The sequence below is a fragment of the Metapseudomonas resinovorans DSM 21078 genome, from assembly GCF_000423545.1.
In the GTDB taxonomy this organism is placed as follows: Bacteria; Pseudomonadota; Gammaproteobacteria; order Pseudomonadales; family Pseudomonadaceae; genus Metapseudomonas; species Metapseudomonas resinovorans.
Genome location: NZ_AUIE01000005.1, coordinates 169596 through 223498 on the forward strand (window position 1 = coordinate 169596; position 53903 = coordinate 223498).

Below are 53903 nucleotides of genomic sequence, written 5' to 3' on the forward strand. Positions count from 1 at the left end.
CAGGGTGGCCCTGATCCCCAGGGGCGCCTGGGCGGCTACCCGTTCCGCCAGCCAGATGGCCCGTGGCAGCAAGTCCTCACTGGCCAGAACCTCCTGGACCAGGCCCAGGCGATACGCCTCGTGGGCATCGAATTCGTCTCCGGTGAGCAGCCAGCGCATGGCGTTGCCCCAGCCGGCTATCTGGTGCAGGCGGAGGGTGGCCCCGGCAAAGGGGAAAATGCCCCGCTGCACTTCCATCTGGGCGAACCGGGTGTTGCTGGCGCAGAGATTGATGTCGGCCGCCAGCATCAATTCGATGCCGATGGTGTAGCAGTAGCCTTGCACCGCGACCATCAGCGGCTTGGTCAGGCGTGGGCCGCCGAAGGTGCCCCAGGGGTCGATGGCGCCTGTCGGTAGCTGCCAGCCCTGCCTGAAGGTGTCACCGACACTGGCCAGGTCCAGCCCGGCGGTGAAGTTTTCTCCGTGGGCAAAGATCAGCGCGCAGCGCACATTGTCGTCCCGTTCGTACTCGCCCAGGGCCAGTACCAGGTCGTCCAGCATCGCCTGGTCGAAGGCATTGCGTTTGGACGTTCGATCAAGGCCGATCAGCATGATATGGCCGTGCTTTTCACGGCTGACGCAGCCGGCAGAGCTGGTGGACATGGATGGCTTTCCTTCGTGGGAATGGCGGGTGGGCACGTGGGATATAGACCCGCGCTGCAGGCTTGTCCATAGGCTTGCGCCGTCTGGCGGGGAGGAAGAAAAGGTGTCGAAAAAGCTGCACGCGTGCCAGAAATTTCCTGTATGATGCGCGCCGGCCAACTGACGGCCCCGATCAAGTACTGCGTTTTCCCCGAGGCGCTTTGCCTTCGGCTGCAAGTCCGCCGTGCGGACTACCCTTGACGTTTCATCCATTCCCAATAAAGCGATCACGCAAATTCTCTACCAGGCTGCCAGGGTGACCCACAAGGTCCTTCACGGCATGTGCAGCCATGGAACAAGGGTCTTTGCGGATGCACACGAGGCAGACCCATGACCCAGGAACTCGGCACTTTCGCCGCGCTCGGCATTCATCCCAATGTACTGGCCGCAATTACTGCGGTTGGCTATGAAGAGCCGTCCCCCATCCAGGCCCAATCGATTCCGGTGATCCTCGCCGGTCACGACATGATTGGCCAGGCCCAGACCGGTACCGGCAAGACTGCAGCCTTCGCGCTGCCGATCCTGTCGCGCATCGATCCGGCCAAACGAGAGCCGCAGGCGCTGATCCTGGCACCGACCCGCGAGCTCGCACTGCAAGTCGCCACCGCTTTTGAAACCTACGCCAAGCAGATGCCCGGCCTGAACGTGGTCGCCGTCTACGGCGGCGCGCCCATGGGTCCGCAGCTCAAGGCCCTGCGCCAGGGCGCCCAGGTGATCGTGGCTACCCCCGGCCGTCTGTGCGACCACCTGCGTCGCGACGACAAAGTGCTCGCTACCGTGCAGCAGCTGGTGCTCGACGAAGCGGACGAAATGCTCAAGCTCGGCTTCATGGATGACCTCGAAGTGATCTTCGAAGCGCTCCCGGAAAGCCGCCAGAGCGTGCTGTTCTCCGCGACCTTGCCGCCGTCGATCCGTTCGATCGCCGAGCGTCACCTGAGGAACCCGCAGCACGTCAAGATCGCCGCCAAGACCCAGACCGTCGCGCGCATCGAGCAGGCTCACCTGATGGTCCATGCTGACCAGAAGACTGCTGCTGTGCTGCGTCTGCTGGAAGTCGAGGAATTCGACGCGCTGATCGCTTTCGTGCGTACCAAGCAGGCCACCCTGGACCTGGCCAGCGCGCTGGAGGCCAAGGGCTACAAGGCCGCAGCACTGAACGGCGACATCGCCCAGAACCAGCGCGAGCGCGTCATCGAGTCCCTGAAGGATGGCCGTCTGGACATCGTGGTCGCCACCGACGTGGCCGCCCGTGGTATCGACGTGCCGCGCATCACCCACGTATTCAACGTGGACATGCCGTACGACCCGGAATCCTACGTGCACCGTATCGGCCGTACCGGTCGTGCCGGCCGCGATGGCCGCGCGCTGCTGTTGGTCACCCCGCGTGAGCGTCGCATGCTGCAAGTGATCGAGCGTGTGACCGGCCAGAAGGTGGCCGAGGTGCGCCTGCCCAACGCCCAGCAAGTGCTGGATGCACGCATCAAGAAGCTGACTAACAGCCTCAGCCCGCTGGTGGCCGACGCCGATGCCAAGTACGGCGATCTGCTGGACCGCCTGGTTACCGACATCGGTTGCACTCCGCGTGCCCTGGCTGCCGCACTGCTGCAGCGCGCCACCAATGGCCAGGCGCTGAACCTGGCCGACGTGGAGCGTGAGCAGCCGCTGGTGCCGAGCGCCCAGCCCCGCGAGCGTCGTGAGCGTGACGGCGGTGAGCGCAGTGAGCGTGGTGAATACCGCGAGCGCCGTGCGCCCATGCCGCTGGCAGAAGGCCGCGTACGCTGCCGCACTGCCCTGGGTACCCGCGACGGCATTGCCGCCAAGAACCTGCTGGGCGCCATCCTCAATGAGGGCGGTATTGCTCGAGAGGCCATCGGTCGCATCCAGATCCGCGAAACCTTCAGTCTGATCGAGCTGCCGGAAGAGGGCCTCGAGCGTCTGCTGGGCAAGCTGAAGGACACGCGTGTGGCGGGTAAGCAGCTTAAGCTGCGTCGCTATCGCGAAGACTGATACACCCGGTAAATGAAAAAGCCTCGCATTGCGAGGCTTTTTTGTGCCCGGTCGCTGGGTAGTCTCTGTCGTTGCTGCTCAATCGAAGCGGTAGATATCCATCCCCAGCGCCCCCAGGGTGAATCCTCTGTGGACCAGGCTGAAATGTTCGCCGGCGCCTCGGGCGAAATAGAGCGGTAGCAGGTGTTCGTCCCGTGGGTGATTGCGCGCGGCATGGGGGGCCTGGCGGCGGTAGTCGTGTAGAGCGGCTTCGTCGTTGGCCTCAAGACGCTCCACCATCCAGTCGCGAAACTCCTTGGCCCAGGGCGTGACGACTTCCGGGCCGGCATGCCAGTCCAGTTCGCCCAGGTTGTGGGTGATACTGCCGGAGCCGACCAGCAAGACGCCATGTTGGCGCAGGCCGGACAGAGCCTGGCCGACGCGAGTCTGGAAGGCCGGGCCGAGTCGACTGGGAAGGGATAATTGAATCACGGGTACATCGGCCTGCGGATACATCAACGACAGCGGTACCCAGGTGCCGTGATCAAAAGGGCGTTCCGGGTCGATGCCTGCGGGAAGGCCGGCCTCGGTCAGTAGTCCAGCGATTTTCTCCGCCAGTTCGGGCGCGCCGGGCGCCGGGTACTGCACGGCGTAGAGTGGCGGCGGGAACCCATGGAAGTCGTGCCAGGTTTCCGGGTGTGCGTTACCGCTGAGCAGCAACTGGCTGCTTTCCCAGTGTGCGGAAACCACCAGGATCGCTTGGGGGCGTGGCAGTGCCTCGGCCAGGGCCTTGAGCGCGGGGCCGCTTTCGCCGGGCTCAAGGGCGAGCATGGGGGAGCCGTGGGAGATGTAAAGGCTGGGTAGCATTTCGGATTTCCTCCGGTAGGATTCCGGCATCATCCGGGCTGGATATATCGACTTCCAGCATAAATTATTGGGCTATTTGATCGAATTGATGGAGGAATCATGGACGAGCAATTCTGGCAGGCGCGCTGGTCGCAGAACCAGATCGGCTTCCACCAGCGCGAAGTGAATTCTTATCTGGAGCGTTACTGGCCGCGCCTCGGACTGCCGCAGGGGTGCCAGGTGCTGGTGCCGCTCTGTGGCAAGACCCTGGATCTGGTCTGGTTGGCAGGGCAGGGCCATCGGGTGCTGGGCGTGGAACTGGCCGAGCGTGCGGTGGAGGATTTCTTCGCCGAGCAGGGGTTGGTGCCCGAGGTGTCGCAACAGGGCGTGCTGCGCCGCTACAGCGCGGGTGCCATCGAGATTCTTCAGGGCGATTTCTTCGCCGTCACCCATGCTGATGTCGCCCCGTGCCAGGCGCTTTACGATCGCGCTGCACTGATCGCACTGCCGCCTGCCATGCGTGATGACTACGTGGCTCATCTGCAAAGCATCCTGCCGGCCTGTTGCGAAGGGTTGATGGTCACGCTGGACTACGAGCAGGCGCGCCTGGAAGGGCCGCCGTTCTCGGTGCCCGAAGCCGAAGTGCGCCGGCATTTGGAGGCCGGCTGGGAGGTGGACATGCTTGAGCGCTGCGACGTACTGGAGAGAAACTGGAAGTTCGCCTCTCGCGGGCTGGATAGTCTGCATGAACCGGTGTTTCGCCTGAAACGGCGCTGAGAGGTATTCGTCTGCGGCAGGGCGGATGTGTCTGGCGTTGAGGTCCGTAGGATGGCGTAGAGCGAAGCGAAACCCATCAAGGCCCTGCATCGCCGGCTACAAATGCGCAAAAAAAGGGCGGCCAGTTGGCCGCCCAAGTCAGTGTGATTCGTTTCAGCCGCGGCGGCGCAGGGCTTCGATGCGGTCTTCCAGCGGCGGGTGGCTCATCAGCAGGCCGGCAAGGCCATGCTTCAGGCCGCCATTGATGCCGAAGGCGGTCAGGCTGTCGGGCATTTGCACCGGCACACCTTGCTCGGCGCGCAGGCGCTGCAGGGCGCCGATCATCGCATTGGTGCCGGCCAGGTTGGCGCCGGCTTCGTCAGCGCGGAATTCGCGGCGGCGCGAGAACCACATGACGATGATGCTGGCGAGGATGCCCAGGACCAGTTCGGCGAAGATCGTCGCGACGAAGTAGCCGATACCCGGGCCTTCTTCGTTCTTCAGGATCACCTTGTCGACGAAGTTGCCGAAGATGCGCGCGAAGAACATCACGAAGGTGTTCACCACGCCCTGGACCAGCGCGAGGGTGACCATGTCGCCATTGGCCACGTGGCCGATCTCGTGGGCCAGTACGGCCTTCACTTCGTCAGGGGAGAAGCGTTCCAGCAGGCCCTGGCTTACGGCTACCAGTGCGTCGTTCTTGTTCCAGCCGGTCGCAAAGGCGTTGGCCTCGTAAGCCGGGAAAATGCCGACCTCAGGCATCTTGATGCCCGCTTCGCGGGACAGTTGCTCGACGGTCTGCAGCAGCCACTGCTCGTGGCGGGTACGCGGCTGGGTGATGATTTCGGTGCCGGTGCTCATCTTCGCCATCCACTTGGAGATGAACAGCGAAATCAGGGAGCCAGCAAAGCCGAACACGGCGCAGTAGACCAGCAGGCTGCCGTAGTTCTGGCCGGTAAAGCGGTCTACCCCGAGCAGCTTCAGCGTGATGCTGGCAATCACCAGGACTGCAAGGTTTGTGGCCAGGAACAACAGAATGCGCATCATGATTGGAACAGTCTCCTCACGGCGGAAAGCGTTTTGGTATGCGGGGTATATAAGGGGCGGCCCTGGCGTATTCAACCAGGGACTATTTCAAACTATGTCGCCTGAGGCGTCGGCTCTGCTTTCGAAGATTAGCCGAGTCAGGCATACGAGGCGTTCGCTATCGGCGTTGCGAAGGGCGCCGCGCAATTGCTGCGCCAGGCTGGCCTGGACCCGCAGGATGCTGGGAGGCAGGGATTCCGGGTTGGCCAGCTCGGCGGGTACCGCGCGGGACAGCCGAAGAAAGCCTTTTTCGGTCAGGACTGCCTGGTCCAGCGCCTCGAAGTGGATGGTGCTGTCGAAGCGCAGGTAGCCCTCGTCCGCGAGCCAGAGGAGTGCGCCCAGGCAGCTTTCGTGGCGCTTGCTGGGCAGGCCGAACTCATCCGGTTCCGACGGACCGATCAGATCCTCCACATACAGCGCCACGCGCCGCGGGAAGACCTGATACAGCTGCAGCAGGCCGCTGGCGCAGTCCTTGTAGAAGTCGTCGATCTGCAGATCCATGGGCGTTTATTGGCGATACGACTTGAGGAAGTTGCCGATGCGGCCGATGGCCTGCTCAAGGTCGTCGACGCGGGGCAGCGTCACTACGCGGAAGTGGTCCGGCCATGGCCAGTTGAAGGCGGTGCCCTGGACGATCAGCAGTTTTTCGGAGAGCAGAAGGTCGAGGACGAATTTTTCGTCGTTGTGGATCGGGCAGACCTTCGGATCGATCTTCGGGAAGGCGTAGAGCGCACCCATGGGTTTCACGCAGCTGACGCCGGGGATGTCGTTGAGCAGTTCCCAGGCACGGTTGCGCTGCTCCAGCAGGCGGCCGTTAGGCAACACCAGGTCGTTGATGCTCTGGTAGCCGCCGAGTGCGGTCTGGATCGCATGCTGGCTCGGTACGTTGGCGCACAGGCGCATGTTGGCCAGGATGTCGATGCCTTCGATATAGCTCTGGGCCTTCTGTTTGGGGCCGGAAATGGCCACCCAGCCGGAGCGGAAACCGGCCACGCGGTAGGACTTGGAGAGACCGTTGAAGGTCAGGCAGAGCACGTCCGGCGCAAGCGACGCGGTGGAGATGTGCACGGCCTCGTCGTAGAGGATCTTGTCGTAGATCTCGTCGGAGAAGATCACCAGGTTGTGCTGGCGTGCCAGCTCCACCATGCCTTCCAGGACTTCCTTGGAGTACACGGCGCCCGTGGGGTTGTTCGGGTTGATGATCACCATGGCCTTGGTGTTCGGGGTGATCTTGGCCTTGATGTCTTCCAGGTCTGGCCACCAATTGGCTTGCTCGTCGCACAGGTAGTGCACCGGCTTGCCGCCGGCCAGGCTCACCGAGGCGGTCCAGAGCGGGTAGTCCGGTGCCGGGATCAGGACTTCGTCGCCATTGTTCAACAGCGCCTGCATGCACATCACGATCAGCTCGGACACACCGTTACCGAGGTAGATGTCTTCAATGCCGACGCCTTCCACCTGCTTCTGCTGGTAGTACTGCATCACCGCCTTGCGAGCACTGAACAGGCCCTTGGAGTCGCTGTAGCCCTGGGCGGTGGGCAGGTTGCGGATCACGTCCTGGAGGATTTCCTCCGGGGCTTCGAAACCGAACGGCGCCGGGTTGCCGATGTTCAGCTTGAGGATGCGGTGGCCTTCCTCTTCCAGGCGTTTGGCGTGCTTGAGCACCGGTCCGCGGATGTCGTAGCAGACGTTGGCGAGCTTGTTCGATTTGCTGACCTGCATGATGCGTTACTGTCCCGAGGTGAAAAAAGTCGCGCCGGGGCGACGGGGATCGATGCGCCTTGGCAGCCTGTAACGCCGCTGCCAGACTGGCGTCTGATGAATCGCGCATGATACGTGCGGCCCGATGGCCCGAAAAGGTCGGGACCGGGCTTTTTTACCCCTTTCGAGGACTGCCATGGACAAGCTTGAGAAACCCCTTGAAACCTGGCGCGAGGAGCTTTCCGACGCCCAGTTCCACGTCTGCCGCCTGGGTGGCACGGAGCGCGCCTTCACCGGCGAGTACTACGCCACCAAGACGCCGGGCATCTACCACTGTTCCTGCTGTGGGGAAGCACTGTTCGACTCCGACGCCAAGTACGACTCCGGCAGCGGCTGGCCAAGCTACTTCCAGCCGGTGAGCGAGGGCGTCATTGCCGAGCGTGAGGACTTCAGCCACGGCATGCACCGTATCGAAGTGCGCTGCGCCCGCTGCGATTCCCACCTGGGGCATGTCTTCCCCGATGGGCCGCGCCCCACTGGCCTGCGCTATTGCATCAACTCGCTATCGCTGAAGCTCGAACCGCGCTGAACCGGGCTGAACCGGGCTATTCGAGAGGGCTCGCCGAAAGGTGGGCCCTTTTTATAGGTAAATTAAATTGCATGCAATTTAATTGAGAGCTATTTTTTAACGGTTCTCTTCCCTGCACAGGCCCTGACCATGAGCGACAAGATTCTCGATATCCCCGTGACCACCATCAAAGGCGAGCAGAAGACCCTTTCGGACTTCGGCGGCAAGGCTCTGCTGGTGGTCAACACCGCCAGCAAGTGCGGCTTCACCCCGCAGTACAAAGGGCTGGAGAGCCTCTGGCAGCAATACAAGGACAAGGGGCTGGTCGTGCTGGGCTTCCCCTGCAACCAGTTCGGCAAGCAGGAGCCGGGTGACGAGGGCGCGATCAGCGAGTTCTGCGAACTGAACTTCGGCGTCAGCTTCCCGCTGTTCAAGAAGATCGATGTGAACGGTGCCGGCGCCCATCCGCTCTACGTACAGCTTAAGCAGCGCGCTCCAGGCCTGCTGGGTAGCCAGGGCATCAAGTGGAACTTCACCAAATTCCTGATCAGCCAGGACGGCCGGCAGATCAAACGCTTCGCGCCCACCACCAAGCCGGAAGAAATCAGCGCCGAGATCGAAGCCTTGCTGAAATGACCACCCCTATGATCGAACCTGAGCTGCTGCTGGACAATCAGCTCTGCTTCAAGCTCTACGCAGCGTCTCGTGCGGTGATCCGCGGCTATCGACCGCTGCTGGAGCCGCTTGGCCTGACCTACCCGCAGTATTTGGCCATGCTGGTGCTCTGGGAGTGGCACGCGCGGCCGCCAGAGCAGCCCACGGTCAAGGCCCTGGGCGAGCGTCTGTTGTTGGATTCCGGCACGCTCACGCCTTTACTGAAACGTCTGGAGCAGCTCGGCCTGGTGCGCCGCCAGCGTGCCGCCCATGACGAACGCGAAGTTCACCTGGCGCTGACGGAAGAAGGTGCCGCCCTGCGTAGCAAGGTGGTGCCGCTGCGCAATGAGCTGATCTGCGCCAGTGGTCTGGATCTCAACGAAATGGCCGAACTGCGTGCGCGCCTTGGCGAGCTGTTGGGTCAGCTCATGGGGTTGCCTGAGTAGCCGGCAGCCAGGTGTCGAGCAGGGCCACCAGCTCTTCGCGGCGGAAGGGTTTGGCCAGGTAGTCGTCCATGCCGGCGGCGCGGCAGCGTTCGCGCTCGTCCGGTAGGGCATTGGCCGTCAGGGCAATGATCGGCAGGTCTGGCCAGCGCCCGCTCTGGCGTATGCGTCGGGTGGCTTCGTAACCGTCCATCACTGGCATGTTGCAGTCCATCAGCACCAGGTCAACGGCCGTTTGCTCCAGTCGGCTCAGCGCCTCGGCGCCGTGGCCCGCCAGCAGCACCTCGCAGCCCAGCTTGGTCAGCATGCCCTTAGCTACCAGTTGGTTCACCGCGTTGTCTTCGACGAGCAGCACTCGCGCATGTCGCTGCTGCGGCTCTGTCCTTTCCGGCGCGGGAACGGGTGTGGCCTCGGGGAGTTTCAGCAGCACCCGTTGCAGCGCCTGATGGAGGGCTGCACGAGAAAGTGGTCGGGCCAATTGATGCAGCGGCGTCAGGGTCGCTGCACGCGGCGGAGGCAGGAAACTGCCGTAACCTGTCACCAGCAGGATGGGCACCTGGGCAGCACGGCGCACATTCTCCAGGCAATCCGGGCTGTCGCTGATCAGCACATCGGCTCGAGCATCACTGAGGTCGGCGTCGTGGTCGCGTCGCTCGAATTCCAGGCCCCAGAGCGGGAGCCAGATGCCCAGCATTTCGGCCAGGCCGCTCTTGGCTCCGCACAGTGCAATGGCCTTGCCTTTCAATTGCGCGCGCGGCTCCGGCGGGCTGTGCTCCACCAGCGGTAGCTCGGCGCTGAACAGGCTGCCGAGGCCTTCCTGGGACTTGACGTCCAGCTCACCTTGCATCGCTTCGCAGAGGTGGCGGGTGAGCGCCAGGCCGAGGCCGGTGCCGCCGAATTGCCGGGTGATGCCTGCACTGCCCTGGGAGAAGGGTTGGAACAGCTTGGGCAAGGCTTCGGCGGAGATCCCGATGCCGGTGTCGCGAACGGTGATCAGCACACCGCCGGGGCTCGGCGCGGCGCGCAGGTCGACACGGCCCGAGCGGGTGAATTTGAGCGCGTTGGACAGCAGGTTGCTGATCACTTGGCGCACTCGCGTCGGGTCGCCCACCACCAGCGATGGCAATCGAGGGTCGATCAGACAGGTCAGTTCGACACCGGGGGCGGCATTTTGCGAGAGCAGGTTGGCCGTGTCTTCCAGCAGGGTGCCCAGGTCGAAGGGGATCTGTTCCAGCTCCAGTTGGCCTGCCTCGAACTTGGACAGGTCGAGGATGTCGTTGAGCAATTCCACGAGCACGCTGCCAGAGTCATGGGCGATCTGCAGCTGGCGCTGTTGCTCGTTGTTCAGGGGGCCATCGAGCGCGAGGTCGAGCATGCCCAGCAGGCCGTTGAGCGGGGTGCGGATTTCGTGGCTCATGTTGGCGAGGAACGCGGCCCTGGCCTTTGCCATCTCCAGGGCGGTGCCGCGCGCCACCTCCAGTTCCTGGTTGTAGCGGCTGAGGCGGCTATTGGCGGCCTTCAGCTCGGCGGTGCGCGCTGAAACGATGTTCTCCAGTTCGGCCAGATACTGGTTCAGCCGCTGGTCCGCTTCCCGGCGTTGCTGCATCTCGGTGGCCAGGCTGGCCAGTTGGCGGTTGATGACTTCCACCAGCACGCCGATCTCGTCCTGCTCATGGCCGGGCGGGCAGGGCAGTTTGGCATCCGGCGAGGCACGTGGGTCGCGCTCGCTGAGGCCGCGGATCAGTTCAACCAGCGGCTTGGTCAGCATGCTGTAGAAGAGCACCAGGAGGATCAGGGAGAGCAACAGACTGCGCACGAAGCCGCTGAGCAGGGTGATCATGGCGCGACGCAGAAAGTGGTTGCCGAAGGCGAAGGTGTCCACCTCCAGGCGCAGTACGCCAAGGGTCTCATTGGGAGCGTGGACGATATAGAGCGGGTCTTCGAACTCGCGCCGTTCACCGAACAGGTAATCGCTGAAGATGCGGAAATCGCTCTCTGCACGTGGCCGGCTGACGCTGGACAGCACGGCTCCGTTGTTGTCGATGATTTCGGCGCGGATCACCGCAGGCGAGCGCAACAGGCCGAGTACGAGTTCCTGGGCCAGTTCGGCGTCGATGTTGTAGGCGATACGCGCGGCGGGGCTGTGGGAGATTTCGAGAAGGGCCTTGATCTCCCGGTCGATGGTCTCGTTCTCGTTGAGATAGTCGCTGGCGACCTGGATGGCGCTGAGTACGGTGCCGAGTAGAAAGGCCACCAGCACCGTCAGGCTGGCCTGCTTGAACGACAGCCGTTGTGTCAGCGGAATATCCATGGGGGCGCGGGAATTGGCCTTGTTCCGAGGGCTTGCCAAGCATAGCCTATCCGGTCTGCCGACAGCGCCTGGTGACTGCGGCTGAGCAAGGAGTTGAACGTGGATTCCCGTCTGTTTGAGTTTCTCGAGCGCGCCGATGCGGTGCTGGCCCGCCTCGAACCCCTGTTGCCGGCGCCTCGTCCGGTCATCGATTGGCAGAAAAGCCTGGCGGCGCGCTGGCATCGCGATGGCCGCAGCGGCTACCTGCAGCCTCTGGACGTGAGCCTGGACCTGTCCCTGGCGGATCTGATCGGCGTCGACAAGCAGCGTGAACAACTGGCCGGCAACACCCGTCAGTTCGTCGATGGCCTGCCGGCCAACCATGCGCTGCTCTGGGGCGCCCGTGGTACTGGCAAGTCCTCACTGGTTCGCGCGCTGCTGGCTGAGCACGCTGGTGCGGGGCTGCGCCTGATCGAGATCGAGCGCGACCACCTGGCCGACCTGCCGCGCGTGGTGGAGCAACTGGCCAACCTGCCGCAGCGCTTCGTGCTGTTTTGCGACGACCTATCCTTCGAGGCGGGTGAGGGCGACTATCGCGTGCTGAAGAGCGTGTTGGACGGTTCCCTGGAACGCGCTCCAGACAACGTGCTGCTCTACGCCACCTCCAATCGCCGTCATCTGGTGCCCGAGAAGCAGAGCGACAACGAGCACTGGCAGATGGTCGACGGTGAGCTGCACCCCAACGAAGCTGTGGAGGACAAGATCGCCCTGTCCGACCGATTCGGCCTTTGGTTGTCCTTCTATCCCTTCACCCAGGATCATTTCCTCGCTGTGGTACGTCACTGGGTCGGCGTCCTGGCCGAGCCGGCCGCGTTGAACTGGGAATGGTCCGAGGAATTGGAAAAGCTGGCGATTCGCTGGGCCTTGGGGCGTGGCAATCGCAACGGCCGCTGCGCCTACCAGTTCGCCCGTCATTGGGTCGGGCTCGCTTTGCTGGAGTCTTCCAAATGATCGATCTGCAACAGGCCGGCGCCGGCCTTTCCGGCTATTCCATGTTGGCCGCCCAACTGGAATCCCTGCTGGCTGACGAGCGCGATTTCATCGCCAACAGCGCGCAGTTCTCCGCGTTCCTCTTCAATGAGTTGCCGGACCTGAACTGGGCGGGTTTCTATCTCAACCGCAATGAAGAGCTGGTCCTCGGTCCGTTCCAGGGCAAGGTGGCCTGCGTGCGTATCCCCTTCGGCAGGGGCGTGTGCGGTGCCGCAGCGCGCACCCTGGAAACCCAGCGGGTGGAGGATGTGCACGCATTCCCCGGCCATATCGCCTGCGACAGCGCCTCCAACAGTGAGCTGGTGGTGCCTCTGGTCAAGGATGGTCGCCTGATTGGTGTGCTCGACCTGGACAGCCCAAAACTGGCGCGTTTCAAGGAAGAGGACCAGTCCGGAATCGAGCAGCTCGCGGCGATCTTTCTGCGTCTGACCGATTGCTGACCGCACCGCAATGAAAAAGCCCGGACGTGTCCGGGCTTTTTCGTGTTCACTGGATTCGGGGTTTTCAGGCCCTGCCTGCCAGCTTGGCCAGGATCTTCTGTTCTCCCGGCAATACTGCCTGCACTGACTCCCGTGCGGCGATGCGTTCGTAGTGCGCGGCCAAGCGCGGCCAGCGTTCGGCATCCAGTCGCTCGCCGCCGTGTTCCATGTTGATCATCTGGGTGGCGAAGGCGAGGTCGGCCATGGAGAGGCGCTCACCGACGAAGTACGCCGCGTTGCCCAAGGTCTTCTCCAGGTAGTCGAAGTGTGGCGGCAGCCTGTCGACCAGTGCGGCCTGGACCGTGGCTTCGTCACAAGCCTGGCCCATGGATGGCTTCAGGGTGCGGTTGCGGAACACGCCGAAGGTAGCCAGGGGCGCTAGTTCATAGTCGGAATATTTTTCTAGCCAGCGCACCCGTGCGCCTTCTTGGGCGTCACGGCCATAGAGTGGGGTGAGCTCGGGATGTTTTTCTTCCAGGTACTGGCAGATCACGCTCGAGTCGGCGAGGGAGATGTCGCCGTCACGCAGGGCCGGGATGCGGCCCAGGGGGCTCAGTTCGCGAAACCAGGCCGGCTGGCTGAAGGGCGAAACGATCTCCAGCTGATAGTCCAGGCCCTTTTCCAGCAAGTAGAGACGCACCTTGCGCACGAAAGGAGAGAGCGGGGCGCCATAGAGGGTCAGGCTCATCGGGAGGTCCTCATCTGAGCGGATCAGTCGTAGATGTTCTTCTTCTTCCAGATGTCGTCGTCATCCAGTGACTTCAGACCTTCAGTCAGTTCGCTTGGTTCGTCGGCACTGGGCTGGGCGTTCTCCAGCACAAGGGCATTGGCCCGGGCGAGCTGGGCCTTCATCTGTTGCAAGCGATCCTGGTAGCGGGCGGGGTCAGGTTGCTTCTGCAGGTACTGGACGCCACGCTCAAAGGCCAGGCGGGCCTGGCGTGGCTGGTTTTCTTGCAGGGCCTGGAGCCCGAGGTTGGTGAAGAACTCCACGTGCAACTGCACGAGCATGTCGCGGATTACCTTGACCCAGTGCTTTGCATCATTGGCGGGCAGTTGGCCATCCTGGGCGGCACGGGTGATCTGGCCGTGGAGGCCTTCCAGTTGGAAGCGGATTTCCTTGGCCTTGGCTTCGGTGAGGATCTTTTGCGGCGGATTGTTCACCGGGATGGATTCGCCCTGTCCGGCCAGCGCGCGAAGCTGCTCGACACGTGTCTTGAGAGCGTTGTCGCCCTTGTCCACTTGAAGCAGGCGTTCGCTGAGCTGCAACTGCAGGCGAGTCAGCAACAGCTTGAGATCGGGGGAGACCATCTGGCCGGGGAGGGTTTCGGAAAGGTCGGCGCAGCGGCGGATACGGTCGGTGAGGTCGGCCTTGAGACGGGCCTTCTCCAGCTTGCTGTTCTCCACCAGGTGATTCACGTAGCCAATGGCGATAAGGATGACGATACCGACAACGATCAACAGGGTGATCACGAGTGGCGACATCTTCGGGGCTCCGGCGTGCTTATTGGGGTGCGGCTGAGTGTAGAGGCTTGACTCCAGCGCTCATAGAGGCGGATCAAATTTTGAGCAGAAGTCTTTGATTTTAAAAAGTTTTTGATAGAGGGTTGACGGGTGTTCAAAGCCTCCCTAGAATGCGCGCCACTTCGACGCGATGCCCACGGCAACGCAGCGAAGCCGGAAGTAAGCGTCAAAGCTGTTGTAAGCTCCGGGCCGCGTCCCCTTCGTCTAGTGGCCTAGGACACCGCCCTTTCACGGCGGTAACAGGGGTTCGAGTCCCCTAGGGGACGCCACTTTCAAAGTTGTATGCGGGAATAGCTCAGTTGGTAGAGCACGACCTTGCCAAGGTCGGGGTCGCGAGTTCGAGTCTCGTTTCCCGCTCCAGATTCAAGAAGCAGGGCCAATGTCTTGCTTACCCAAGCCCGAAAGGGTTGAGGGGCGCACCAAACGGTGCAGGCTGTAAAGGTTGCATGCGGGAATAGCTCAGTTGGTAGAGCACGACCTTGCCAAGGTCGGGGTCGCGAGTTCGAGTCTCGTTTCCCGCTCCAATTTCAGTCCCCTTCGTCTAGTGGCCTAGGACACCGCCCTTTCACGGCGGTAACAGGGGTTCGAGTCCCCTAGGGGACGCCACTTTCTGTTGTACGCGGGAATAGCTCAGTTGGTAGAGCACGACCTTGCCAAGGTCGGGGTCGCGAGTTCGAGTCTCGTTTCCCGCTCCAGTTAAACGAAAACGCCGCTCATTCGAGCGGCGTTTGCGTTTCTGCGTTTCCGACTTAGACCAGGTCGTGCTGGCGGGCCGGGGACGCCTCGATGGCACGTTCGGCCATCTCCTTCAGCTGCTTCATGGATTCGGCCGATTCCCGGTCGATCTTGCCGCGCATCACCAGCCAGTTCGCGATCTGCATGGCCAGCCCGGCGAAACCGTACTCCAGGGTGCGGACGAACCGTGTCCCGCTGCCGGTGCTTTCGCATTCATAGGTCAGCACCAGTTCCAGTCCATGGGTGCCTTTGGCGGTGGCACGCCAGAGCCGGCCGGGGTTGTACTCGGTCACATCCCAGCTCAGATGCCCCGCGCGCCCGCCGGCGTGGATGTCTTCTTCGAAATGGCTGCCCGCCGGCAGCGGCCCGGCCGGCCCGTCCACGTGCAGGGAGGAGGGGTGCCACTCCGGCCAGCGGGTGGCGGTGCTGGCGTAGGCCAGGACGTATTCCGGGGCGTGGGCGATTTCCACTTCGTGCTGCATTCGGGTCATGGCGCTCTCCTGTTCCAGTGGTTCCCAGTACAGGCTGCCCTTGAGCCAGTCCATGAGCGGGAATACCAGGTTGAAGTTGTGGGTCTGCATCAGGTCGCGGCGGTGGTGCAGTTCATGCAGCCGGCGCATGTGGCGGATCCATGGCAGGCGCGAGATGGGGTGGTTGGCGGGCAAGTGCTCGCAGGCGTGGAAGACCTCGTAGCTCAGGTATCCGGCCAGCAATGTCGCCGAAAAGAGGGCAGCGACGTTGCTGTTGATGAAGGACAGCAGCCACCAGGCCGCGAACAGGCCGATGCTGTAGAAGACGATTAGCCAGGCGGGGAAGAGGATCACCCGCCAGTCCCGAGCCGATTCCCAGGTCATGCGCCCGGCGACGAAGAAGCTATGGTGATCGCCCGTGTGGCGCTTGTAGAACATCGCGCCAAGGCGCGTTTTGTGATGGCCCAGGTTCTTGTGGATGGAGTACTCCCCCCAGCTGAAGAACACCAGGGCCGCCGGCACCACCAGCCACTCCCAAGGCGCCACGTGCTCCAGGCTGCCAATGAAAAAACGCAGGCAGGCCGCGCCGTAAAGCAGCACGAAGCCACCATGCAGCCAGACGTTGTAGAGGGGATGGATGCCCGCCCGATAGCGGTCGCGAAAGGCCTGGGTGTCGTGGCTCATGGCTGCTCCAGCAGTCTTGTTGACATACCGGGGAGCATAGTGGTGAATGCTTTATTCCGATAATGGATAGTCGAAATGAGCATTATTCATGAACCTGAATTTGCGCCGAATCGACCTGAACCTGCTGCTGGTGTTCGACGCCCTGATGCAGGAGCAGAACCTGTCGCGTGCCGCCACGCGTCTGCACATGAGTCAACCCGCGGTGAGCAATGCCCTGGCGCGGCTGCGTAGCCAGCTGGGAGAGCCGTTGTTCAAGCGTACCGCTCGGGGCATGTCACCCACCGCTCACGCGCAGGTGCTTTACGCCCCAGTGCGCCAGGCGCTTAACCTGCTGCAGCTCGGGCTGGGTGCCCAGGAAGTGTTCGACCCGGAGGCCGAGCACTGCTTTCGACTGTCGATGAACGACTACGCCCAGGCCATGCTGCTGCCCGCGTTGCTGGAGCAGCTGAGGCACGAAGCGCCGCGGGTGGTGCTGGAGGTGCAGGACGACGAGGCGCAAAGCCTGGTGACACGGCTGGCGACCGGCGAGCTGGACCTGGCCATCGACTACCTCTACTTCGACAACCCCGATCTCTGCTACCAGCCCTTGATGGAGGAGAATCTGGTGGTGATCGGCCGGGCCGGGCACCCGGCTTTCGCGGGAGGGCTCACTCGCGAGCGCTACCTGGGCAGCCAGCATGTGCTGATATTGCCGCGAGCCGGCCGTGGCTCGCCGCTGGAGATCGTCCTGGGCTCGGCGAAGATCAAGCGCCGGGCGGGGCTTCAGGTTCCCCACTACCTGGCGATCCCGCCCATCGTGGCGCGGTCCGACCTGCTGGGCACCGTGCCGCGCCGGCTGGCGGAGCACTTCGCGGCCATCTACGCGCTGGAGATTGCGCCGCTTCCGGTGGCGACACCCTCCGTGCAGGTGAGCCTGATCTGGCACCGCCAGCAGGAACTGGCACCCGGCCTGCGCTGGCTGCGAGAGCAACTGGCGCAGCTTGGCGCGACGCTTGCCGACGGCGACGCCTAAGTGTCATCGGTGGACGATGCCCTCCTGCCGTTCGCGCAGAGTGGCTCCAGCAGGTAGCCCGACGGCCGGTTCGAGCCGCTCTAGGCTCTTGGTGTTGGCGGATTCCGCCCGGCAATGCCGGGCGGGCCTTTTAGCACTTCTCGAATCAGCTCAGCGCTTGCGGCGGATTGGGCGCCGCAGCAGCGGCCAGATGCCCAGCACGGCTGGCGCGCCCAGGCCTAACCAGGCGATGGCGTCCCATCCGCCGTCACCGAGCAAGGCACTGAACAGGCCAAGGGCGCAAAGCAGGCCGATGATCGAGGGCAGGGCGAAGGTGGATTGGCGCCAGTTCATGCTGTCGCTTCCTCGGATGAGCGCTGTCCAGTACTGCGTCGCTGGCGAACCCACCAGAGATAGAGCCCGCTGCCGAGCACGATGATGGTGAGCACATCGAGCACGGCCCAGAGCAGTTGCATCGGGCGGCCGCCGTAGTCGCCGAAATGCAGCGGCTGCGACATCGCAAGGGCATCCATGTACCAGGGGCGTTGGGCGACGGCTGTGACGGCCAGGGTGCGTGCGTCGATCAGCACTGGCGTCCACAGGTGAGCAGTCAGGTGAGTGCTGCCGACCATGAACACCGTGTAGTGGTGCTCGCTTGAGAAACGGGTGCCGGGGAAGGCGATGAAATCCGCCTGCATGCCGGGCAGTGCGTCGGCGGCAATCGTCAGCACGTTGTCCACGGGGGCACGCTCAGTCAGCGGAGGTGCGTTGCGGTAAGGCTCTACCAGGGCGGTCAGCGTGTCCTGTCGCCAGGCACTGATCAACAGGTCGGCGCAGGCGCTGATGACACCGGTGACACCCACCACCAACGCCCAGGTCAGGGTGACGATGCCGATGAGGTTGTGCAGGTCCAGCCAGCGAGTTCGTGTGGAGCGCTGGTGACGCACTTCGGCGAACTTGAGGCGTCGCATGAAGGGCGAGTAAAGCACCACGCCGGAGATGATGGCGACTACGAACAGCAGGCCCATGAACGCCAGCAGCAGCTTGCCCGGCAGCCCGGCGAACATGTCCACGTGCAGGCGCAGGATGAACATCAGCACGCCGCCGTTGGCGGCTGGCATGGCCACGGGCTCGCCAGTGCGGGCATCGAGCATGAAGGTGTGTGAGGCGTTCGGCTCGGTACCGGCAGTGGCGGCAGTGATGGCGACCACGCCATTCGGCTCGTCTTTCTCATAACCCAGGTACTGCACTACCTCGCCAGGGCGGTGGCGCTGGGCGGCATCCACCAGTTGCTGCAGACCCAGGTGCGGGGTGCCAGGAGCCATTTCGCGCAGCTCGGGCGCTTCACCCAGCAGGTGCTCCAGCTCGTGGTGGAAGATCAGCGGGAGCCCGGTAAGGGCCAGCATCAGCAGGAAGAGGGTGCAGATCAGGCTGGTCCAGGTATGCACCTGGGACCAGCGCCGGATGGTGCGGCTTTGCATGGCGATTCCCGATTCAAGGGCCGCCCCGCGGGGCGGCCGTGCTTCGTCAGAACTTGTAGTTCACGCTGCCGACCACGGTGCGTTCGTCGCCGTAGTAGCACCAGTAGCCGTCGCAGGTGGACAGGTATTCCTTGTTGAATACGTTCTTCGCGTCCACCGCTACCGAAAGGCCGCGCAGTGAGCTGTTCAGGCGGCCCAGGTCGTAGTGGGCCGAGGCGTCGTACACGGTGTAGGAACCGGTATGGCCGAGCCAGGTGTTTGCGGTGTTGCCGTAGCTGTCCCCCACGTAGCGCACGCCGCCGGCGATGCCGAAACCGTCGAGGATGCCGCTGTGCCAGGTGTAGTCGGCCCAGGCGGTGGCCTGGTTGCGCGGCACCTGGGCCATGCGGTTGCCTTTGTCGGCACCTTTCTGGATTTCGCTGTCGGTGTAGCTGTAGGAGGCCACCAGCTTGAGGTTCTCGGTGACGTCGGCGGTGGCTTCCAGTTCCAGGCCGCGTACTTCCAGCTCGCCGATCTGGCGGGTCACGCTGCCTTCGGTAACGCTGACGTTGGTCTGGGTCAGGTCGTAGACGGCGGCGGTCAGCATGGCGTCGGTGCCGGGCGGCTGGTACTTGATGCCCACCTCGTACTGTTTGCCCTCGGTGGGTTCGAACGACAGCGTGCTGTCGACGTTCGCACCCATCGCGGGCTGGAAGGACTCGGCGTAGGAGATGTACGGGGTGATGCCGTTGTCGAACAGGTAGCTCAGGCCCACGTTGCCGCTGAAGGCCACATCGCGCTGGGTATTGGTGGCGTCGTTCTTGTTGTAGAAGGTGGTGCCGGTGTGCACCCAGTCTTCGCGGCCGCCGAGGGTCAGGCGCCAGTTGTCCAGGGCGATCTGGTCCTGGATGTAGAGGCCGGTCTGGCGGGTTTTCTGGTTGAAGTCCTGCATGGTGAAGTAGCTCACGCCGGACAGGTCCGCACCATAGATCGGGTTGTTGACGTTGATCGGCGGTACACCCATGCCGTACAGCCAGCGGTAGTTGGTGTTGGCGCGCTGATGGTCGAGGCCCAGCAGCAGGGTGTGGTCCAGCTCACCCGTGCTGAAGTCGGCCTGGAAGTTGTTGTCCACGGCGAATTGGCTGATGTCTTCGTCGACGATGCCGGACTCGCGGTTGACGTTACCGTCGGCATCGATGCTGTTGAAGGTGGCCACGTTCACCGCCTGGAACTCCAGGTCGCTCTTGGTGTAGCGCAGGTTCTGGCGGAACTGCCAGACGTCGTTGAAACGGTGCTCGAACGCGTAGCCAAGGGCGTAGTAAGTGCGGTCGTAGAAGTCCCAGTCCGGCTCGCCCAGGTTCTTGTGGTGGGAGATGTCACCGAAAGGAGAGTCGATCTTGGTGCCCTGCAGTGGCAGGAACTGGCCGGTAATGCCGGTGTCGTCGCGCGTGTACTGCGAGAGGAAGGTCAGGCGGGTGTCGTCGTTGATGTTCCAGGTCAGGCTCGGCGCGAGGTTGTAGCGCTTGTCCGGGATGTGGTCGATGGGCGAGTTGCTGTCGCGCACGGTGCCGCTGACGCGGTAGAGAAACTGGCCCTCGTCGTCGATCTTGCCGGTGCTGTCGAAGTTGATCTGCTTGTGTTCGTTGCTGCCGGCCTGCAGTTCCAGCTCGTTGGCCTGTTCTTCCTGCGGGCGGCGACTGACCATGTCCAGCAGGCCACCGGGCGGGGTCTGGCCGTAGACCGAGGACGCCGGGCCGCGAAGCACGGCGATGCGCTCCAGGTTCCAGGGTTCGATCTTCGGATTGGCGAAGGAGCCCACCGGCAGCGGCAGGCCGTCGAGGAACTGGGTCGGCACGAAGCCGCGCACCTTCAACCAGTCGGAGCGGGAGTCGGAACCGTAGCCGCTGCTCATCACGCCCGCGGTGTAGCGCAGGGAGTCGTTGAGGTTGAGCGTCGGGCGCGAATCCAGCTGCTCGCGAGTGATCACCGAGATCGAGCGGGGAACTTCGTTGATTGCGGTGTCGGTCTTGGTGCCGGCGGCGGTGCGGCTGGCGACCATGCCAGTGGTCGGGCCCCAGGCGGTTTCATAGCTGCGGCTGCCGTCGATGTTCACGTCCGGCAGGTTCATCGCCTCATCGGCGACGGGTGCCAGGCTGTAGCTGTCGGCGCCGTTCTGCACCAGGCGCAGACCGCTGCCCTGCAACGCCTGGGACAGTGCCTGCAGCGGGCTCAGTTCGCCCTGCACGGCCGGGGCGGTCTTGCCAGCGGTCAGGGCCGGATCGACGCTGAGGACGATGCCGGCATTCGCGGCGATGCGGTTCAGGGTGCTGGCCAGCGACGCGGAGGGCAGTTGGTAGGCCTCGGCCAGGGCCTGGGTGGACAGGCCGCCGAGGGTGATGGCCAGTGCCAGCAAGGTGTGGCGGAACGGGGCAGTTGCAGGGTGCATTGCGAACATCTCCTAAGTGAGAAATCGTCTCAATGCCTTCTTGCCGAACCAGAATCGAAAAGTGACAGGGGGATTGAGAAAATTTTCCGGTCCCGTCCCTGGACTCGTTGCTTTGTGGGGGGGAGAGCGCTTTTCTGGCTCGCTCACAGCCGCGAACGCCAAGGCACCGCCGCGTGGTGGGAATCGTTTGAGCGATTGCCACCCTGCGGGACAGTCATGGCGTGTCAGTCATTCGCGGGCACCACGCGCACCCACCAGTCGCTGTAGCGCTCGATGCTCACTGGCAGGCTGGGAGGCAAGGCGGCGAGCGCCTTGTCGCTGTCGTTCAACGGGAAGACACCACTGATGCGCAAGTCGGCCAGGGCCGGGTCCAGGCCCAGGTAGCCGCTGCGGTACTCACCCAGGCTGTCGATCAGCTGTGCCAATGGCATGTCGTCGGCCACCAGCATGCCGTGGCTCCAGGCCTCCGCGCCCACCGGTGCGGGTTCGCTCCGGCCCAGGTGTTCCCGGTCGATGCGCACCTGTTCACCGGCCTGGATCACCCGCTCGCCCGAGGCACTACGGGGCGCTGCGGCCACAGCCGATTCGAGCACGATCAACCGGGTCGACTTGCCCTCGCGGCGCACCAGGAAGCGGGTACCCAGGGGCTGCAGGCGGCCCTGCTCGGTTTCGACGATGAACGGGCGTGGGTCGTCGTGACCCGTCTTCACCAGGATTTCGCCGCTGTGCAGGTAGAGCCGGCGTTGCGCTCCGTCGAAGTCGATGTCCAGGGCGGTACGGCTGTTGAGTTGCACGATGCTGCTGTCTGCCAGGCGCAGCTCACGGTGCTCGCCACGGGCGGTCAGTTCATCGGCCAGGTAGTCCCCGAGGGGACGCTGCTGGGCGAGCAGGCCAAGACCCAGGCCCACTGCCAGCAGCAAGGCCAGGGTGTTTCCGGCGATTCGATGTGGGCTGCGTCGCCGCACGCCGCCGCTGCGCAACAAGGCCCGGCGGGCCGGGATGGGGGCGGCCGCTGCCAGTTGCTGGTCGATCCCCGCCAATTGCTGCCAGACCTGCGCGTGCTCCGGTCGTTCGCCGAGCCAGCGGCGGAACTCGTGCCGCTCTAGCTCGGTGGCCTCGCCGGAATCCAGGCACAACTGCCAGGCGATGGCCTCGTCCAGGGCGCGTGCGGATACCCGGCTCATGTCGGCTCTCCATAGAGGGCGATGTAGCACTGGCGCATGCCTTGGGCCAGGTACTGGCGCACCCGCGAGGGGGAAACCCCCAGGCACTCGGCGATCTCGGCGTGGCCGAGGCCGTCCAGGCGGTTGTAGAGGAAAGCCGCCCGCGCCTTGCTGGACAACTGACCCAGTAGACGGTCGATTTCCCGGAGGCTTTCCAGGATCAGTGCCTGTTCCTCTGGGCTCGGGTGCAGCTCCTGGGGCGCATGGGCCAGTTCGTCCAGGTAGGCGCGTTCCAGGTCATGGCGGCGGAACTGATCCACCAGCAGGCCACGGGCGATGGTAGCCAGCAGGGCGCGGGGCTCGCGGGGAGGTTGCAGATCGGCCCGGGCGAGCAGACGCACGAAGGTGTCCTGGCTGACGTCTTCGGCGCGCTGAGGGCATTGCACCGTCTTGCGTAGCCAGCTGAACAGCCAATCACGATGGTCTCGGTAAAGCAGCCCTACCAGATGCGGGTTCGCGGGATCACCGGCCGACACGCTGACCTCATTGAAATGATCTGAAAAGAGTGATTAAGAATGATTCGCGATGATGACAGAGGCTGGCCTCGTGCCGCAATCGTGGCGGGGGGAATGGGCGATGGGTGGTGGTGGGGCGGGGAAAGGAGGAGGGGCGGCAGGGAGGTGCCGCCCCGGAGTGGGGCTCAGTGCTTGCTGCCATTGTCCGGCAGGGCTAGCAACCGCTTCTCCTGGTTCCAATCGAAGGGCTCATCGTTCTGTTCCGCCTCGTAGCGGCGCTCGTCGAGGCGCTGGAACAGGTCGATTTCCTCGTCGGGCATGAAGTGCAGGCAATCGCCGCCGAAGAACCAGAGCAGGTCGCGCGGCACCAGGTGGGCGATCTGCGGGTAGCGGTGGAAGACCTGGCTGATCAGGTCCTGGCCCATGTACAGGCTGCCTTCCGGGTCGCGCGGCAGTTCACTCATCAGTTCGTCGAAACGTTCGACGAAGAGCGCGTGGTTCTCCTCGGGAACCTGTTCGGCCTCGCCCAGGGCGACCAGGATGCTGCGCAGGTGGGCGAGCAGAGCGAGGTGATGGTCGAGGTAGGGATTGGCCATGGCGGATTTCCTGAAGCTGGATCGGGCGCGGGAGTATAAAGTCCTCCGCGCCCGCTGTCCTGCCTGCGGGCTCAGCGGACCTTGCCCTGGCTGAGCGGGAGTTCGTCCTTGGCGAAGTCGTCCACGTCTATCACGCGTCGCCGCGCCGTTTCAGTGGCACGAAGCTGCGGGGCATCTGCCGTCTCGATCCTCCTTGAGGGCGGCGCAGGGCCGTCACGCGCTTGGTCGCCACCGGTAACCATGGCGACAGGAACGGCGAGCTTGGCCGGAATGTCGTACCCCGAGCGGAAAAGTGCTGGATAGACTGGGGCCATTGCCCTGAGGAGAACCTCCATGCAGCGCTACTTGCAGCCCGGCCGCTTCGTTGATAGTGACCACCCCCTGGTGGTCGAGTTCGCCGAAAGACACCGTGGCGCCAGCCGCGACCCCATTGACCAGGCTGTCAGCCTGTACCTCTCGGTGCGCGACGAGATCCGCTACAACCCCTACGTGTTCAGCCGGGTACCCGAGACACTCAAGGCCAGCCACGCGCTGGCTGCCGGGGAGTCCTATTGCGTGCCCAAGGCCATCCTCCTCGCCGCCTGCGCCCGGCATTGCGGCATTCCCGCGCGCATCGGGCTGGCGGATGTGCGCAACCACCTGGCTACGCCCAGGCTGTTGGAATTGCTGCGCAGCGAAGTGTTTGCCATGCACGGTTACACCGAGCTGTACCTCGACGGCCGCTGGGTGAAGGCCACGCCGGCGTTCAACCTGGCGCTGTGCCACCACTTCGACGTTCCGCCGCTGGAGTTCGATGGCCGTCACGACAGTGTCTTCCACCCGTTCAATCGCCAGGGCGAGCGCTACATGGAATACCTGGCGGACCATGGTCAGTTCGACGATCTGCCGGAGGCGCTGTTCTTCGACCACCTGGCCAGCGTTTACCCGCACCTGTTCTGCGAGGGCGCGGCTTTCCTTTCCGGTGACCTCCATGCGGAGGCCGGCACAGCGAGCTGACGCACAGTTTCATGAGTAAAGTTTGCCGGGCGCTTTGCCATTGTCCGGCCTGCCAGTAGCATCGTCGCATTACACAGGGAGCGATGAATGCGAACGAAACTGGACGCCTGTCTGCACGCGGTCAACCAGGTACTGCTGGGCAAGGAAGCGCAAGTGCGCCTGGCCCTGACCTGCCTCCTGGCCCGCGGGCACCTCTTGATCGAAGACCTGCCCGGCATGGGCAAGACCACCCTGGGCCATGCCCTGGCCAAGGTGCTGGGGCTGAGCTTTCAGCGCATCCAGTTCACGTCGGACCTTCTGCCCGGCGACATCCTGGGCACCTCGGTGTTCGACAAGGACAGCAGCCAGTTCGTCTTCCACCCCGGCCCGGTGTTCGCCGAGCTGGTGCTGGCCGACGAGATCAACCGGGCTACCCCAAAGAGCCAGAGCGCCTTGCTGGAAGCCATGGAAGAAGGGCAGGTGACCATCGAAGGCGCGACCCGCCCGCTGCCGGAGCCTTTTTTCGTCATTGCCACCCAGAACCCGGTGAGCCAGGGCGGCACTTTCGCCTTGCCGGAATCGCAACTGGATCGTTTCCTCATGCGCCTCTCCCTCGGCTATCCGGCCAGGGCCGCGGAAAAGGCCCTGCTGCAGGGCGAGGCGCGTCGCGCGCTGTTACCGCGTATGGAACCTGTCTTCACCCATGCCGAGCTGGGGTTGATCCAGGCGGAAGTACCCAAGGTGGTGGCTCGCGACGCGCTGGTGGACTACGTATTGCGCCTGGTGGACGCCACGCGCAGCCAGCCGCAGTTCGCCTGGGGGCTTTCTCCCCGTGCCAGCCTGGCGCTGCTGTCGGCGGCCCGTGCCTGGGCGCTGCTGGCGGGACGCGACTACGTGATTCCGGAAGATGTCCAGGCCGTGCTGCCCTCGGTGGTCGGCCACCGCCTGCGTGAGCGTGCCGATCCTTCAGGACATGGCGGCGGCGCATTGGTGCAGTGGCTGCTGCGCGAAGTGCCGGCGCTCTGATGCTGGAGTTCCAGGTCGCTCGCTGGCTGGCCCGGCGTATCCCGCCGGCCAGTCAGGTACGTCTCGATCAGCGGCGGATATTCATCCTGCCCACCCGCGCCGGCGCCGCCTTCGGGTTGGCCCTGGTGCCCATGTTGCTGGTGGCGATCAACTACCAGAACAGCCTGGCCTACGCGCTGACCTTCCTGCTGCTCTCCGTATTCCTCGTGGCCATCCTGCATACCTTCCGCAATCTGTCGGGGCTGAACCTCAAGGCCGCGGGCGGCGCGCCGGTGTTCCTCGGCGAGCAGGCGCATTTCCACGTCACCCTGGAAAGTGGCGGCCGCGAACACCAGGCCATTGCCCTCGGCTGGCTGCCTTTGCCCCTGCAGGTGCAGGACGTAGTGGCTGACGGCGCCTGTGGGGTGGAGCTGCACCTGCCGACCGAGCGCCGCGGTTGGCTGCGGCCCGGGCGCTTGCGCGTCGAAAGCCGCTATCCCCTCGGGCTGCTGGTGGCCTGGAGCTGGGTGGACCTGGATCAAGCATTATTGGTTTACCCACGCCCGCTGGAGGGTGATCTGCCGCTGATACCGGGACACGGCGACGAGGACGGCGACGATGGCCAGCATGTGCTCGGCGCCGGCGCGGATGACTACCAGGGGCTGCGTGCCTACCAGCCGGGCGACTCGCGCCGACGCCTGCACTGGAAGGCCTATTCGCGAGGGCAGGGTTTGTTCGTGAAGGACTTCGCCGCGTTGGCCGGGCGTGATCTCTGGCTTGACCTGGAGCCGCTGGACGGCGACCTGGAAAAGCGCCTGGGCCTGCTCTGCCATTGGGTGTTGCAGTTCTCCGCACGCGGCCAGCCCTTCGGCTTGCGCCTGGGGAGGCAGGAGCTGGCGCCGGATACCGGTGAGGCCCATCGAGAGGCCTGCCTGCGCGCCCTGGCGCTGTTCGGGGGGCAGCAATGAAGACCGGCCTGCCGATCACCCGCATCAGCCTCACCTGGCTGCTGGTCGCCCAGGTGCTGGTGATCCTGCCGCACTTGCCTTACCTGCCGCTGTGGATCATCGCCATGTGGCTGGGCTGCGCCGGTTGGCGCATCCAGATCTTCCGCATGCGTGCGCAGTACCCCAGTGGCGTGGTCAAGGCCGCGCTGATCCTGGCCATGGCCCTGGGCGTGTTCCTCTCACGGGGCACCCTGGTGGGGCTGGAGGCGGCCGTCGTGCTGCTGGTGGCGGTGTTCATCCTCAAATTGGTGGAGTTGCGCAGCCAGCGCGACGCCCTGGTGCTGATCCTGCTGGGCTTCTTCACCCAGGTCACTGCCTACCTGTTCAACGACGGCATGCTCGCCGCCCTCTACAGCCTCTTGCCCCTCTGTGCCTTGCTGGCCGCCCTGGTGGGGCTGCAGCAGAGCCGCTTCGCCGAGCGCCCGCTGGTGCCGCTGAAAGCCGCCGGCAGCCTGCTGCTGCAAGCGGTGCCACTGATGTTGCTGCTGTTCCTGTTTTTTCCGCGCCTGGGGCCGCTCTGGTCACTGCCGCTGCCGAACGACAAGGGTGTCACGGGGCTGTCGGATGCCATGAGTCCGGCCGACATCGCAGAACTCAGTCGCTCCGGCGATCTGGCCTTCCGCGCCAGTTTCGAAGGGCCGGTGCCGCCGATGAGTCAGCTCTACTGGCGCGCGCTGACGCTCGAGCGCTTCGATGGGCGTCGCTGGTCGCAGTCCCTGGGTGCCCAGCATGCGCCGGCTGCCGACTGGCGCAAGGAAGGTGAAGCGCTGCGCTACAGCATCGTCATGCAAGCCAGCGGCAGGCCCTGGCTGTTTGGTCTGGATGTCGCCGAGACGAGCGAGGAGGGCGTGCGCGCCACGGCCGACTTCCGTCTGGAACGACGTCGGCCGGTGGACCGTTCGCTGCTCTACCAGGTCACTTCCTGGCCTCAGGCGGTGCGCGAGCCCGAGGGTAATCCCGGAACACTGAGCCGGACCCTGCAGTTGCCGCCCGAAGGCGAGCCGCGCACGCGGGCCTGGGCGACTGAGCTCAAGCAACGGCACACCGATCCGCAGGCGCTGGTGGATGCGCTGCTGGCGCATTTTCACCGCGAACCCTATGTCTACACGCTCAAACCGCCGCCGCTGGGGGCGGACAATATCGATGGTTTCTTGTTCGATACCCGTCGGGGGTTCTGCGCCCACTACGCAGGCGCCATGACCTTTGTCTTGCGCGCCGCCGGCATTCCCGCGCGGGTGGTGGCCGGGTACCAGGGAGGCGAGCTCAATCCGGCCGGCAACTACGTGCTGGTGCATCAGTTCGATGCCCATGCCTGGGTGGAGTACTGGTTGCCGGGGCGTGGCTGGATCAGTGTCGACCCGACCTTCCAGGTGGCGCCGAACCGCATCGAGCAGGGCCTGGAAGAGGCCGTGGCGGGGGAGCAGAGCTTCCTCGAGGGTTCACCCCTGTCGCCCTTGCGCTATCGACAGTTGGCCTGGCTGAACCAGGCTCGGCTTGCCTGGGACAATCTCAATTACGGCTGGCAGCGCTGGGTGCTGGGTTATCAGGGCGAAGCCCAGGTCGAACTGGTGCGGCGCTGGTTCGGCAGCCTGGACAGCCGTGCCCTCGGCGTGGGCCTGGTGGGGGCCGGCGCGGTGCTGATGGCGGTACTGGCATTGTTTCTGTTCGCCCCCTGGCGGCGTGAACGCGACCCGCAATTGCGCCAGTTCCAGGTTTTCGAGCGGCTCCTGGCGCGTCATGGCGTGGTGCGCGGCAAGGGTGAAGGGCCGCGGGCCTTCGCTGAGCGAGCGGCTCGCGAGCTGCCGCGGCAGGCTGCGCTGATCCGTGCTTTCCTTGGGGCTTTCGAAGCGAGCCGCTATGGCAGTCGCCAGGGGCTCGACCCGGCCAGGCCCCTGCGTGCCCTACGTAAGGGATTGCCCTGGCGCCTGCGGGGCGTGCGCGGATGATCCATGCTCAATAGTGCCGCGCCCGTGTATGGGCCTGATACCTGGAGAGTCTGAACATGGCCAGTTCGCTGGACGACCTGATTGCTCAGGTGATTGGTCTTGAGATCCGTCTGAACGCCTGCGTCGAACGCCTGGCAGCCGGGACGGATGACGAGGCCCTGCATGACCTGCGAGTAGCGACCAGGCGCCTGCGCAGCTTGCTGCGTCCGTTTCGTGGGCTGCCCGCAGTGGATGTGCTGAGCCAGGCTGCGGCTGACGTGGCCACGCTGAGCGGCCCGCTGCGGGACCTGGAAGTCCTGATCGTCGAACTTCGCAGTCACGGCCTGGACCGACTGACGCAGGATCGCGAGCAAGCGCGGCGCACCGGCTATGCGCAGTTCCTCCTGGCGCCGGAACTGTCGCGCTTGTTTCAGGTGCTCGGCGCCTGGCCGCATCTGATGCGGGTGTGTGATCGCGAAGGGCTGCTGAAGGGGGGGCGCAAGGCCATCGAAAAGTTCCTTGCCAAGAGTCGGCGTCGGCTCGAAGACGGGCTGCGCGACCCCTCGCACGACCGGCATCGCCTGCGTCTGCTGATCAAGCGCCTGCGCTATGGGCTGGACGCTTACCCGGGAGTCGTCGAGCTGTCTCCCAAGACCCGGCGTCTGCTGGTGGGGGCGCAGTCCGCGCTGGGCAAGTGGCACGACCATGTCCAGTGGCTGGCCCGTGCGGAGCGGGAGCCGGACCTGCGACCGCGAATTCGCGCCTGGCAAGTGGCGCTGCATGCGGCGGAAGTTCGCTCGGACCGGGTGCTGGAGAAGCTCTTGCGGCGCCTCGCCTGAACCGACCTTGGCCGTTCTCCCCTTGGTGTTGGCGTGGCTGCCTTGCGGCGCGACTTTCGAGCGGGAGAGGCAATGCCCTAAGATCGCCGCTTGGGCGTTTCACTACAGGGATTTCTGATGAACTTTTCCGAATTGATCCAGGCGGCTCGCAGCATTCCGAGCGGCGTGGTAGTGCCTGCGACCTGGGGGCAGGGGCGGGCGGTCTTCGGTGGCGTGGTCGCCGCACTGGCCTTCGAAGCCATGCGGGCGAAGGTCGAGCCGGGCCGGCCGGTGCGTTCCCTGGCGACCACCTTTGTCGGTCCTCTGGAGCCCGAAGTACCGGCCAGTTTCGAGGCCGAGTTGTTGCGCGAGGGTAAAGCGGTGAGCCAGGTGTTCTGCCGCGTGGTGCAGAAGGGGCAGGTGGTAGCGCTGGTGCAAGGCAGTTTCGGTGGGTCGCGCCAGTCGGTGGTGCACATGGATGCTGAACCCGCTCCCGAGATGAAGCCGGCTGCCGACTGCTTCGAACTGCCCTTCATTCCGGGCGTTACCCCGGAGTTCACCCGTCATCTGGCCATGCGCTGGTCCATTGGCGGCATGCCATTCTCCAACAGTCGCGAGCGTGACATGGGGGGCTGGGTGCGTTTCCGTGGAGACGTGGCGCGTGAACCGATTGCCGAGGCCCACCTGCTGGCCCTGGTGGATGCCTGGCCGCCGGCTACCGTGCCGCACCTGCCGGAGCCCGCACCGGGCAGCACCCTGACCTGGACCATCGAATTCGTGCAGCCACTACCGAAGCTGGATACCCACGACTGGTGCAAGTACCGCGCGCGCATCGAGCATGCCCGCGATGGTTATGGCCACGCTGCGGCGGCCTTGTGGACGCCGGATGGCGAACTGGTGGCCATGAGTCGGCAGACAGTGGTGGTGTTCGGCTGAGCCCCAATCCATGGCACGAACGCCTTGGCTGGAACTGCCGTCATCCGGTATCCGTAGGATGGCGTTGAGCGAAGCGATACCCATCAGTGCTGATAGACGGGAATCGCAAACTCCACCGCTCCAGCGAACTACCGTGCGCCGGTTTTCAGCGCTTCTTGCGCCAGTTGCGCCACCACTGGCCACTGAGCAGGAAGCGCGGAAAGGTGACGAATTGCTCCACCAGCAGCCGGCCTATGGCGTCCTTGCGGTCGCTGAATGGCTCTGGTTGCACCCCTTCGAGCTTGTGCCCGCGCCCCTGCAGGGCCAGGGAGGCAATGATGCCTATGATCCCCAGCACGAATGGCCGGAAGCTGAAGCTGAACAAGCCATAGACCAGGGTGATCGCCGCGACGATGAACAACGGGACGGCAATCACATGCAGGATCAGGTTGGCGGGATGCTGGTGGTTGTCGGCGTAGGTCCGCCATTGCCATGCATGCAGATTGGGAAGTCGTTTGCCCATGACCGGCTCCTTGAGGGAATGTCGGCAGCATAGTCCGGCCCTTGCGAGCCGGCGAATGCCTTCTTCCTATGGAGCAGATAGGCCGCTGCGGGTCGTCAGGCGCGCAGTTTGAGCTGGCGTATGGCCTGGGATAGCTCGCTGGCCAGCCCCGCCAGTTCATTGCTGGTGGCGGCGGATTCCACAGTCTGGCTGACGGTGAGTTCGGTGACGTCGCGAATACCCACCACCGCGCGGGTCATTTCCTCGGCCACCTGGCTCTGTTGCTCGGCCGCCACGGCGATCTGTGTGTTGCTCTGGCGCATCTGCGCTACCGCGCCAGTGATGGCTGCCAGGGCGGCGCCGGCTTCATGGGCGGCCTGCACGCAATCATCGGCCTTTATCGAGCTTTCTCGCATGAACTCCACCGCGTCGCGCGTACCGGCTTGGAGCGTGCTGATCATGCTGGTGATCTCGTCAGTGGAGTCCTGTACGCGCTTGGCCAGGTTGCGAACCTCGTCCGCCACCACGGCGAAGCCACGGCCCATTTCCCCGGCGCGAGCAGCCTCGATGGCCGCATTCAGCGCCAGCAGGTTGGTCTGCTCAGCGATGCCGTGGATGACGTTGACCACGCCGCTGATCTTCTGGCTGTCCTCGGCCAGACGCTGGATGGTTTCGGCGGTCTGCTGTACGCCGGAAGAAAGCCCGGCGATGGAGTGCTCGACGCGTTCCACCACCAACTGCCCGGCACCGGCTAGCTGGTCGGCATTTTGCGACTGGTCGCGGGTGTCCGCCGCATGCTGGGCGATGTGGTGGACGGTGGCGGACATCTCGTTGATGGCGGTGGCCGCCTGGTCGGTCTCGCTCTGCTGGCCGAGCATCCCCTGACGGACCTCACCCATGCTGTTGGCCAGGCGTGCGGCCCCCTCGTCAAGGCGGGCAACGGCCTGGGCCACGGTGCTGACCACGCGTTCGTAGCCGGCCTGCATGGCATTGAAGGCGCTGGCCATCTGGCCCACCTCGTCACGGCTGTCGAGCGGCACGCGGGCAGAGAGGTCGCCGCTGCGCTCGACGTGGAGCATCACGTCCTTGAGGGTGTTCAGGTGGCTGAGCAGGAATCGGATCAGCAGCTGCGATGCCGCCAGCAAGGCAACCATCAGCAGGAACACGGAAATCGCATACTCGATGGCGCGGTCACCGAACAGCTGGATCAGGCTCGGGCTGCTGGCCAGCACTGCGACACGCTTGCCGTCGGGGCGCTCGAACACCTGGGCGCCGGTGGTGGGATCACTGCCGAGCAGGTTGTCGTGCTCCAGTGCCACCCAGCCATTGGCCTTGGCCAGGGCGTGGCCGCCGGGCAATTGCGGGGCGCTGCCAGCGTTGAATGTGATGATCCGGGGCGAAGCGGGAAGGGGCTGATCGGCGGGCCAGGACTTGAGCAGCTGCGCTTGGGTCGCGGCCGCGGCGCGGGCATCGTCGGCGCGGCCCTGCTGCTCCAGGAGGAGCGCGTGCAAGACCAGCAGCAGGGTGGTGAAGAAGGCGACCGCGTTGACGGCCCAGAACTTGTACTTCAGGGAAATATCGCGAATCCAGGTACCCATGATGTTCTTCTTGTGACTCGGACAGTATTGGCAAGGTGCCAGTATTTTCCGACAGAAATTTCCTACCGGAGTTGATCCGAGTCAACAGGAAACGGGGTCGCGTCGCTCAGTCGGTGGCCGGCAGCCCGAAGAAAGCGCGCGCGCATGCGGTGGTGTGAAGGGCGAGTTCTTCCTGGCTTTCGCCACGGTGCAGGGCGACCTCGCGCAGCACCTCGGTGAGGAAGGCCGGTTCGTTGTGGCCGTGCTTGGGCTTGGGTCGCAGGGAGCGAGGCAGCAGGTAAGGCGCGTCGCTTTCGAGCATCAGGCGGCCACGGGGAATGTCGCGCACCAGGGGGTGCAGGTGGGTGCCACGGCGTTCGTCGCAGATCCAGCCGGTAATGCCGATGTGCAGGTCGAGGTCGAGGTAGCCGTAGAGAGCGCGCTTCTCGCCGGTGAAACAATGCACGACGGCGGCGGTCAACCGGTCGCGGAACTCCCGCACGATGGCCAGCAGGCGTTCGTCGGCGTCGCGTTCGTGGAGGAACACCGGTTTGCCCAGTTCGACGGCCAGGGCCAATTGCTCTTCCAGGGCTTTTTCCTGCTGCGGGCGTGGTGAGAAATCGCGGTTGAAGTCCAGGCCGCATTCGCCTACTGCACGTACCCGCGCTTCACCCAGCAACGCGCGCAGTTGCCGTTGGCTATCGCTGTTCCAGTCACTCGCTTCATGGGGATGGACGCCGGCGGTGCTGAACAGGCGCAGGCCGCTTTCATCCAGTTGCTCGGCGGCCAGCAGGGCCTTCTCGCTGTCTTCGAGGCTGGTGCCGGTCAGCACCAACTGACAGACGCCGGCTGCCCGGGCGCGCTCCAGCAGGGCCCGGACGTCGCGGGCGAGGCTGGGGTGGGTCAGATTGACGCCGATGTCGATGAGTTGCATGGTGCTACCTCAGGTTGGAGCAGGGCAGCATAACAAAGCTCGAAATAATTCTAAAAAATCAATATTTACAGGAACTTGGCGGCATATGTTGAAGTCGATACCACGCTTTGACTGGCTTCGAGCGCGAAGCTGTGACACTCTCCGCGCCCCTCGCTCGCCAGCCAAGGATTCGCGGCGCAGCAGCTCTACACGTTCGGGCGCGCGCTGACACCCCGCCCAGTCCCTGGAGAATCGATGACGCGACCGCTGCTCTTCCTGCTCTGCTTGCTGGCGCTGCTGCCCTATCCGGCGAGCGCGCGCCTGGCAGGGCCGCCGGAAGTCTGGCAGCAGCCGGCAGAAGCTCGGGACCTGGCACAGATTCGTCGCACGGGTGTGCTCAAAGTGTTGGTGAACCAGAGTCGCAACAGCTCCGGTGAGGTCAAGGGCGAGCCGGTCGGCGTCGAGTACCACCGCATCCGTGCTTTCGAGCAGTTTCTCAACCGCAACGCCCGCGACGGGCGTGAAATCAAGCTGAAGATCTTGCCCAGGTCCAAGGACCAGTTGCTTGCTGCGCTACAGCGAGGCGAGGGCGATCTGGTGGCACCGGGAGAACTGATCAATCAGCGCGTTGGCGCTAATGTCAGCGCCAGTGCGCCACTACGCAAGGATGTGCCGCTGGTGCTGGTCAGCCGCCAGGGGCAGCGCCGTTATCAACGCCTGGAGCAGTTGTCCGGCCGTAGCATCGCGCTGCCCGTGGGCAGTGCCGCCGGCGAGGCGTTGCGCCAGGTGAACGAGAAGCTTGCCGGGCGTAAGCTGGCACCCATCGTTGTTGAATGGGTCGATCCGACCCTGGCGGTGGAGGACGTGCTGGAGATGGTCCAGGCCGGCATCTTTCCGCTGACGGCGGTGGAGCAGCCGATCGCCGAGCGCTGGGCCAAGGTGATGCCCAAGCTGCGCCTCGACAGGCACCTGGTGCTGGACCGGCAGGGAGACATGACCTGGTTCGTCCGCCGGGATGCTCCGACACTGCGAGCCAGCGTCAACCGATTCCTGGCCGGGTACCGGGCGCCGGATGACCAGGACGCGGCTTTCCAGCGCGTGTATCGGCGCTTGTACAGGGTGCATAACCCCCTGGCGCGCAACGAACGCCAACGCCTTGAACGGGTGCGCCCGGTGTTGCAGCGCTACGCGGACCAGCACGACTTCGATTGGCTCAGCCTGGCCGCGCTTGCCTATAAGGAGTCCAGCCTGAACCCCGCCGCCAAGGGCGCCAGCGGCGCCACCGGGCTGATGCAGATCACCCCCGGCGCGGCGCGCAGCGTCGGAGTGGGGAACATCCAGAAGCTCGATAACAACGTGCAGGCTTCGGCCAAGTATCTGGCCATGCTGCGTCGTAACTTCTTCGCCAGCGCCCAACTCGACGAGCGCGAGCGAATGGCCTTTGTCCTTGCTGCCTACAACCTTGGTCCGCAGCGGGTCCAGGCGATGCGTGCCGAGGCCAGGCGCCGTGGTCTGAACTCGAACCAATGGTTCTTCCAGGTGGAGCGCATCGCCGGTGAGCAAGCGGGTATGGGCGTCGTGAGCTACGTCAACAGCGTGAACAAGTACTACCTGGCGTACGACCGCGAGCGTTATCTACTGGAACCTTCGAAAAAGGCCGGTAAGACGCGTAAATAATCGAATTAATCGATTATTGCGCTGAGAAATTTGCGATTTTAATATCAAATAATTCTACTAAGCTTGTGTTCATCGACTCCCACAACACAAGGAACACCTCGATGAGCAACCCGATCAAACCCATCCTCGCTACTAACGCCGGTTATGGCATCACCTTGCTGCGGATCATTACCGGCCTGACCTTCATGGCTCATGGCGCACAGAAGCTCTTTGGCATGTTTGGCGGTCACGGCCTGGCGGGTACTGGGCAGTGGATGGAAAGCATCGGCTTGACTCCCGGCTACCTCATGGCCCTGATGGCGGGAAGTGCGGAGTTCTTCGGTGGCCTGGCCCTGGTGATTGGCTTGCTGGTGCGTCCGGCCGCAGCTGCACTGGTCGTTGCGATGGTGGTGGCGGTGTTCAGTGTGCACTGGGCCAGCGGCTTCTTCATCACCAACGGTGGCTACGAATACGCCATGATCCTCGCCCTGATCAGCGGCACCCTGCTGATCGAAGGTGCCGGCAAGATGTCCCTGGATCGCAACCTGGCCAACTGAACCAGGCAATGAAAGAGGCCCGCTTCGGCGGGCCTCTTTGCGTTTCAGGGCTGCCTTTTTTGTGCCGCTGCCAGTTCGGCCGCGGCACGGAGGCGCAAACGCTCCTGCGGATTGAATCCTTCTTCTTCCAGGCGGCTGATGGCCGCAGCCTTGTCGCTCGGACTGAGGCCCTCGCTGGCCTCTATACGCGTTTTTTCCTTCAGGTAGGCCTGCAATCGCTGCTGCCAGTGCAGGCGTTGCTGGTCCAGGGTTTCCAGCCTGGCCGTGGCCTCGGCGCCGACCAATTGCTGGCGCAGTTGGCGAACCTGCTCGGGGCTGCCGCCTGCGGCCTGAAGCGCACCCACCTGGGCCCGGAGTTCCGCCTGGAGTTGGCTGGCAGCCATGGCCTGCAGTGCCTCGGGCAGAGTGCTGCGCAACTGGTCGATGGCCGCAGCCTTGCCCGCAGGGTCCAGGGCGGTATCCCGCTGAATGGCCAGGCGCTGCAGCGTAAAGCCGTTGTAGGCTTCTTCGTTGGCGAAGAACGCCTGATGAGCATCGGCGCTGAATATCCTCGCCCGCAGCGCTTGTACCGCCGCTTCCCGCTGGCGCAGGGCCGTGAGGTCGGCGAGTAGCGGCAGGTCGCGCTCCAGTTGCACCAGTTGGCGCTTGTAATCGAGGTACTGGTCAAGCAATGCCAGTGCCTGTTCCTCGGCCGGTGCGTCCAGTTGCTCGGTGATATGGCCCCACAGGCGCTGGATGCTGCCGCTCAGGGGTTCTTCTCCCTGGGTGCTGAGGAAGTAATCGAAGATGCGCCGGATGTCCTCAGTGACGAGCAGGTTGCCTGCGGCATCGAGATGGAAGCGGCCATCCACGTCCGTTCCGGCCAGCGACGCAGGCATGGCTTGCTTGTTGGGCGGCGTCACAGGGGGATTGCCTGGAACGAGGACGGTGGTAGGTGCCACCGCCAGTGTGGTTGGCGTGGCGGCAGTTCTGAGTGGCGGGGCGCCGCCGGAGGCCGCCGGGGCCGGATTGCCGCCCCATTGCAGCAGGATGGCCAGGGCGCCGGCAAAGGCGATGGGAAGCAGCAGCAGGAATTTTTTCACTGGAGCTCTCGGCAGGCTGGGCAAGTGCGGGGCCGGAAGACCCCGCAGAAGGGGCTCAGAGCCCGTCGTTCTTCAGCCGGTTGGCCTGTTGACGATAGACGGTGACTGGATCGGTTTCGAACAGGCTGGTCAGTCCAAGCGTCTGGTTGACCTCGTCCAGGTGGTTCATTCGGTAGTTGTCGCGGATGACTTTGCCCAGGTGCGAGCTGCAGCGTCCCACGAGGCCGTCGTTGGCTTCGCCGTTGAAGGCCAGGGAACTGGCACCGAGCAGGGCATCGCTGACATCCAGCACGTTGGTCAACGGGCTGGTTCCACTCCAGGAGTAGTAGCGCACGCCATTGACCTGGTAGGCACCTTCTCCACAGGACGTGGTGGGCAGTCCCTGCGGGAATCGGGCGTTGAAGGCGGCGGCACCTTGGCTGTTGAGTGACGCCAGGGCGCCGAGGGCGTTCTGCTGGAGGTCGCTGCTGCTGCCGGAGAGGAAGTTGATCAGCGCACCCAGGCCGTTGACGATACCGGCCAGCAAGACTTCGCCGGCAGAGCCTGGCGGCACGTTGCGGATGAAGTCGGCGGTGGCCGAACCCTTGTGTGGCGCGCCAACGCTTGTGGCGGAGGCGACCAGGTCAGGGCGTACGGCGGCCACGTAGCGAATGGTCGGGCCTCCATGGCTGTGACCGATCAGGTTGACTTTGGGGCTGCCGCTGATCGCGACGATTTCTTCTACCTGCTCCAGAAGCTCTTCGCCGCGGGCTTCGGTGGTGTTCAGCTGACTGACTTCGGTGACGTAGACGCGGGCGCCGTCGCGGCGCAGTGCAGAGGGAACGCCGTACCAGTAGTCGACGCCGAGGATGCTGTCGAATCCGAGCATGCCGTGGGTGAGGACGATCGGGTAGCGGGTCTGGGTATAACCGCTGGAGCCGAACCAGAGGGCCTGGGTCTGTCCGGAGGCGGCGAGACCGGTGGCAAGGCATAGGGCGAGCAGGGTCTTGTTTTTCTTCATGTGCGCTCTCGACTGTTGTGCGTGGGAGGGCCGGACTGCATTCCGTGGCGCGGCCACGCCCATCCTGGGCGTGCACTTCAAGCAGGGCGAATGGCAGGAATCATGCCACCGGACGCGAGATGCGGATAAGTGCTCTGGATTGGGCTTTTTGCAGATGTTTACATCCGTTCACCCAATGATGTCGGCCAGTTTCCTGTTACGGGGCGAAACGTCAGGCTGGGGTCGGAGGCCGCAACGGCCATTGTCCGATGGCGTGATAGCGGGTGCCCCTGGCGCTGTTTTCCGAGGCATAGAGGGTGAATTCGGTGGCCGGCCAATCGAAGGTTGGGGTGGGTGCGGAGGGCAGTCTCGGGCAGTGGCGGGCCAGGGTCAGGTGGGGCTTGAACGGGCGTGTCTCCAGGTTGAAGCCTGCACTTAGCAATGTTTCACGCAGACTGTGCTCCAGGTCGGTCAGGGCGGGTGGAGTCCTGCTCGGTGCCAGGTACAGCAAGCCGTTCTTCCAGCGCGCCAGGCGATCCAGCTGCAGGGTGAACGCCGTGGGCGTCAGGCTTGCGGCCAATGCCTCCAGTGACGCCACCTGGCCTCGGGGTTGCGAGCCGAGGAAGGCGAGGGTCATGTGCAGGTTCTCGGGCGCCACGGACTTGCCATCGATGGGGTTCCGGGCGCGCCAATCGCTGATGTCGCGGACCAGTTGCGGGCAGCAGGGAATAGCGAAGAACAGGCGCAGCGGCGGGGTGCTCATGGGCGTCTCGCAGGGCGAAGTGGTCGCCTTGACAGTATTGCGCGGGCTTCTCTAGGATGTCGCCCCATGCGCCGATTTAGTCAGCTACTTGCGGGGCGCGGAAGTCTTCAGAGACTTCGAAATACCGCTAAAGCGCTGGTTCGGTGTCGCCTCTCACCGCTGCCCAGCGGGATCCAATGAGGCGGAGACATGACACCATGACCTGTCCCCAACCGCTGCTCCGACTAGCCCCGATCACCACTGGGCTGGTATTGCGCAATCCCCGCATACTGCTCGGCGGTTCCCATCAGCCGACACTCCTGCGTTATCTCGAAGGTTGGCCCCAGCGCTGGGGTCGCCCGCGCAACTTCCTCATCCAGTTCGTTCGCGAAGGCGAGTCGCTCGCGCGTTTCTCGTCCGACAGCTTTGACATGGCCGTGATCCAGGCGCCTTCGGCGGAGGCGCTGCCAGAAGCGCTCAGCCAACTGGTGCGGGTGGCGCGGCAGGGGCTGATTACTCGCCGTTGATTCGTCGCGTATCGCCCCAATCCCGTCGCTCTACGGATAATCGATCTCGACCACGTACCAGGTCTTTTCCCCCGTCGGGGCGTTGACCCGCACTTCGGCGTCCAGCGCCTTGCCCACCAAGGCGCGTGCCAAGGGGGAGTCGATGCTGATTTGGTTCTGCTTCAGGTCGAATTCGTCGGGCCCGACGATGCGGTAGCGGGCTTGCTCGCCATCGTCGTCTTCCAGGGTCACCCAGGCGCCGAAGTAGACCTTGCCGGGGTCGGCCGGACGTTCGCGCACCACCTTGAGGTTTTCCAGACGCTTGGTCAGGAAGCGCACGCGGCTGTCGATCTCTCGCAGCATCTTCTTGCCGTAGGTGTACTCGGCGTTCTCCGACCGGTCTCCCTGGGCAGCCGCTTCGCTCACGGCCTGGGTGACCTTGGGCCGGCGTACGTGCCACAGCTCATGGAGCTCAGCGCGCAGGCGGGCTTCGCCTTCCGGGGTGATCAAGGGCGTTCCGGCGGTGCGGGGTGGGCGATAACGGCTCATGGCGGTCCTGCAGGAATTCGGGAGGCAAAGCCTATCAAGCTTCGCGCAGGACCGTCAGTGGGCTGGCGTTGAGTGCGCGTCGCGTGCCAATCACTCCGGCGGTACCGACCAGCAGGGCGCCCAGCAACGGCAGCAGGAGCAGCCAGGGGTGGGGCTGCCAGTGCAAGTCAAAGGCGAAGCGGTAGAGCAGGGCGCTGACCAGTTCGCAGCCGAGTGCCGCGAGCAGACCGCTGCAGGCACCGAGCAGCGCAAACTCTGCACGCCGTGCCTTCAGCAAGAGCTGCCGTTCGGCGCCGAGCGCGCGGAGCAAGGCGCCTTGGCGGATGCGCTCGTCCAGCGTGGATTGCAGTCCGGCGAACAGCACGGCAAGACCTGCGGCGAGGACGAAGAGCAGCACGAACTCCACTGCCAGGGTGACTTGGGCCAGGATGCTACGCAGCTGCGCCAGGATGGCCTCCACCTGCAGCAGGGTGACGGCGGGGAAGGCACGGGACAGCTCCACCAGCTCGCGGTCGTGGCGCGGGGGCAGGTAGAAGCTGGTGAGGTAGGTGACGGGGAGGTCGGAAAGGGTGTCCGGGGCGAAGATCATGTAGAAGTTCGGCTGGAAGTTGTCCCAGTCCACTTCGCGCAGGCTGGTCACCTGGGCATCTCGCTGCAGGCCGCCCACGCTGAAACTGAGACGGTCGCCAAGCTTGAGCCCAAGGCTTTCGGCGAGCTTGGCTTCCACCGATACGCCCGGCAACGCGCCTTTCGGCAGGCCAGTCCACCAGTGACCCGCCACCAGCCGGTTATCACTCGGCAGCATGGCCGACCAGGTCAGGCTGAGGTCACGCTGCACGGCACGCTCGCCCTGGGATTCCTTGCTGACGAGCTTGCGTACAGCTTCGCCATTGATGGCGGTGAGGCGGCCAGGCACCACTGGGTAGAGTGGTGTGGGGTGGGGCGAGAGGCTGGCAAGGCGGTTGGCGAAGGCCTCCTTCTCGGCAGGCAGGACATTAAGGGCGAAATGGTTAGGTGCGTTCTCCGGTAGCTGGTTTTGCCAGGTGTCCAGTAGTTCGCCGCGCAGCAGTGCAATCAACGCCATGGCCAACAGGATCAGGCCGAATGCCAGCGATTGTCCGGCTGCCGCCAGGGGGTGGCGCAACAGTTGGCCGAGGCCCAGGCGCCAGGGCAGGGTTGCACTGGCCAGGAGTCGCCGCAGTCCTTTCAGTCCAGCCAGTAGCGCGCCGCCCAGCAACAGGGCGGCGACCAGGCCGCCGCCGAGCAGTGCGAGCGTGAGTTTCAGGTCGAGGCTCAGGCGCCACATGATCAGGCCGAGGGCTAGAAGTGCGGCACCGTATATGAGCCAGGCGCTGGGGGGCAGCGGCAGCAGGTCGCGGCGCAGAACCCGCAGTGGTGGAACTCGACCCAGCGCAGCCAGTGGCGGCAGGGCGAAGCCGGCAAGGGCAAGCAGTCCGGTGGCGATTCCCGCCAACGCTGGCACCATGCCACCGGAGGGAATCACTGCTGGCAGCAACCCGCCCAGCAGTTTGAACAGCACCGCCTGCGCAAGCCAGCCGAACAGGGCGCCCAGCGCACTGGCGAGCAGGCCCAGTAACGCCAGTTGCAGGCCGAATAGAAGTAGGGCTTCACGGCGAGACAATCCAAGGCAGCGCAGCAAGGCGCTGGCGTCATAGCGGCGCGCGGCGAAGCGAGCGGCGGACAGGGCCACGGCAACCCCGGCGAGCAATACGGCAGCGAGACTGGCCAGGTTCAGGTAGCGCTCGGCACGGCCAAGGGCGCCGCCGATCTGGCGGTTACCCTGGCGAGCGTCTTCCAGCCGCTGGTTGGCCTCCAGGCCGGGTTCAATGGCAGCCCGGTAACGACTCAGGCGTTCATCAGGGCCACTCCAGAGTTCGCGATAGCGTACGCGGCTGCCGGGCTGTACTACACCGGTCGCTTCGAGGTCGTCCAGGCTGATCAGCACCCGTGGGGTGAGGCTGTAGAAGTCGCCGGCGCGATCCGGCTCGTAGGTCAGCACCCGTGTCAGGCGCAGGGTCTTCTGGCCGACGTCGATACTGTCGCCGGGTTTGAGATTCAGGGTGGCGAACAAGCGTGCCTCGGCCCACGCTTCGCCGGGTTCGGGGCCGCTGCCAGTCGTTTCTTCGCCATAGGGCTGCGCCGCGCTCTTCAGTTCCCCGCGCAATGGATAGGCGAGGTCGACGGCCTTGACGCTGGATAGCTGGATCCCGCTGTCAGCGGCGATCACGCTGGAGAACTCCACCGCGCGGGCGTGCCTCAGGCCTAGCTGCAGGCCGCTGTCGATCTGTTCGGCCTTGGCTGGAGATGAGCCACTGAGCAGCAAGTCGGCACCGAGGAACTCAGTTGCACGTAGCAGCATGGCGGCATTGAGGCGGGCACTGAAGTAGCCGATGGCACTGCTGGCGGCGACTGCGACCAGCAGGGAGAAGAACAGCACGCGTAGCTCGCCGCTGTGGGCATCGCGCCACAGCTGGCGTGCGGCCATTGCCAGCAGGCGCGCGAACGGCAGTCGTCGCATCAGGGCTCCACCTGCTCGACCAGGCGCCCGCCTTCGAGGCGGATCAGGCGACGGCAGCGATGGGCCAGACGCTCGTCATGAGTCACCAGTACCAGGGTGGTGCCGCGTTCCTGGTTGAGCTGGAAGAGCAAGTCGCTGATGCGCTCGCCGGTATGGCTGTCGAGGTTGCCGGTGGGCTCGTCGGCGAAGAGCACATCGGGCTCGGCGGCAAAGGCGCGAGCGATGGCGACTCGTTGCTGTTCGCCACCGGAAAGCTGGCGCGGATAGTGGCTGAGTCGCTGGCCAAGGCCGACCCGCTCAAGCAGTTGGCGTGCGCGTGCGCGGGCATCCCGGTGACCTTCCAGCTCCAGCGGGAGCATGACGTTTTCCAGTGCGTTGAGGTTGTCCAGCAACTGGAACGACTGGAACACGAAGCCGACATGTTCTGCGCGAACCCGCGCACGCTGGTCTTCGTCCAGGCTCGACAGGGCGCGGCCCGCCAGGTGCACTTCGCCGGCACTGGGCAGGTCGAGCCCGGCGAGCAGGCCGAGGAGGGTGGATTTGCCAGAGCCGGAGCTGCCGACGATGGCCAGGCTGTCGCCCTTGCCGAGGTTGAGGGAGAGGTCGTGAAGGATGGTCAGCTCGCCTTCCGCGCTGGGAACCACTTTGCTAAGGTTCCGCGCATCGAGAATGCTTGCGCTCATGGAGAATCCAATGCGTGCCTGGTTGTTGGGCGGCTGCCTGTCCCTGTTTCTGTTGGCGCAGGAGGCCATGGCGGGGACCGTGCTGGTCGTCGGCGATAGTATCAGTGCCGCTTTCGGGCTGGAATCCAGTCAAGGTTGGGTGTCCTTGCTGGAGAAACGCCTTGCCGAGAAGGGTTACAAGCAGCGTGTGGTGAACGCCTCGATCAGCGGCGACACCAGTGCTGGTGGGCTGTCCAGGCTTCCCGCGCTCCTAGCTGAGCACAAGCCGGAACTGGTGATAATCGAGCTTGGTGGCAACGATGGATTGCGCGGCCAGCCGCCGGCGCAATTGCAACAGAATCTTGCCAGCATGATCGACAGCTCCAAGGAGCAGGGTGCCTCGGTGCTGCTGCTCGGTATGCGCTTGCCACCGAACTATGGGGCTCGCTACATCACGGCTTTCGCGAATGTCTACAGCACGCTGGCCGCGGAGAAGCAGGTGCCGCTGGTACCTTTCTTCCTCGAGGGTGTGGGCGGTGTGCCGGAAATGATGCAATCCGACGGGATTCACCCTCGGGCGCAGGCCCAGCCGCGGTTGCTGGACAACCTGTGGCCGACCCTGGAACCCATGCTCTGACGCTTTTCCCGCGGCTCGCTTTCGGCTAATGTTGCGCACCCTCCCTGGAGTCCTCCATGCCGCGCCCCGTCTGGTCCCTGTTTGGCTACAAAGTAATAGAGCCTGACGAGCAACTCGACCTGTTCGCCTGTCGCGAAGTGCGTCTGCATCTGGTGGCACGCCAGCTCGAACTGGGAGGTTTCGCCGATCGAACTCTTTGCGGTGGCCTGCTGCCCGCTCAGCCGCGCTGGAGTACTCTGGAGCTGCAGCTGTTGCGTGACCGTCGCCTGTGCTCCAACTGCCGTTCTACCCTCGAAGCTCAGCGTCAGGGGCAGCACTCGGTCTGGTCGGAAGCCTGAGGGCTCCCGGTGCGGCTCGCGCCGGTGTAGAATTCCGAGTCTTTTAATCAGTCAATTTGTCAAGGATTCCCGGATGTTGCCGCGCTTTACAGCCGTCGCCCGCTCCCTGTCATTAGCGTCCCTGCTGGTGGCTGGCCCCGTTGCAGCCCTTGAGTTGCCCCTGCCGCCGCCCGGCGAAGACATCGTCGGCCAGGTTCAGGTGATCAAGGCCAAGTACGAAGACACCTTCGCCGATATCGGCGTTGCCAATGACCTGGGCTACCTGGAAATGGTCGCAGCCAACCCCGGCGTCGATCCCTGGCTGCCTGGCGCGGGCACCGAGATCATACTGCCGACCCGCTATATTTTGCCGGCGGGGCCGCGCGAAGGCATCGTGATCAACCTCGCCGAGTACCGGATGTACTACTTCCCGAAAGGGCAGAACGTCGTTCATACCTATCCGCTGGGAATTGGTCGTGAAGGCTGGGGTTCGCCCATCGCGCACACCACCATTACTGCCAAAACCTCCAACCCGGCCTGGTATCCGCCCAAGTCCATCCGGGAAGAGCATGCGGCGGAAGGCGACCCGCTGCCTGCCGTGGTGCCTCCGGGCCCGGACAACCCGCTGGGGCCGTTCAAGTTCAAGTTGGGCGTGCCGGGTTACCTGATTCATGGTTCGAACAAGAAGTTCGGTATTGGTATGCGCGTTAGCCACGGTTGCTTCCGCATGCTGAACAACAACGTCCTGGCCTTGGCAGCCATGGTGCCGGTGGGCACGCCAGTGCGCATCATCAACGAGCCCTACAAGTTCGGCGTCAGTGGCGGCAAGGTCTATCTGGAAGCCCACGCACCGCTGGATGACCACGGCGACCCGTCGGTGGTGGACAAGCACACCGCCGTGATCAATGCGCTGCTCAAGCGTGAGGAGTTGGTCAACACCATCCGCCTGGACTGGGACGTGGTGCGTGAAGTGGTTGCGGCTGAAGACGGCCTGCCGGTGGAAATTGCCGAACCCAATTCGGCGATGGCGGCCAGCACGCTGAACACTGCGCTGTAAGCAAATTCGCGCTTGAAGTAAGCCCGCTGAGCGATACGCCAGCGGGCTTTTCTTTTGCCCGCCAGTTTGATGCGCATGACTCAGGCTCTTGGGTAGAGAGAGGTGACAGGTTAAGCCGGTAAACGGGGGGTGAAAAAGTGAGGGCAATAAAAAAGCCGATCCAGCGAACTGGATCGGCTTCATAGCCTGAAAGGCTATTACTTGCGGCTGGCTTTTTCCAGCATACGCAGGGCGCGCTCGTTAGCCTCGTCAGCGGTCTGCTGGGCTTTCTGAGCGGCGGCCAGAGCTTCGTCAGCCTTGCGGTAGGCTTCGTCAGCACGGGCTTGAGCGCGAGCAGCTGCATCTTCAGTAGCAGTCAGACGGGCTTCGGTTTCTTTGGATACGCTGCTGCAACCGGTGGCCAGAACTGCGGCCAGAGCCAGAGCAGAGAATTTCAGAACGTTGTTCATCGTGTTCCCCTTAAGGTGGACATTTCCATAAAGCAATTCCCCGAGCTTGGGAAATTAGCCGGCGTACATACTACCCATAACTTGTAGTAAGTAAACTCACCTTACGCAAGGCAGGCACATTTTTTTCAGCTTGCCGGCTAGTTCACGAGCAAACAGCGAGGTCGCTGATCAAAAAACAGGCAGCTTGATTGTTCTTTGATCAGTCGAAATACCAAGTGTAGGCCCAAGCCAGCGGCTCGGGCAGGTTCTTGCCCATCTTCTGACAAACGTTACCTTGACCTGGGGCGGGGTTGTTGTTCGGGGGCGAAATTTGCTTTGAAAAAGGGAACTTTTTCAGAGAACCGGGAATTATCTTCATCTATACAAAGAGCGGCCGTGGTAGTGCCTACGGGTGGCTGATAAGCTCTCCTGGCTTCCGATATCCATAGCGAAGCGCAGACTCCAAGGACGTCACTATGTCGAAGATTTTGAAGTGGGGATTGCTCTCGGTTCTGGCCGTGGGTCTGATCATCAAGTTGTCGCTCTGGTGGTCGGTCAGATCGATCATGGATGACGCCATCAATAAGTTGTCGCCGGTAATGGATATCACCTACGGCGGCATAACTTCCTCCTTTGATGGTCGGGTCGGCCTGGAGAATCTTCAACTTCGTGTTCCGGCCATGGGGGACAGCCTGCAGGTGCAGCGGGCTGAGCTGAAGTTCAAGAGTCTGAGCGAACTTCTCAGCTTCAAGGAGCGCCTGGCGGAGGGCAAGTTTCCGGAGCAGATGGCGGTCAGCTTGAAGGGCATCGCACTGGACGTGCACGGTCCGTTCATGCAGCAGCTATACAACACCCCGGCAGAGCGCAGCGTGTTCACGGCAATGAGCGAAGTGGCTTGCGGCGAGGTGCGCAATATCGGTACCGACGAACTGCTGGAGATGGGCTATCGCACCCTGGAAACGGACGCGGAGTTCTCCTACCTGTTCCAGCCCGGCGCACAGAAGCTGAGCCTCAATCTGACTTCCGATACCCGCGACATGGGTGAAGTGCGCCTCAGTCTGTCCTTGTCTAACATGTCGGAGAAGCCGGGTGACCTCAGGGTCAATCCGCCGCATCTTTCCAGCGTGATTTTCGAGCTGAACGACAACCAGTACCAGCGCAAGGTGCAGCAGTTCTGCGCCGGTAAGCTCGGCCAGTCCGCCGATGTGTACCTGAACACGGCAATGCAGCAGTTCGACACCGTGCTGCGCAGCCAGCGAGTGGCCCTGGGGCAGTCGATGCTGGACGCCTACGGTCGCTACCTGAAGGACCCGCAGTCACTGCGCGTGGAGCTGACGCCGAGCGAAGGCATGGCCTGGGATGGGCTGCAGTTCTTCGATGCCAAGGATGTGGTGACCATGTTGCGTCCGGTCGTTCTGGTGAACCAGGAGCTGGTGCAGCCGGTCGAATTCGCCTGGGTCGATCCGGCGGCAGCGCGAATCGAGCACACGGCGCTGGAAAAGATCACGGCAGAAGGGGGAAACGAAGACGTCGAACGTGCCGTGCAGCAGTATGAGTTCGTCAATGTTGCCGACCTGTCGGGATATGCCGGCAAGCGGCTGCAGTTCATCACCTTCGATGGCGCCTATTACCAGGGTGTATTACACAAGGTGGAGAACGGGAAGGCGTATCTCAGTGTGCAGTTCGGTTCCGGCACGGCTGAGATGTTCCTTCGGCTGGAAAAGATAGATAAGGTACGGGTCAGGTTTTAGACCCCTCAGAGGAGTAGTGATGAGCGAGGCATTGTCCATCCACCATGACCAGGCAGGTCATCAGTTCGAGACCACCGTGGACGGTCATCGTGCATACCTGGCCTATATGGACCTGGGTAAACAGACGTTGGACATCTATCGCACATTCGTGCCGAACGTCCTGCGTGGTCGCGGGATTGCCGCGGCGCTGACTGAATCAGCCCTGGAATTTGCCGAGGATCATGGTTACACCGTGATCCCATCCTGCTCCTATGTCGAACGCTATATCGAGCGCCGCCAGCGTCAGTCCCACCAGAATGGCTGAATAGGCGCGCAATGAAAAACGCCGGGCATTTGCCCGGCGTTTTCGTTTCCAGCTGTCGATCAGCGCTGGCGCTTGGGCAGCACATCCTTGAGCTTGGCGTGCATGCTGCGCAGGGCTTTCTCGGTGGTGTCCCAGTCGATGCAGGCGTCGGTGATGGAAACGCCGTACTTCAGCTGGTCGAGGTCTTTCGGAATCGACTGGCTGCCCCAGCCGAGGTGGCTTTCCACCATCAGGCCGACAATGGAGTTGTTGCCTTCCAGAATCTGGTTGGCGACGTTGTCCATGACCAGAGGTTGCAGGGCCGGGTCCTTGTTGGAGTTGGCGTGGCTGCAGTCAACCATCACGTTCGGACGGATGCCGGCCTTGCTCAGCTCCTGCTCGCAGATGGCAACGCTGACCGAGTCGTAGTTCGGCTTGCCGTTGCCGCCGCGCAGGACCACGTGGCCATAGGCATTACCCTTGGTGGTGACGATGGAAACGCCGCCTTCCTGATTGATACCCAGGAAGCGGTGCGGGCTGGAAACGGACTGCAGGGCGTTGATCGCCACGGTCAGGCTGCCATCGGTGCCGTTCTTGAAGCCGACGGCGGAAGACAGGCCGGAAGCCATTTCGCGGTGGGTCTGGGATTCGGTGGTGCGGGCGCCGATGGCCGACCAACTGATCAGGTCCTGCAGGTACTGCGGGGAAATCGGGTCCAGGGCTTCCGTGGCGGTGGGCAGGCCTTTTTCGGCTAGGTCGCGCAGCAACTGGCGGCCAATGTGCAGGCCATCCTGGATCTTGAAGGAGTCATCCAGGTACGGATCGTTGATCAGGCCTTTCCAGCCGACGGTGGTGCGCGGTTTTTCGAAGTACACGCGCATGACCAGGAAGAGGGTGTCTGACACCTCGGCGGCCAGGACCTTGAGGCGATCGGCATACTCGTGGGCAGCCTTGATGTCGTGGATGGAGCAGGGGCCCACGACTACGAACAGGCGATGGTCTTTGCCATCGAGGATGTTGCGGACCACCTGGCGGCCGTTGGCGACGGTGTTCAGTGCTTCATCGGTCAGGGGAATTTCGCGCTTCAACTGCTCCGGCGTGATCAGGGTCTCGTTGGAGGCAACGTTAAGGTCGTCGATCTGTAAATCAGCCATCGTGCTTTTCATCGTTCAGGGTCGTCAGGTCACGGGTGCAGGCCGCCAGCGATCCCCGTATGGCGGAGAGCACAGCAGTAAAAACGCGGCGGGGACGGGAACCTTAACGCTTTCCACGCAGCCTCGACAATGGCGAATGCACGCGCCGGACGTGGAATTTGCACGATTTCAGACGGGGGCGAAGTCCGCAGCGTGCAGGGCGATCCATTCCTGTGCCACGGCCTCTGGTGCCAAGGCGTGGCCAACGGATGCCTCGCGTTGCTTGCGGTACTGCTCGATCAGGCAGATCTGCTCCACCATTCGTGCGCGGAACATGTTTTCCTCATCGGTGAAGGCGATGCCGATCATGTAGTCCTCGGCCAGTTTGCGGCACCAGGCCACTGCCCCGAAAAAACGGGCCTGATCGCCCAGCAAGGGGATGCAGAGTTCTATCGCGGTGCCGCGCCGAAACGCACGGGTGGAGTTGCATGCCACCCCACCCAGGCTGATATCGTGCAGCCGCTGCAGGGGTATGTGCCTGCCTTTGCGCGGAACCAGCTCGACGGGCATCTCCGTCGTGTGACGCAGGAATTGACGCATGACCGCAAACTCCCGATGCCTCGAAAGCGGCATCGCACAAGACACTATAGTGCCCGAGCTGGAGCTGACCGACCTCGATGCCGATCACCGTCTGCTCGACTTCCCTGGCACCTCCTTGGTGATCTTTACGAGCCCGGGATGCGCCAGTTGCCGCTGGGCCCGCCAGAATCTGCCGGGTGCGGCCTTGCCGGTGGACCGATTGTGCTGGATAGATGCCGGCAATAATGGTGGGCTGGTCCAGCGTTATGAGGTATTCCACCTGCCTGCGTTGTTCGTGGTCCGAAATGGCCTATTCCATGGCGCGCTGCACTCCAGCCTGCGGCGCGAAGATCTGATTCATGCCCTTGGCCGGGCATCGGCCCGGCCGGCAGAGGAGCTTCCCTAGATGAGTTCAAGCAAACCGCGCATCGGCATCATCGGTACCGGTGCAATTGGCGGCTTTTATGGCGTGATGCTGGCCCGCGCCGGCGCTGACGTGCATTTCCTGCTGCGCAGCGAGTACGACGCCGTGGCGGCTCGCGGCCTGCAACTGAACAGCGCGGTGCATGGTGCCCAGGCACTGTTCCCGGCCCAGGCCTACCGTGATGCAGCCGAAATGCCACCGTGCGACTGGCTGCTGGTCGGGGCCAAGACCACCAGCAATGCTGCATTGGCGCCGGTCATCGCCCAGGCTGCGGCGCCGGGAGCCAAGGTCGTGCTGCTGCAGAACGGCCTGGCGGTGGAAGACGAACTGCGTCCGCTGCTGCCCGAGTCCCTGCACCTGCTTGGTGGTCTCTGCTATATCTGCGTGCACCGCTCGGCGCCGGGGGTGATCGAACACCAGTCCCTGGGCGCGGTGAACCTCGGTTACCACTCGGGGCCGGCTTGTGACGAGGCGGAACGCCTGGCTCTGACGGAGGAAGGTTCGGCATTGTTCAAGGCCGCCGGCATCGATTCGGCCGCCGTGGCCAACCTTGAGCAGGCTCGCTGGCAGAAGCTGGTCTGGAATGTGCCCTACAACGGCCTGTCGGTGCTGCTGAATGCCGGTACCACCGCGCTCATGGGCAATGCCGACAGCCGTGAGCTGATCCAGGCGATCATGGAGGAAGTGGTGGACGGTGCTACTGCAGTTGGCCATCGCATCCCGGACAACTTCGCCGCCAAGCTGCTGGCCTCCACCGACCGCATGCCCGACTATCTGCCGAGCATGTACCACGACTTCGTGCAGAAGCGCCCGCTGGAACTCGGCGCTATCTATGAGGCCCCGCTTGCCGCAGCCTCCGCTGCGGGCTTCGAGATGCCGCGCGTTCGCGCGCTCTACCAGGCGCTACGCTTCATCGATGCGCGCAACCAAGGCTGAGAGGCGGACCTTCATGGGTAAAGGGCTGGGTGACAAGCTGGTACTGGCAATTTCGTCGCGGGCGCTGTTCGACCTGGACGAGAGTCATCGGGTCTACGAGGCGGAAGGTATTGAAGCCTACCGCCAGTACCAGATCGACCACGAGGAGGAGGTGCTGGCCCCCGGCGATGCCTACCCGTTGGTGGAGAAGCTGCTCGCCCTGAACGAGCAACTGGGCCAGCAGCGAGTGGAGGTCATTCTGGTATCGCGCAATAGCGCCGATACCGGCCTGCGAGCCTTCAACTCCATCCAGCACTACGGTCTGGGTATCTCCCGCGCCGCCTTCGTCGGCGGGCGCAGCCCGGAGCCTTACCTGCGCGCCTTCGGCTGTCACCTGTTCCTGTCTACCCACGCCGAAGACGTGCGGGGCGCCCTGCAAAGCGGGTACGCCGCTGCCACCATTCTCTCGGGTGGCCCGCGTCGTGCCGCCAGCAATGAACTGCGCATCGCCTTCGACGGCGATGCGGTGGTTTTCTCCGACCATTCCGAGCGTATCTACCAGACTGGCGGTCTCGAGGCCTTCCAGGCCCACGAACGGGACTCCGCGCGCGAGCCGCTGGATGGCGGTCCCTTCAAGCCCTTTCTCTCGGCGCTGAACCGGCTGCAGCAAGAGTTCCCGCCGGACGCCTGCCCGATCCGTACGGCGCTGGTAACCGCACGCTCCGCACCGGCGCACGAGCGAGTCATTCGCACCTTGCGTGAGTGGGACATTCGTCTGGACGAATCCTTCTTCCTGGGCGGGTTGGAAAAGGCAGCGATCCTCGAGACCTTCGGTGCGGATGTGTTCTTCGACGATCAGGCCGGGCACTGCGAAAAAGCGCGCGATGTAGTGGCTACCGGGCATGTGCCCCATGGTGTGAGCAACGAGCCGCAGTTCTGACTAAGCTCTGGTGAGGCCGGCCATGTAGGGCGGGAGGAGGCCTCATGATTCGCTCCATTCTCTATGCCACGGACCTCGGTCTCTATGCTCCCTATGTGCTGCAACACGCCTTATCCCTTGCCCGGGCCTTCAATGCCCAACTCTATGTGGTGCACGCGGTCGAACCCCTCGGGCTGTTTGCCGAGTCGGTGCTGCAGACCTATCTCGATGACGACACGCTGAACGAGCTGCGGGCCAAGGGGCTGGGCACCGTCATGTCGAGCATCGAGCAACGGGTGCTGGAGGGGTTTCGCGACGAAATGGGCGAGGCCGTGCAGGACCTGGACATGATTCGTGCCGTGCGGGTGGTCCAGGGCGATCCGCCGCTGGTCATTCTCGAAGAAGTGCAGAAACTCTCGGTGGACCTGCTTGTGGTGGGGAGCCACAGCCACGGGACCTCACTGGAAACACCACTGGGGCGAACCGCCGCACGCCTGGTGCAGTTGTCCGAAGTGCCGGTTTACCTGGTTCCCATGCTCCAGCATCGCGGACGTAACGACTTCTGATCGCCGCTGGTCGCACGTTGTGCAAAGCAGAAAAAAGCGTCTAGTTTTATTCAGCAAACCATTAATATGGTTATAAACGCCGCCGACATCCTGCGGCGTATCCGCTTTGAGGATCGCCTATGAAGCTCCAGCAACTGCGCTACATCTGGGAAGTGGCGCACCACGACCTGAACGTGTCCGCCACTGCACAAAGTCTCTATACCTCGCAGCCGGGCATCAGCAAGCAGATCCGCCTGCTGGAAGATGAGCTGGGTGTCGAAGTATTTGCCCGCAGCGGCAAGCACCTCACCCGTGTAACGCCTGCCGGGGAGCGCATCATCACCACGGCGGGTGAGATCCTGCGCAAGGTCGAGAGCATCAAGCAGATTGCCCAGGAATTCTCCAATGAGAAGAAGGGCACCCTCTCCATTGCCACCACCCATACCCAGGCGCGCTATGCATTGCCGCCGGTGATCGGTGGCTTCATCAAGCAGTATCCGGATGTCGCGCTGCACATGCATCAGGGCACTCCGATGCAGATCGCCGAGATGGCCGCCGACGGCACGGTCGACTTCGCCATCGCCACCGAAGCCCTGGAGCTCTTCGGTGACCTGGTGATGATGCCGTGCTACCGCTGGAACCGCTGCGTCATCGTTCCCCAGGGCCACCCGCTGGCAAAACTGCCCAAGCTGACCCTCGAAGCCCTGGCCGAACACCCCATCGTGACCTACGTATTCGGCTTTACCGGTCGCTCCAAGCTGGACGAGGCCTTCAGCCACCGTGGCCTGACTCCCAAAGTGGTATTCACTGCCGCTGACGCCGACGTGATCAAGACCTACGTGCGACTGGGGCTTGGCGTGGGCATCGTGGCCAAGATGGCGGTGGACGCCAAGCTCGACAGCGACCTGGTGGTGCTCGACGCCAGTGAACTGTTCGAATCCAGCGTGACCAAGATCGGTTTCCGTCGCGGCACTTTTCTGCGCGGCTTCATGTGCGACTTCATCGAAAAGTTCGCCCCGCACCTGACCCGCGACGTCCAGGCCAGGGCCGTGCAGTGCCACAACAAGGCCGAACTGGACGAACTCTTCCATGGCGTGGAGCTGCCGACTTACTAATCGGTGCAGACAAGAACGAAGCCCGGCACACGCCGGGCTCTTCTTTTATTGAAGCATGGTCGTTGCGGGTGGGCTTCGCGGCGCTCAGCCACAACCTGCGAGACGCTTAGAGGCGATCCAGGCCGTTGCGGTTGGCCAGGTCCTTGAGGCGTTCGACTTCCTGCTCACTGGTTTCAGTGGTGGGCGAGGGCGGTTGCAGCACATCGCGTAGAAAAGCCAGGAACACGGTGTAGACCTGCTCCTGGCCATCATCATCACGCACCACGAAGAAGGGGGCTGTTTCCACGCCGTAGTGTTGCGCCGCCATCCAGCCGGCGCTGGCCGGGTTGCTCTCGTCGGCCTCCAGGATGCGGTCGATCCGCCCCAGGTGGCCGCCGCGCTCCAGACGCTCCATCACATCCCGGCATTTGCGGCAGTCCTGGCCGTCGGCCAGGACCTTCTTCACCAGGGTGATGCGCATGGCGTCAGGCCTTGCTGATGAGGTTGCCGGCGTGCAGCCCGCATTCCTTCTGGGTGGCTTCTTCCCACCACCAGCGGCCTTCGCGCTCGTGCTGGTTCGGCAGCACCGGGCGGGTGCAGGGCTCGCAACCGATGCTGATGAAGCCGCGTTCGTGCAGCGGATTGTAGGGAATCTCCAGCATGCGGATATAGGCCCAGACTTCTTCGCTGGTCATTTGTGCCAGCGGATTGAACTTGTACAGCGGCTTGTCCGGCGTGGAGAAGGCGCTGTCCAGTTCCAGTGCTGCCACCTGGGAACGGGTGCCCGGGCTCTGGTCGCGGCGCTGGCCGGTGGCCCAGGCCTTGACGGTGGAAAGTTTGCGCTTGAGTGGCTCGATCTTGCGGATGCCGCAGCATTCGCCATGGCCGTCCTTGAAAAAGCTGAACAGACCCTTTTCCTTGACGAAGGGCTCCAGCAGTCGCGGGTCCGGCGACAGCACCTCGATCGCGATGCCGTAGTGTTCGCGCACCTGCTCGATGAAGCGGTAGGTCTCCGGGTGCAGGCGACCGGTATCCAGGCTGAATACCTTGACGTTCTTGTTCAGTTTCCAGGCCATGTCCACCAGCACGACGTCTTCGGCGCCGCTGAAGGAGATCCACAGCTCGTCGCCGAAATGCTCGAAGGCTAGCTTGAGGATGTCCTGGGGGGACTTGGTGGCATAGGCCGTTGCGAGTTCGGCGACGTCGAAAGGTTGGCTCATCAGGCAGGCTTCCTTTTAGGGGATGGCGCTGGGCGCGCTCTATGGCGCGCATCTTAGCAAAGGGGAGTTATGCCCCTAAATAACCATGAGGAAGCACCACTGCTGTAATTGGCTATATGCGTTGCATTGCACGGTATCGGGTGAGTCGCTAGAGTGCCGCCTCCAATCAAAAAAGCCATGCGGGGAAACTGCTCGTGGAAATCGCCTGTCTCGACCTTGAAGGTGTACTGGTTCCGGAAATCTGGATTGCCTTCGCGGAAAAAACCGGAATCGAAGCGCTCAAGGCGACCACCCGGGACATTCCGGACTACGACGTGCTGATGAAGCAGCGCCTGCGCATCCTTGACGAGCATGGCCTCAAGCTCTCCGACATCCAGGAAGTGATCGCTACCCTGAAGCCGCTGGAAGGCGCCGTGGAGTTCGTCGACTGGCTGCGCGAGCGCTTCCAGGTGGTCATTCTTTCCGACACCTTCTACGAGTTTTCCCAGCCGCTGATGCGCCAACTGGGCTTCCCGACGCTGCTCTGCCACCGCCTGATCACCGATGAGACCGATCGCGTGGTGGACTACCAACT

The 53903-nt window shown here is 63.7% G+C and carries 58 protein-coding genes and 5 tRNA genes (2 of these 63 cut by a window edge); 33 read left to right on the forward strand and 30 right to left on the reverse strand.

Features of this window, described 5'->3' with window-relative positions; all coding sequences use genetic code 11:
- Positions 1–642 carry the 5' portion of a crotonase/enoyl-CoA hydratase family protein gene (locus G559_RS0105415; RefSeq protein ID WP_028627269.1) on the reverse strand. Its footprint begins 150 nt before the window's first position, so only the first 642 of its 792 coding nucleotides appear in the window; it begins with the start codon at positions 640–642; its stop codon lies off the left edge, out of view.
- Positions 643–1011: 369 nt separating this feature from the next.
- Here G559_RS0105415 and G559_RS0105420 point away from each other — a divergent pair, with 369 nt between their 5' ends.
- Positions 1012–2688 (forward strand): DEAD/DEAH box helicase, encoded by a 1677-nt coding sequence (locus tag G559_RS0105420; protein WP_028627270.1) that lies wholly within the window; start codon positions 1012–1014, stop codon positions 2686–2688.
- A 78-nt stretch (positions 2689–2766) separates the two neighbouring features.
- Here the strand turns inward: G559_RS0105420 and G559_RS0105425 are convergent, their stop codons facing one another.
- Complete coding sequence (locus G559_RS0105425) at positions 2767–3534, reverse strand: DODA-type extradiol aromatic ring-opening family dioxygenase (protein ID WP_028627271.1); 768 nt, start codon at positions 3532–3534, stop codon at positions 2767–2769.
- Positions 3535–3633: 99 nt separating this feature from the next.
- Here G559_RS0105425 and G559_RS0105430 point away from each other — a divergent pair, with 99 nt between their 5' ends.
- The gene (locus tag G559_RS0105430; protein WP_028627272.1) at positions 3634–4290 is read left to right on the forward strand and encodes a thiopurine S-methyltransferase; all 657 of its coding nucleotides are present in this window, start codon (positions 3634–3636) and stop codon (positions 4288–4290) included.
- A gap of 153 nt (positions 4291–4443) precedes the next feature.
- Here G559_RS0105430 and htpX read toward each other — a convergent pair whose 3' ends face one another.
- The 3 genes from htpX to G559_RS0105445 form a co-directional block, all read right to left on the reverse strand.
- Positions 4444–5316: a protease HtpX gene (htpX, locus tag G559_RS0105435; RefSeq protein ID WP_028627273.1), complete on the reverse strand. Its 873-nt coding sequence runs from the start codon at positions 5314–5316 to the stop codon at positions 4444–4446.
- Positions 5317–5403: 87 nt separating this feature from the next.
- The gene (locus G559_RS0105440; RefSeq protein ID WP_028627274.1) at positions 5404–5856 is read right to left on the reverse strand and encodes a hypothetical protein; all 453 of its coding nucleotides are present in this window, start codon (positions 5854–5856) and stop codon (positions 5404–5406) included.
- 6 nt (positions 5857–5862) lie between these two features.
- A complete protein-coding gene (locus tag G559_RS0105445; RefSeq protein ID WP_028627275.1) occupies positions 5863–7074 on the reverse strand; it encodes a pyridoxal phosphate-dependent aminotransferase in 1212 nt (403 codons plus the stop codon).
- Positions 7075–7249: 175 nt separating this feature from the next.
- Between G559_RS0105445 and msrB the strand changes: the two genes are divergently transcribed.
- The 3 genes from msrB to G559_RS0105460 all read left to right on the forward strand — a co-directional run bounded on the left by msrB (position 7250) and on the right by G559_RS0105460 (position 8721).
- Positions 7250–7642, forward strand: coding sequence for a peptide-methionine (R)-S-oxide reductase MsrB (gene msrB / locus G559_RS0105450; RefSeq protein WP_028627276.1), 393 nt, complete (start codon positions 7250–7252; stop codon positions 7640–7642).
- Positions 7643–7771: 129 nt separating this feature from the next.
- Positions 7772–8257: a glutathione peroxidase gene (locus tag G559_RS0105455; RefSeq protein WP_028627277.1), complete on the forward strand. Its 486-nt coding sequence runs from the start codon at positions 7772–7774 to the stop codon at positions 8255–8257.
- Positions 8254–8721 (forward strand): MarR family winged helix-turn-helix transcriptional regulator, encoded by a 468-nt coding sequence (locus G559_RS0105460; protein WP_028627278.1) that lies wholly within the window; start codon positions 8254–8256, stop codon positions 8719–8721. Before G559_RS0105455 ends, G559_RS0105460 begins: the two co-directional genes overlap by 4 nt.
- Here the strand turns inward: G559_RS0105460 and G559_RS0105465 are convergent.
- A complete protein-coding gene (locus G559_RS0105465; protein ID WP_036996933.1) occupies positions 8702–11029 on the reverse strand; it encodes a response regulator in 2328 nt (775 codons plus the stop codon). The genes G559_RS0105460 and G559_RS0105465 overlap by 20 nt on opposite strands.
- Before the next feature lie 99 nt (positions 11030–11128).
- Here G559_RS0105465 and G559_RS0105470 point away from each other — a divergent pair, with 99 nt between their 5' ends.
- Both G559_RS0105470 and G559_RS0105475 read left to right on the forward strand, forming a co-directional pair.
- Complete coding sequence (locus G559_RS0105470; protein WP_028627280.1) at positions 11129–12019, forward strand: ATP-binding protein; 891 nt, start codon at positions 11129–11131, stop codon at positions 12017–12019.
- Positions 12016–12498: a GAF domain-containing protein gene (locus G559_RS0105475; RefSeq protein WP_028627281.1), complete on the forward strand. Its 483-nt coding sequence runs from the start codon at positions 12016–12018 to the stop codon at positions 12496–12498. The genes G559_RS0105470 and G559_RS0105475 overlap by 4 nt, the downstream gene beginning before the upstream one ends.
- A 64-nt stretch (positions 12499–12562) precedes the next feature.
- On the opposite strand, the gene G559_RS0105480 is transcribed toward G559_RS0105475, so the two are convergent.
- Together G559_RS0105480 and G559_RS0105485 are read right to left on the reverse strand one after the other, a co-directional pair.
- Positions 12563–13225, reverse strand: coding sequence for a glutathione S-transferase family protein (locus G559_RS0105480; RefSeq protein ID WP_028627282.1), 663 nt, complete (start codon positions 13223–13225; stop codon positions 12563–12565).
- A 23-nt stretch (positions 13226–13248) separates the two neighbouring features.
- Positions 13249–14019 carry a hypothetical protein gene (locus G559_RS0105485; RefSeq protein WP_028627283.1) on the reverse strand — a complete coding sequence of 257 codons (771 nt, stop codon included), beginning with the start codon at positions 14017–14019 and terminating at the stop codon, positions 13249–13251.
- A 232-nt stretch (positions 14020–14251) separates the two neighbouring features.
- Between G559_RS0105485 and G559_RS0105490 the strand changes: the two genes are divergently transcribed.
- The 5 genes from G559_RS0105490 to G559_RS0105510 all read left to right on the forward strand — a co-directional run bounded on the left by G559_RS0105490 (position 14252) and on the right by G559_RS0105510 (position 14753).
- Positions 14252–14327, forward strand: a tRNA-Glu gene (locus G559_RS0105490).
- Between the two features lie 15 nt (positions 14328–14342).
- Positions 14343–14418: transfer RNA gene (locus tag G559_RS0105495), tRNA-Gly, on the forward strand.
- 88 nt (positions 14419–14506) lie between these two features.
- Positions 14507–14582: transfer RNA gene (locus tag G559_RS0105500), tRNA-Gly, on the forward strand.
- Between the two features lie 6 nt (positions 14583–14588).
- A tRNA-Glu gene (locus tag G559_RS0105505) sits at positions 14589–14664 on the forward strand.
- 13 nt (positions 14665–14677) lie between these two features.
- Positions 14678–14753 (forward strand) — tRNA-Gly (locus G559_RS0105510).
- A gap of 54 nt (positions 14754–14807) precedes the next feature.
- On the opposite strand, the gene G559_RS0105515 is transcribed toward G559_RS0105510, so the two are convergent.
- Positions 14808–15947 carry an SRPBCC family protein gene (locus G559_RS0105515; RefSeq protein WP_028627284.1) on the reverse strand — a complete coding sequence of 380 codons (1140 nt, stop codon included), beginning with the start codon at positions 15945–15947 and terminating at the stop codon, positions 14808–14810.
- A gap of 88 nt (positions 15948–16035) precedes the next feature.
- On the opposite strand from G559_RS0105515, the gene bsrA reads away from it, so the two are divergent.
- Positions 16036–16959, forward strand: coding sequence for a LysR family transcriptional regulator BsrA (gene bsrA / locus G559_RS0105520; protein WP_028627285.1), 924 nt, complete (start codon positions 16036–16038; stop codon positions 16957–16959).
- 150 nt (positions 16960–17109) lie between these two features.
- Here the strand turns inward: bsrA and G559_RS0105525 are convergent, their stop codons facing one another.
- The 7 genes from G559_RS0105525 to G559_RS0105555 form a co-directional block, all read right to left on the reverse strand.
- Positions 17110–17292, reverse strand: a complete 183-nt coding sequence (locus G559_RS0105525) for a hypothetical protein (RefSeq protein WP_028627286.1) — start codon at positions 17290–17292, stop codon at positions 17110–17112.
- Positions 17289–18419: a PepSY-associated TM helix domain-containing protein gene (locus G559_RS0105530; RefSeq protein WP_028627287.1), complete on the reverse strand. Its 1131-nt coding sequence runs from the start codon at positions 18417–18419 to the stop codon at positions 17289–17291. The genes G559_RS0105525 and G559_RS0105530 overlap by 4 nt, the downstream gene beginning before the upstream one ends.
- A 46-nt stretch (positions 18420–18465) precedes the next feature.
- Positions 18466–20844, reverse strand: a complete 2379-nt coding sequence (locus tag G559_RS0105535) for a TonB-dependent siderophore receptor (RefSeq protein ID WP_028627288.1) — start codon at positions 20842–20844, stop codon at positions 18466–18468.
- Positions 20845–21068: 224 nt separating this feature from the next.
- The gene (locus G559_RS0105540; protein ID WP_028627289.1) at positions 21069–22028 is read right to left on the reverse strand and encodes a FecR domain-containing protein; all 960 of its coding nucleotides are present in this window, start codon (positions 22026–22028) and stop codon (positions 21069–21071) included.
- Positions 22025–22543, reverse strand: coding sequence for an RNA polymerase sigma factor (locus G559_RS0105545; protein ID WP_028627290.1), 519 nt, complete (start codon positions 22541–22543; stop codon positions 22025–22027). Before G559_RS0105545 ends, G559_RS0105540 begins: the two co-directional genes overlap by 4 nt.
- 164 nt (positions 22544–22707) lie before the next feature.
- The gene (locus G559_RS0105550; RefSeq protein WP_028627291.1) at positions 22708–23118 is read right to left on the reverse strand and encodes a PA2817 family protein; all 411 of its coding nucleotides are present in this window, start codon (positions 23116–23118) and stop codon (positions 22708–22710) included.
- Positions 23119–23189: 71 nt separating this feature from the next.
- Complete coding sequence (locus G559_RS0105555; protein ID WP_137823170.1) at positions 23190–23432, reverse strand: hypothetical protein; 243 nt, start codon at positions 23430–23432, stop codon at positions 23190–23192.
- Between the two features lie 19 nt (positions 23433–23451).
- On the opposite strand from G559_RS0105555, the gene G559_RS0105560 reads away from it, so the two are divergent.
- The 6 genes from G559_RS0105560 to G559_RS0105585 all read left to right on the forward strand — a co-directional run bounded on the left by G559_RS0105560 (position 23452) and on the right by G559_RS0105585 (position 29784).
- A complete protein-coding gene (locus G559_RS0105560) occupies positions 23452–24114 on the forward strand; it encodes a transglutaminase-like domain-containing protein (RefSeq protein WP_028627293.1) in 663 nt (220 codons plus the stop codon).
- 87 nt (positions 24115–24201) lie between these two features.
- Positions 24202–25119, forward strand: a complete 918-nt coding sequence (locus G559_RS0105565; protein WP_028627294.1) for an AAA family ATPase — start codon at positions 24202–24204, stop codon at positions 25117–25119.
- A complete protein-coding gene (locus tag G559_RS0105570; RefSeq protein WP_028627295.1) occupies positions 25119–26066 on the forward strand; it encodes a DUF58 domain-containing protein in 948 nt (315 codons plus the stop codon). Before G559_RS0105565 ends, G559_RS0105570 begins: the two co-directional genes overlap by 1 nt.
- The gene (locus G559_RS0105575; RefSeq protein WP_028627296.1) at positions 26063–28051 is read left to right on the forward strand and encodes a transglutaminase TgpA family protein; all 1989 of its coding nucleotides are present in this window, start codon (positions 26063–26065) and stop codon (positions 28049–28051) included. Before G559_RS0105570 ends, G559_RS0105575 begins: the two co-directional genes overlap by 4 nt.
- A 56-nt stretch (positions 28052–28107) precedes the next feature.
- On the forward strand, positions 28108–28869 hold the full coding sequence (locus G559_RS0105580) for a CHAD domain-containing protein (protein ID WP_028627297.1): 762 nt from the start codon (positions 28108–28110) through the stop codon (positions 28867–28869).
- Between the two features lie 117 nt (positions 28870–28986).
- Entirely contained in the window at positions 28987–29784 is a 798-nt protein-coding gene (locus tag G559_RS0105585) for an acyl-CoA thioesterase (protein ID WP_028627298.1), read from the forward strand.
- A 145-nt stretch (positions 29785–29929) separates the two neighbouring features.
- On the opposite strand, the gene G559_RS0105590 is transcribed toward G559_RS0105585, so the two are convergent.
- The 3 genes from G559_RS0105590 to G559_RS0105600 all read right to left on the reverse strand — a co-directional run bounded on the left by G559_RS0105590 (position 29930) and on the right by G559_RS0105600 (position 32776).
- Positions 29930–30286, reverse strand: a complete 357-nt coding sequence (locus G559_RS0105590) for an Mpo1-like protein (protein ID WP_028627299.1) — start codon at positions 30284–30286, stop codon at positions 29930–29932.
- A 95-nt stretch (positions 30287–30381) separates the two neighbouring features.
- Complete coding sequence (locus tag G559_RS0105595; protein WP_028627300.1) at positions 30382–31863, reverse strand: methyl-accepting chemotaxis protein; 1482 nt, start codon at positions 31861–31863, stop codon at positions 30382–30384.
- A gap of 106 nt (positions 31864–31969) precedes the next feature.
- A complete protein-coding gene (locus G559_RS0105600) occupies positions 31970–32776 on the reverse strand; it encodes a TatD family hydrolase (protein ID WP_028627301.1) in 807 nt (268 codons plus the stop codon).
- A 234-nt stretch (positions 32777–33010) separates the two neighbouring features.
- Between G559_RS0105600 and G559_RS0105605 the strand changes: the two genes are divergently transcribed.
- On the forward strand, positions 33011–34432 hold the full coding sequence (locus G559_RS0105605) for an MltF family protein (protein WP_028627302.1): 1422 nt from the start codon (positions 33011–33013) through the stop codon (positions 34430–34432).
- A 101-nt stretch (positions 34433–34533) separates the two neighbouring features.
- Positions 34534–34968, forward strand: a complete 435-nt coding sequence (locus G559_RS0105610) for a DoxX family protein (protein ID WP_028627303.1) — start codon at positions 34534–34536, stop codon at positions 34966–34968.
- 44 nt (positions 34969–35012) lie between these two features.
- On the opposite strand, the gene G559_RS0105615 is transcribed toward G559_RS0105610, so the two are convergent.
- The 3 genes from G559_RS0105615 to thpR all read right to left on the reverse strand — a co-directional run bounded on the left by G559_RS0105615 (position 35013) and on the right by thpR (position 37792).
- Entirely contained in the window at positions 35013–36050 is a 1038-nt protein-coding gene (locus tag G559_RS0105615) for a lipase secretion chaperone (protein WP_028627304.1), read from the reverse strand.
- Between the two features lie 55 nt (positions 36051–36105).
- Positions 36106–37050, reverse strand: a complete 945-nt coding sequence (locus tag G559_RS0105620; protein WP_028627305.1) for a triacylglycerol lipase — start codon at positions 37048–37050, stop codon at positions 36106–36108.
- A gap of 211 nt (positions 37051–37261) precedes the next feature.
- The gene (gene thpR / locus G559_RS0105625; RefSeq protein WP_028627306.1) at positions 37262–37792 is read right to left on the reverse strand and encodes an RNA 2',3'-cyclic phosphodiesterase; all 531 of its coding nucleotides are present in this window, start codon (positions 37790–37792) and stop codon (positions 37262–37264) included.
- Between the two features lie 197 nt (positions 37793–37989).
- Between thpR and G559_RS0105630 the strand changes: the two genes are divergently transcribed.
- Positions 37990–38298 (forward strand): hypothetical protein, encoded by a 309-nt coding sequence (locus G559_RS0105630; RefSeq protein ID WP_028627307.1) that lies wholly within the window; start codon positions 37990–37992, stop codon positions 38296–38298.
- Positions 38299–38328: 30 nt separating this feature from the next.
- On the opposite strand, the gene greB is transcribed toward G559_RS0105630, so the two are convergent.
- Genes greB through G559_RS0105645 form a run of 3 tightly spaced genes read right to left on the reverse strand, consistent with a single transcriptional unit; the run spans position 38329 to position 42048 of the window.
- Positions 38329–38826 carry a transcription elongation factor GreB gene (gene greB, locus G559_RS0105635; RefSeq protein WP_028627308.1) on the reverse strand — a complete coding sequence of 166 codons (498 nt, stop codon included), beginning with the start codon at positions 38824–38826 and terminating at the stop codon, positions 38329–38331.
- A gap of 34 nt (positions 38827–38860) precedes the next feature.
- On the reverse strand, positions 38861–41365 hold the full coding sequence (locus tag G559_RS0105640) for an ABC transporter permease (RefSeq protein ID WP_028627309.1): 2505 nt from the start codon (positions 41363–41365) through the stop codon (positions 38861–38863).
- Positions 41365–42048, reverse strand: a complete 684-nt coding sequence (locus G559_RS0105645) for an ABC transporter ATP-binding protein (protein ID WP_028627310.1) — start codon at positions 42046–42048, stop codon at positions 41365–41367. The genes G559_RS0105640 and G559_RS0105645 overlap by 1 nt, the downstream gene beginning before the upstream one ends.
- A 10-nt stretch (positions 42049–42058) precedes the next feature.
- On the opposite strand from G559_RS0105645, the gene G559_RS0105650 reads away from it, so the two are divergent.
- The 3 genes from G559_RS0105650 (at position 42059) to G559_RS0105660 (ending at position 44038) form a co-directional block, all read left to right on the forward strand.
- The gene (locus G559_RS0105650) at positions 42059–42664 is read left to right on the forward strand and encodes an arylesterase (protein WP_028627311.1); all 606 of its coding nucleotides are present in this window, start codon (positions 42059–42061) and stop codon (positions 42662–42664) included.
- 56 nt (positions 42665–42720) lie between these two features.
- Positions 42721–43002: a hypothetical protein gene (locus tag G559_RS0105655; RefSeq protein ID WP_028627312.1), complete on the forward strand. Its 282-nt coding sequence runs from the start codon at positions 42721–42723 to the stop codon at positions 43000–43002.
- A 73-nt stretch (positions 43003–43075) separates the two neighbouring features.
- The gene (locus tag G559_RS0105660; RefSeq protein ID WP_028627313.1) at positions 43076–44038 is read left to right on the forward strand and encodes a L,D-transpeptidase family protein; all 963 of its coding nucleotides are present in this window, start codon (positions 43076–43078) and stop codon (positions 44036–44038) included.
- Between the two features lie 197 nt (positions 44039–44235).
- Here the strand turns inward: G559_RS0105660 and oprI are convergent, their stop codons facing one another.
- A complete protein-coding gene (oprI, locus tag G559_RS0105665) occupies positions 44236–44487 on the reverse strand; it encodes an outer membrane lipoprotei OprI (protein ID WP_003448337.1) in 252 nt (83 codons plus the stop codon).
- A gap of 455 nt (positions 44488–44942) precedes the next feature.
- Here oprI and G559_RS0105670 point away from each other — a divergent pair, with 455 nt between their 5' ends.
- Positions 44943–46217, forward strand: coding sequence for a hypothetical protein (locus tag G559_RS0105670; protein ID WP_028627314.1), 1275 nt, complete (start codon positions 44943–44945; stop codon positions 46215–46217).
- A gap of 19 nt (positions 46218–46236) precedes the next feature.
- Positions 46237–46521, forward strand: coding sequence for a GNAT family N-acetyltransferase (locus G559_RS0105675; protein WP_028627315.1), 285 nt, complete (start codon positions 46237–46239; stop codon positions 46519–46521).
- A gap of 59 nt (positions 46522–46580) precedes the next feature.
- On the opposite strand, the gene G559_RS0105680 is transcribed toward G559_RS0105675, so the two are convergent.
- Together G559_RS0105680 and G559_RS0105685 are read right to left on the reverse strand one after the other, a co-directional pair.
- A complete protein-coding gene (locus tag G559_RS0105680) occupies positions 46581–47654 on the reverse strand; it encodes a 3-deoxy-7-phosphoheptulonate synthase (protein WP_028627316.1) in 1074 nt (357 codons plus the stop codon).
- A 168-nt stretch (positions 47655–47822) separates the two neighbouring features.
- The gene (locus G559_RS0105685) at positions 47823–48233 is read right to left on the reverse strand and encodes a PilZ domain-containing protein (RefSeq protein ID WP_028627317.1); all 411 of its coding nucleotides are present in this window, start codon (positions 48231–48233) and stop codon (positions 47823–47825) included.
- On the opposite strand from G559_RS0105685, the gene G559_RS0105690 reads away from it, so the two are divergent.
- From G559_RS0105690 to cysB, 5 genes are all read left to right on the forward strand, one after another.
- The gene (locus G559_RS0105690; RefSeq protein ID WP_028627318.1) at positions 48232–48618 is read left to right on the forward strand and encodes a YbbN family protein; all 387 of its coding nucleotides are present in this window, start codon (positions 48232–48234) and stop codon (positions 48616–48618) included. The genes G559_RS0105685 and G559_RS0105690 overlap by 2 nt on opposite strands.
- Positions 48619–49572 carry a putative 2-dehydropantoate 2-reductase gene (locus G559_RS0105695; RefSeq protein WP_028627319.1) on the forward strand — a complete coding sequence of 318 codons (954 nt, stop codon included), beginning with the start codon at positions 48619–48621 and terminating at the stop codon, positions 49570–49572.
- Positions 49573–49585: 13 nt separating this feature from the next.
- Positions 49586–50491 carry a 5'-nucleotidase gene (locus G559_RS0105700; protein ID WP_028627320.1) on the forward strand — a complete coding sequence of 302 codons (906 nt, stop codon included), beginning with the start codon at positions 49586–49588 and terminating at the stop codon, positions 50489–50491.
- A 44-nt stretch (positions 50492–50535) separates the two neighbouring features.
- Entirely contained in the window at positions 50536–51036 is a 501-nt protein-coding gene (locus G559_RS0105705; protein WP_028627321.1) for a universal stress protein, read from the forward strand.
- A 119-nt stretch (positions 51037–51155) separates the two neighbouring features.
- Complete coding sequence (gene cysB, locus G559_RS0105710; RefSeq protein ID WP_028627322.1) at positions 51156–52130, forward strand: HTH-type transcriptional regulator CysB; 975 nt, start codon at positions 51156–51158, stop codon at positions 52128–52130.
- A 106-nt stretch (positions 52131–52236) separates the two neighbouring features.
- On the opposite strand, the gene G559_RS0105715 is transcribed toward cysB, so the two are convergent.
- Entirely contained in the window at positions 52237–52590 is a 354-nt protein-coding gene (locus tag G559_RS0105715) for a hypothetical protein (RefSeq protein WP_028627323.1), read from the reverse strand.
- Positions 52591–52594: 4 nt separating this feature from the next.
- Positions 52595–53329 (reverse strand): phosphoadenylyl-sulfate reductase, encoded by a 735-nt coding sequence (locus tag G559_RS0105720; protein WP_028627324.1) that lies wholly within the window; start codon positions 53327–53329, stop codon positions 52595–52597.
- Between the two features lie 194 nt (positions 53330–53523).
- Here G559_RS0105720 and thrH point away from each other — a divergent pair, with 194 nt between their 5' ends.
- Positions 53524–53903, forward strand: partial view of a bifunctional phosphoserine phosphatase/homoserine phosphotransferase ThrH gene (thrH, locus tag G559_RS0105725; RefSeq protein WP_028627325.1) — the 5' portion only. 238 nt of this gene lie beyond the right edge of the window; only the first 380 of its 618 coding nucleotides appear in the window; the start codon lies at positions 53524–53526; its stop codon lies beyond the right edge, outside the window.

Bases quoted from the DNA above. Each gene is read 5' to 3' on its own strand.
- G559_RS0105420 (WP_028627270.1), top strand. From the start codon at position 1,012: ATGACCCAGGAACTCGGCACTTTCGCCGCGCTCGGCATTCATCCCAAT.
- G559_RS0105425 (WP_028627271.1), bottom strand. From the start codon at position 3,534: ATGCTACCCAGCCTTTACATCTCCCACGGCTCCCCCATGCTCGCCCTT.
- G559_RS0105430 (WP_028627272.1), top strand. From the start codon at position 3,634: ATGGACGAGCAATTCTGGCAGGCGCGCTGGTCGCAGAACCAGATCGGC.
- htpX (WP_028627273.1), bottom strand. From the start codon at position 5,316: ATGATGCGCATTCTGTTGTTCCTGGCCACAAACCTTGCAGTCCTGGTG.
- G559_RS0105440 (WP_028627274.1), bottom strand. From the start codon at position 5,856: ATGGATCTGCAGATCGACGACTTCTACAAGGACTGCGCCAGCGGCCTG.
- G559_RS0105445 (WP_028627275.1), bottom strand. From the start codon at position 7,074: ATGCAGGTCAGCAAATCGAACAAGCTCGCCAACGTCTGCTACGACATC.
- msrB (WP_028627276.1), top strand. From the start codon at position 7,250: ATGGACAAGCTTGAGAAACCCCTTGAAACCTGGCGCGAGGAGCTTTCC.
- G559_RS0105455 (WP_028627277.1), top strand. From the start codon at position 7,772: ATGAGCGACAAGATTCTCGATATCCCCGTGACCACCATCAAAGGCGAG.
- G559_RS0105460 (WP_028627278.1), top strand. From the start codon at position 8,254: ATGACCACCCCTATGATCGAACCTGAGCTGCTGCTGGACAATCAGCTC.
- G559_RS0105465 (WP_036996933.1), bottom strand. From the start codon at position 11,029: ATGGATATTCCGCTGACACAACGGCTGTCGTTCAAGCAGGCCAGCCTG.
- G559_RS0105475 (WP_028627281.1), top strand. From the start codon at position 12,016: ATGATCGATCTGCAACAGGCCGGCGCCGGCCTTTCCGGCTATTCCATG.
- G559_RS0105480 (WP_028627282.1), bottom strand. From the start codon at position 13,225: ATGAGCCTGACCCTCTATGGCGCCCCGCTCTCTCCTTTCGTGCGCAAG.
- G559_RS0105485 (WP_028627283.1), bottom strand. From the start codon at position 14,019: ATGTCGCCACTCGTGATCACCCTGTTGATCGTTGTCGGTATCGTCATC.
- G559_RS0105515 (WP_028627284.1), bottom strand. From the start codon at position 15,947: ATGAGCCACGACACCCAGGCCTTTCGCGACCGCTATCGGGCGGGCATC.
- bsrA (WP_028627285.1), top strand. From the start codon at position 16,036: ATGAACCTGAATTTGCGCCGAATCGACCTGAACCTGCTGCTGGTGTTC.
- G559_RS0105525 (WP_028627286.1), bottom strand. From the start codon at position 17,292: ATGAACTGGCGCCAATCCACCTTCGCCCTGCCCTCGATCATCGGCCTG.
- G559_RS0105530 (WP_028627287.1), bottom strand. From the start codon at position 18,419: ATGCAAAGCCGCACCATCCGGCGCTGGTCCCAGGTGCATACCTGGACC.
- G559_RS0105535 (WP_028627288.1), bottom strand. From the start codon at position 20,844: ATGCACCCTGCAACTGCCCCGTTCCGCCACACCTTGCTGGCACTGGCC.
- G559_RS0105540 (WP_028627289.1), bottom strand. From the start codon at position 22,028: ATGAGCCGGGTATCCGCACGCGCCCTGGACGAGGCCATCGCCTGGCAG.
- G559_RS0105550 (WP_028627291.1), bottom strand. From the start codon at position 23,118: ATGGCCAATCCCTACCTCGACCATCACCTCGCTCTGCTCGCCCACCTG.
- G559_RS0105555 (WP_137823170.1), bottom strand. From the start codon at position 23,432: ATGGCCCCAGTCTATCCAGCACTTTTCCGCTCGGGGTACGACATTCCG.
- G559_RS0105560 (WP_028627293.1), top strand. From the start codon at position 23,452: ATGCAGCGCTACTTGCAGCCCGGCCGCTTCGTTGATAGTGACCACCCC.
- G559_RS0105565 (WP_028627294.1), top strand. From the start codon at position 24,202: ATGCGAACGAAACTGGACGCCTGTCTGCACGCGGTCAACCAGGTACTG.
- G559_RS0105570 (WP_028627295.1), top strand. From the start codon at position 25,119: ATGCTGGAGTTCCAGGTCGCTCGCTGGCTGGCCCGGCGTATCCCGCCG.
- G559_RS0105575 (WP_028627296.1), top strand. From the start codon at position 26,063: ATGAAGACCGGCCTGCCGATCACCCGCATCAGCCTCACCTGGCTGCTG.
- G559_RS0105580 (WP_028627297.1), top strand. From the start codon at position 28,108: ATGGCCAGTTCGCTGGACGACCTGATTGCTCAGGTGATTGGTCTTGAG.
- G559_RS0105585 (WP_028627298.1), top strand. From the start codon at position 28,987: ATGAACTTTTCCGAATTGATCCAGGCGGCTCGCAGCATTCCGAGCGGC.
- G559_RS0105590 (WP_028627299.1), bottom strand. From the start codon at position 30,286: ATGGGCAAACGACTTCCCAATCTGCATGCATGGCAATGGCGGACCTAC.
- G559_RS0105595 (WP_028627300.1), bottom strand. From the start codon at position 31,863: ATGGGTACCTGGATTCGCGATATTTCCCTGAAGTACAAGTTCTGGGCC.
- G559_RS0105600 (WP_028627301.1), bottom strand. From the start codon at position 32,776: ATGCAACTCATCGACATCGGCGTCAATCTGACCCACCCCAGCCTCGCC.
- G559_RS0105605 (WP_028627302.1), top strand. From the start codon at position 33,011: ATGACGCGACCGCTGCTCTTCCTGCTCTGCTTGCTGGCGCTGCTGCCC.
- G559_RS0105610 (WP_028627303.1), top strand. From the start codon at position 34,534: ATGAGCAACCCGATCAAACCCATCCTCGCTACTAACGCCGGTTATGGC.
- G559_RS0105620 (WP_028627305.1), bottom strand. From the start codon at position 37,050: ATGAAGAAAAACAAGACCCTGCTCGCCCTATGCCTTGCCACCGGTCTC.
- thpR (WP_028627306.1), bottom strand. From the start codon at position 37,792: ATGAGCACCCCGCCGCTGCGCCTGTTCTTCGCTATTCCCTGCTGCCCG.
- G559_RS0105630 (WP_028627307.1), top strand. From the start codon at position 37,990: ATGACCTGTCCCCAACCGCTGCTCCGACTAGCCCCGATCACCACTGGG.
- greB (WP_028627308.1), bottom strand. From the start codon at position 38,826: ATGAGCCGTTATCGCCCACCCCGCACCGCCGGAACGCCCTTGATCACC.
- G559_RS0105640 (WP_028627309.1), bottom strand. From the start codon at position 41,365: ATGCGACGACTGCCGTTCGCGCGCCTGCTGGCAATGGCCGCACGCCAG.
- G559_RS0105645 (WP_028627310.1), bottom strand. From the start codon at position 42,048: ATGAGCGCAAGCATTCTCGATGCGCGGAACCTTAGCAAAGTGGTTCCC.
- G559_RS0105650 (WP_028627311.1), top strand. From the start codon at position 42,059: ATGCGTGCCTGGTTGTTGGGCGGCTGCCTGTCCCTGTTTCTGTTGGCG.
- G559_RS0105655 (WP_028627312.1), top strand. From the start codon at position 42,721: ATGCCGCGCCCCGTCTGGTCCCTGTTTGGCTACAAAGTAATAGAGCCT.
- G559_RS0105660 (WP_028627313.1), top strand. From the start codon at position 43,076: ATGTTGCCGCGCTTTACAGCCGTCGCCCGCTCCCTGTCATTAGCGTCC.
- oprI (WP_003448337.1), bottom strand. From the start codon at position 44,487: ATGAACAACGTTCTGAAATTCTCTGCTCTGGCTCTGGCCGCAGTTCTG.
- G559_RS0105670 (WP_028627314.1), top strand. From the start codon at position 44,943: ATGTCGAAGATTTTGAAGTGGGGATTGCTCTCGGTTCTGGCCGTGGGT.
- G559_RS0105675 (WP_028627315.1), top strand. From the start codon at position 46,237: ATGAGCGAGGCATTGTCCATCCACCATGACCAGGCAGGTCATCAGTTC.
- G559_RS0105680 (WP_028627316.1), bottom strand. From the start codon at position 47,654: ATGGCTGATTTACAGATCGACGACCTTAACGTTGCCTCCAACGAGACC.
- G559_RS0105690 (WP_028627318.1), top strand. From the start codon at position 48,232: ATGACCGCAAACTCCCGATGCCTCGAAAGCGGCATCGCACAAGACACT.
- G559_RS0105685 (WP_028627317.1), bottom strand. From the start codon at position 48,233: ATGCGTCAATTCCTGCGTCACACGACGGAGATGCCCGTCGAGCTGGTT.
- G559_RS0105695 (WP_028627319.1), top strand. From the start codon at position 48,619: ATGAGTTCAAGCAAACCGCGCATCGGCATCATCGGTACCGGTGCAATT.
- G559_RS0105700 (WP_028627320.1), top strand. From the start codon at position 49,586: ATGGGTAAAGGGCTGGGTGACAAGCTGGTACTGGCAATTTCGTCGCGG.
- G559_RS0105705 (WP_028627321.1), top strand. From the start codon at position 50,536: ATGATTCGCTCCATTCTCTATGCCACGGACCTCGGTCTCTATGCTCCC.
- cysB (WP_028627322.1), top strand. From the start codon at position 51,156: ATGAAGCTCCAGCAACTGCGCTACATCTGGGAAGTGGCGCACCACGAC.
- G559_RS0105715 (WP_028627323.1), bottom strand. From the start codon at position 52,590: ATGCGCATCACCCTGGTGAAGAAGGTCCTGGCCGACGGCCAGGACTGC.
- G559_RS0105720 (WP_028627324.1), bottom strand. From the start codon at position 53,329: ATGAGCCAACCTTTCGACGTCGCCGAACTCGCAACGGCCTATGCCACC.